At 55.8% G+C, this 57,671-nt stretch carries 45 protein-coding genes and 1 riboswitch (1 of these 46 running past the window's edge); of the genes, 21 read left to right on the forward strand and 24 right to left on the reverse strand.

From position 1 onward, the window contains the following. Nucleotides 1-182: 182 nt before the first annotated feature. Both ilvN and ilvI read right to left on the reverse strand, forming a co-directional pair. A complete protein-coding gene (gene ilvN, locus F3I20_RS16875; RefSeq protein ID WP_009092152.1) occupies nt 183-674 on the reverse strand; it encodes an acetolactate synthase small subunit in 492 nt (163 codons plus the stop codon). Nucleotides 675-676: 2 nt separating this feature from the next. Continuing rightward, on the reverse strand, nt 677-2,398 hold the full coding sequence (gene ilvI, locus F3I20_RS16880) for an acetolactate synthase 3 large subunit (protein ID WP_150010839.1): 1,722 nt from the start codon (nt 2,396-2,398) through the stop codon (nt 677-679). A 730-nt stretch (nt 2,399-3,128) separates the two neighbouring features. Between ilvI and leuL the strand changes: the two genes are divergently transcribed. The 5 genes from leuL (at nt 3,129) to leuD (ending at nt 7,979) form a co-directional block, all read left to right on the forward strand. Continuing rightward, nucleotides 3,129-3,212, forward strand: coding sequence for a leu operon leader peptide (leuL, locus tag F3I20_RS24470; RefSeq protein ID WP_099257765.1), 84 nt, complete (start codon nt 3,129-3,131; stop codon nt 3,210-3,212). A 90-nt stretch (nt 3,213-3,302) separates the two neighbouring features. Then, on the forward strand, nt 3,303-4,865 hold the full coding sequence (gene leuA / locus F3I20_RS16890) for a 2-isopropylmalate synthase (RefSeq protein WP_150010841.1): 1,563 nt from the start codon (nt 3,303-3,305) through the stop codon (nt 4,863-4,865). Nucleotides 4,866-4,867: 2 nt separating this feature from the next. Next, complete coding sequence (gene leuB / locus F3I20_RS16895) at nt 4,868-5,959, forward strand: 3-isopropylmalate dehydrogenase (RefSeq protein ID WP_098051507.1); 1,092 nt, start codon at nt 4,868-4,870, stop codon at nt 5,957-5,959. A 4-nt stretch (nt 5,960-5,963) separates the two neighbouring features. Further along, nucleotides 5,964-7,370 (forward strand): 3-isopropylmalate dehydratase large subunit, encoded by a 1,407-nt coding sequence (leuC, locus tag F3I20_RS16900; RefSeq protein ID WP_150010843.1) that lies wholly within the window; start codon nt 5,964-5,966, stop codon nt 7,368-7,370. A 3-nt stretch (nt 7,371-7,373) separates the two neighbouring features. Then, complete coding sequence (leuD, locus tag F3I20_RS16905; RefSeq protein ID WP_003854779.1) at nt 7,374-7,979, forward strand: 3-isopropylmalate dehydratase small subunit; 606 nt, start codon at nt 7,374-7,376, stop codon at nt 7,977-7,979. Between the two features lie 233 nt (nt 7,980-8,212). On the opposite strand, the gene F3I20_RS16910 is transcribed toward leuD, so the two are convergent. Then, a complete protein-coding gene (locus tag F3I20_RS16910) occupies nt 8,213-9,391 on the reverse strand; it encodes an MFS transporter (protein ID WP_150010845.1) in 1,179 nt (392 codons plus the stop codon). Nucleotides 9,392-9,644: 253 nt separating this feature from the next. On the opposite strand from F3I20_RS16910, the gene sgrR reads away from it, so the two are divergent. The 4 genes from sgrR to thiQ all read left to right on the forward strand — a co-directional run bounded on the left by sgrR (nt 9,645) and on the right by thiQ (nt 14,748). Continuing rightward, entirely contained in the window at nt 9,645-11,306 is a 1,662-nt protein-coding gene (gene sgrR / locus F3I20_RS16915) for an HTH-type transcriptional regulator SgrR (protein ID WP_150010847.1), read from the forward strand. A gap of 35 nt (nt 11,307-11,341) precedes the next feature. Continuing rightward, a riboswitch (TPP riboswitch) is annotated at nt 11,342-11,444 on the forward strand. A gap of 46 nt (nt 11,445-11,490) precedes the next feature. Beyond that, a complete protein-coding gene (gene thiB, locus F3I20_RS16920) occupies nt 11,491-12,477 on the forward strand; it encodes a thiamine ABC transporter substrate binding subunit (protein WP_150010849.1) in 987 nt (328 codons plus the stop codon). Next, a complete protein-coding gene (gene thiP / locus F3I20_RS16925; protein ID WP_150037636.1) occupies nt 12,453-14,060 on the forward strand; it encodes a thiamine/thiamine pyrophosphate ABC transporter permease ThiP in 1,608 nt (535 codons plus the stop codon). Before thiB ends, thiP begins: the two co-directional genes overlap by 25 nt. Next, nucleotides 14,047-14,748: a thiamine ABC transporter ATP-binding protein ThiQ gene (gene thiQ / locus F3I20_RS16930; RefSeq protein ID WP_150010853.1), complete on the forward strand. Its 702-nt coding sequence runs from the start codon at nt 14,047-14,049 to the stop codon at nt 14,746-14,748. The genes thiP and thiQ overlap by 14 nt, the downstream gene beginning before the upstream one ends. 3 nt (nt 14,749-14,751) lie before the next feature. On the opposite strand, the gene F3I20_RS16935 is transcribed toward thiQ, so the two are convergent. After that, on the reverse strand, nt 14,752-15,516 hold the full coding sequence (locus F3I20_RS16935; protein WP_150010855.1) for a DedA family protein: 765 nt from the start codon (nt 15,514-15,516) through the stop codon (nt 14,752-14,754). Between the two features lie 169 nt (nt 15,517-15,685). Here F3I20_RS16935 and polB point away from each other — a divergent pair, with 169 nt between their 5' ends. The 3 genes from polB to rluA all read left to right on the forward strand — a co-directional run bounded on the left by polB (nt 15,686) and on the right by rluA (nt 21,799). Next, nucleotides 15,686-18,046, forward strand: a complete 2,361-nt coding sequence (polB, locus tag F3I20_RS16940) for a DNA polymerase II (protein WP_150010857.1) — start codon at nt 15,686-15,688, stop codon at nt 18,044-18,046. A gap of 153 nt (nt 18,047-18,199) precedes the next feature. Then, nucleotides 18,200-21,106: an RNA polymerase-associated protein RapA gene (rapA, locus tag F3I20_RS16945; RefSeq protein WP_150010859.1), complete on the forward strand. Its 2,907-nt coding sequence runs from the start codon at nt 18,200-18,202 to the stop codon at nt 21,104-21,106. A 39-nt stretch (nt 21,107-21,145) separates the two neighbouring features. Beyond that, entirely contained in the window at nt 21,146-21,799 is a 654-nt protein-coding gene (gene rluA / locus F3I20_RS16950) for a bifunctional tRNA pseudouridine(32) synthase/23S rRNA pseudouridine(746) synthase RluA (protein ID WP_150010861.1), read from the forward strand. Between the two features lie 59 nt (nt 21,800-21,858). On the opposite strand, the gene djlA is transcribed toward rluA, so the two are convergent. Then, nucleotides 21,859-22,668, reverse strand: coding sequence for a co-chaperone DjlA (djlA, locus tag F3I20_RS16955; protein WP_013356743.1), 810 nt, complete (start codon nt 22,666-22,668; stop codon nt 21,859-21,861). Nucleotides 22,669-22,850: 182 nt separating this feature from the next. Here djlA and lptD point away from each other — a divergent pair, with 182 nt between their 5' ends. The 6 genes from lptD to apaH are packed head-to-tail and all read left to right on the forward strand — an operon-like array spanning nt 22,851 to nt 29,664. After that, nucleotides 22,851-25,226, forward strand: coding sequence for an LPS assembly protein LptD (lptD, locus tag F3I20_RS16960; protein ID WP_150010863.1), 2,376 nt, complete (start codon nt 22,851-22,853; stop codon nt 25,224-25,226). 54 nt (nt 25,227-25,280) lie between these two features. Next, a complete protein-coding gene (gene surA, locus F3I20_RS16965) occupies nt 25,281-26,576 on the forward strand; it encodes a peptidylprolyl isomerase SurA (RefSeq protein ID WP_150010865.1) in 1,296 nt (431 codons plus the stop codon). After that, nucleotides 26,566-27,558, forward strand: a complete 993-nt coding sequence (gene pdxA / locus F3I20_RS16970) for a 4-hydroxythreonine-4-phosphate dehydrogenase PdxA (RefSeq protein WP_150010867.1) — start codon at nt 26,566-26,568, stop codon at nt 27,556-27,558. The genes surA and pdxA overlap by 11 nt, the downstream gene beginning before the upstream one ends. Continuing rightward, on the forward strand, nt 27,551-28,372 hold the full coding sequence (gene rsmA, locus F3I20_RS16975) for a 16S rRNA (adenine(1518)-N(6)/adenine(1519)-N(6))-dimethyltransferase RsmA (RefSeq protein WP_150010869.1): 822 nt from the start codon (nt 27,551-27,553) through the stop codon (nt 28,370-28,372). Before pdxA ends, rsmA begins: the two co-directional genes overlap by 8 nt. 3 nt (nt 28,373-28,375) lie before the next feature. Then, nucleotides 28,376-28,753, forward strand: a complete 378-nt coding sequence (apaG, locus tag F3I20_RS16980) for a Co2+/Mg2+ efflux facilitator ApaG/CorD (protein ID WP_150010871.1) — start codon at nt 28,376-28,378, stop codon at nt 28,751-28,753. A 53-nt stretch (nt 28,754-28,806) separates the two neighbouring features. After that, entirely contained in the window at nt 28,807-29,664 is an 858-nt protein-coding gene (gene apaH, locus F3I20_RS16985) for a bis(5'-nucleosyl)-tetraphosphatase (symmetrical) ApaH (RefSeq protein WP_150010873.1), read from the forward strand. A gap of 34 nt (nt 29,665-29,698) precedes the next feature. Here the strand turns inward: apaH and F3I20_RS16990 are convergent, their stop codons facing one another. The 11 genes from F3I20_RS16990 to ribF form a co-directional block, all read right to left on the reverse strand. After that, nucleotides 29,699-31,582 (reverse strand): PhoX family protein, encoded by a 1,884-nt coding sequence (locus F3I20_RS16990; protein WP_150037635.1) that lies wholly within the window; start codon nt 31,580-31,582, stop codon nt 29,699-29,701. Between the two features lie 90 nt (nt 31,583-31,672). Beyond that, entirely contained in the window at nt 31,673-32,155 is a 483-nt protein-coding gene (gene folA / locus F3I20_RS16995) for a type 3 dihydrofolate reductase (protein WP_013356735.1), read from the reverse strand. 234 nt (nt 32,156-32,389) lie between these two features. Then, a complete protein-coding gene (locus tag F3I20_RS17000; protein ID WP_150010877.1) occupies nt 32,390-33,529 on the reverse strand; it encodes a porin in 1,140 nt (379 codons plus the stop codon). Between the two features lie 252 nt (nt 33,530-33,781). Beyond that, complete coding sequence (carB, locus tag F3I20_RS17005) at nt 33,782-37,009, reverse strand: carbamoyl-phosphate synthase large subunit (protein WP_013356733.1); 3,228 nt, start codon at nt 37,007-37,009, stop codon at nt 33,782-33,784. 14 nt (nt 37,010-37,023) lie between these two features. Further along, a complete protein-coding gene (gene carA / locus F3I20_RS17010; RefSeq protein ID WP_033731511.1) occupies nt 37,024-38,172 on the reverse strand; it encodes a glutamine-hydrolyzing carbamoyl-phosphate synthase small subunit in 1,149 nt (382 codons plus the stop codon). Nucleotides 38,173-38,641: 469 nt separating this feature from the next. Next, nucleotides 38,642-39,457 (reverse strand): 4-hydroxy-tetrahydrodipicolinate reductase, encoded by an 816-nt coding sequence (gene dapB, locus F3I20_RS17015; protein ID WP_150010879.1) that lies wholly within the window; start codon nt 39,455-39,457, stop codon nt 38,642-38,644. A 222-nt stretch (nt 39,458-39,679) separates the two neighbouring features. Then, a complete protein-coding gene (ispH, locus tag F3I20_RS17020) occupies nt 39,680-40,633 on the reverse strand; it encodes a 4-hydroxy-3-methylbut-2-enyl diphosphate reductase (protein ID WP_150010881.1) in 954 nt (317 codons plus the stop codon). Further along, nucleotides 40,614-41,084: an FKBP-type peptidyl-prolyl cis-trans isomerase gene (gene fkpB, locus F3I20_RS17025; protein ID WP_150037634.1), complete on the reverse strand. Its 471-nt coding sequence runs from the start codon at nt 41,082-41,084 to the stop codon at nt 40,614-40,616. Before fkpB ends, ispH begins: the two co-directional genes overlap by 20 nt. A gap of 3 nt (nt 41,085-41,087) precedes the next feature. Then, nucleotides 41,088-41,594, reverse strand: coding sequence for a signal peptidase II (gene lspA / locus F3I20_RS17030; protein ID WP_150010885.1), 507 nt, complete (start codon nt 41,592-41,594; stop codon nt 41,088-41,090). Then, nucleotides 41,594-44,410: an isoleucine--tRNA ligase gene (gene ileS, locus F3I20_RS17035; protein WP_150037633.1), complete on the reverse strand. Its 2,817-nt coding sequence runs from the start codon at nt 44,408-44,410 to the stop codon at nt 41,594-41,596. Before ileS ends, lspA begins: the two co-directional genes overlap by 1 nt. Nucleotides 44,411-44,439: 29 nt before the next feature. After that, nucleotides 44,440-45,369 carry a bifunctional riboflavin kinase/FAD synthetase gene (gene ribF / locus F3I20_RS17040; protein ID WP_150010889.1) on the reverse strand — a complete coding sequence of 310 codons (930 nt, stop codon included), beginning with the start codon at nt 45,367-45,369 and terminating at the stop codon, nt 44,440-44,442. 306 nt (nt 45,370-45,675) lie between these two features. On the opposite strand from ribF, the gene rpsT reads away from it, so the two are divergent. Beyond that, nucleotides 45,676-45,939 (forward strand): 30S ribosomal protein S20, encoded by a 264-nt coding sequence (gene rpsT, locus F3I20_RS17045; protein WP_008925553.1) that lies wholly within the window; start codon nt 45,676-45,678, stop codon nt 45,937-45,939. Between the two features lie 36 nt (nt 45,940-45,975). On the opposite strand, the gene nhaR is transcribed toward rpsT, so the two are convergent. The 4 genes from nhaR to dnaK form a co-directional block, all read right to left on the reverse strand. Continuing rightward, nucleotides 45,976-46,884, reverse strand: a complete 909-nt coding sequence (gene nhaR / locus F3I20_RS17050) for a transcriptional activator NhaR (RefSeq protein WP_150010891.1) — start codon at nt 46,882-46,884, stop codon at nt 45,976-45,978. A gap of 31 nt (nt 46,885-46,915) precedes the next feature. Beyond that, nucleotides 46,916-48,094 (reverse strand): Na+/H+ antiporter NhaA, encoded by a 1,179-nt coding sequence (nhaA, locus tag F3I20_RS17055; RefSeq protein WP_150010893.1) that lies wholly within the window; start codon nt 48,092-48,094, stop codon nt 46,916-46,918. 206 nt (nt 48,095-48,300) lie between these two features. Continuing rightward, complete coding sequence (gene dnaJ / locus F3I20_RS17060; protein WP_135910149.1) at nt 48,301-49,446, reverse strand: molecular chaperone DnaJ; 1,146 nt, start codon at nt 49,444-49,446, stop codon at nt 48,301-48,303. 104 nt (nt 49,447-49,550) lie between these two features. Then, nucleotides 49,551-51,461 (reverse strand): molecular chaperone DnaK, encoded by a 1,911-nt coding sequence (gene dnaK / locus F3I20_RS17065; RefSeq protein ID WP_150010895.1) that lies wholly within the window; start codon nt 51,459-51,461, stop codon nt 49,551-49,553. 304 nt (nt 51,462-51,765) lie between these two features. On the opposite strand from dnaK, the gene satP reads away from it, so the two are divergent. Beyond that, nucleotides 51,766-52,335: an acetate uptake transporter gene (gene satP / locus F3I20_RS17070; protein ID WP_150010897.1), complete on the forward strand. Its 570-nt coding sequence runs from the start codon at nt 51,766-51,768 to the stop codon at nt 52,333-52,335. Nucleotides 52,336-52,374: 39 nt separating this feature from the next. Here the strand turns inward: satP and F3I20_RS17075 are convergent, their stop codons facing one another. The 3 genes from F3I20_RS17075 to tal form a co-directional block, all read right to left on the reverse strand. Then, entirely contained in the window at nt 52,375-53,682 is a 1,308-nt protein-coding gene (locus F3I20_RS17075) for an MFS transporter (protein WP_150037632.1), read from the reverse strand. 106 nt (nt 53,683-53,788) lie between these two features. Then, entirely contained in the window at nt 53,789-54,376 is a 588-nt protein-coding gene (mog, locus tag F3I20_RS17080; RefSeq protein ID WP_150037631.1) for a molybdopterin adenylyltransferase, read from the reverse strand. Nucleotides 54,377-54,501: 125 nt separating this feature from the next. Next, nucleotides 54,502-55,455: a transaldolase gene (gene tal, locus F3I20_RS17085; protein WP_013356716.1), complete on the reverse strand. Its 954-nt coding sequence runs from the start codon at nt 55,453-55,455 to the stop codon at nt 54,502-54,504. A 209-nt stretch (nt 55,456-55,664) separates the two neighbouring features. Between tal and yaaA the strand changes: the two genes are divergently transcribed. Further along, entirely contained in the window at nt 55,665-56,438 is a 774-nt protein-coding gene (gene yaaA / locus F3I20_RS17090; RefSeq protein WP_150010903.1) for a peroxide stress protein YaaA, read from the forward strand. A 60-nt stretch (nt 56,439-56,498) separates the two neighbouring features. Here the strand turns inward: yaaA and thrC are convergent, their stop codons facing one another. Beyond that, nucleotides 56,499-57,671, reverse strand: the 3' portion of a protein-coding gene (thrC, locus tag F3I20_RS17095; protein ID WP_150010905.1) for a threonine synthase. It continues 111 nt past the right edge of the window; the window shows 1,173 of its 1,284 coding nt (coding positions 112-1,284); its start codon lies off the right edge, out of view — the gene reads right to left on this strand; its stop codon occupies nt 56,499-56,501.

The raw sequence follows: 57,671 nt of genomic DNA on the forward strand, positions 1-57,671 counted from the left end.
TCATGTTGAATTTCCTTATCAGTTGTGGGGACAACAGATGAGGAGTTTGACATGGGCAGGTCTTTACAGGCAGAGCCAGAACCGAGGCGATAACCACGTCCATAGGACGTGGTTTTAAGTTGGCAATAAAAAAACCCGGCATTTCGCCGGGTTAGGTGAGAATTGATGATGACGCAGCGTGATTAACGCATGATGCGATCGCCACGTGAAACGCCCACGATACCGGAGCGTGCCACTTCAACAATTTCGGCAACCTCGCGAACGCTATTCAGGAAGGCGTCCAGTTTGTCACTGGTGCCTGCCAGCTGAACCGTGTACAGCGTCGGCGTCACGTCGATAATCTGACCGCGGAAGATCTCGGCGTTACGTTTTACCTCTTCACGGCCATAACCGCTGGCCTGAATCTTCACCAGCATAATTTCGCGCTCAACATAGGCGCCCTGCCCCAGCTCGGTCACGCGCAATACATCCACCAGCTTGTGCAGCTGCTTTTCAATCTGCTCCAGTACCTTCTGATCGCCCACCGTCTGAATGGTCATCCGCGACAGTGTCGGATCGTCGGTCGGTGCCACGGTCAGGCTTTCAATGTTATAGCCGCGCTGCGAAAACAGACCGACGACACGGGATAATGCGCCGGATTCGTTCTCCAGCAGAACTGATAAAATGCGACGCATAATTATGTCCTCTCCGTTTTGCTTAACCACATCTCATCCATGCTGCCACCGCGAATCTGCATAGGGTAAACGTGCTCGCTACCGTCAACGGTGACATCCACAAACACCAGACGTCCTTTCGCCAGCATTTCCAGCGCCAGCGTCAGCTTCTCTTCCAGCTCAGCCGGGTGCTCAATCGCGATGCCGACATGTCCATAGGCTTCCGCCAGACGCACGAAGTCAGGCAGCGATTCCATATAAGACTGGGAGTGACGACCGGAATAGATCATATCCTGCCACTGCTTCACCATGCCCAGCACCCTGTTATTCAGGTTTAGCACCAGCACCGGCAAATCGTACTGCAGCGCGGTAGAGAGCTCCTGAATGTTCATCTGGATACTGCCATCGCCCGTTACACAGATCACGGTCTCTTCCGGCAGCGCCATCTTCACGCCCAGCGCTGCGGGCAGACCAAAGCCCATGGTGCCGAGACCGCCAGAGTTAATCCAGCGGCGCGGTTTGTCGAAAGGATAATAGAGTGCAGCAAACATCTGATGCTGACCCACATCCGAGGTGACGTACGCATCGCCTTTGGTCAGACGGCTGATGGTTTCAATCACGGCCTGCGGCTTGATTTTGTCGCTGGTGCGATCAAATTCCAGGCAGTGACGACTGCGCCAGCCTTCGATCGCCTGCCACCAGTCATGCAGGCTCTCAGCACGCTGGCTTTCACTTTGCGCCAGCAACTCCAGCATCTGCTGCAGTACCTGTTTCGCATCGCCCACAATCGGAATATCCGCCGCTACGGTTTTGGAGATAGAGGTCGGGTCGATATCGATGTGCATCACCGTGGCGTTGGGACAATATTTCGCCAGGTTGTTAGTGGTGCGATCATCAAAGCGAACACCGATACCAAAAATCAGATCGGTATTGTGCATCGTCATGTTGGCTTCGTACGTGCCGTGCATACCGAGCATGCCGACGCACTGACGGTGGGTGCCCGGGAACGCGCCCAGCCCCATCAGCGAAGTTGTCACCGGAATATTCAGGCTTTCGGCCAGCTGCAACAGTTCTGCTTCGCAGCCTGCGGTGATGGCACCGCCACCCGCGTAAATCACCGGCTTCTTCGCGGCCAGCAAGGTGGTCAACGCGCGCTTAATCTGCCCTTTGTGGCCCTGAATGGTCGGGTTATAAGAACGCATACTTACCGAATCCGGCCAGTGATAAGGCAGTTTATTAGCCGGGTTAAGAATATCTTTTGGCAGGTCGATCACCACCGGTCCCGGACGTCCGCTGGAGGCCAGCCAGAACGCCTTTTTCAGTACGGTTGGGATCTCTTCGGTGCTTTTCACCAGGAAGCTGTGCTTCACCACCGGTCGAGAGATGCCAACCATATCGCACTCCTGAAAGGCGTCATAGCCAATCAGCGACGAGGGAACCTGACCCGACAGGATCACCAGAGGAATCGAGTCCATATAGGCGGTGGCGATACCGGTAATCGCATTGGTTGCACCGGGTCCTGAGGTGACCAGCACCACGCCGACTTCACCAGTAGCGCGCGCCAGGCCGTCAGCCATATGCACCGCGCCCTGCTCATGACGCACCAGAATGTGATCGATACCCCCGACGGTTTGCAGCGCATCATAGATATCTAAGACTGCGCCACCCGGATAACCGAATACCTGCTTAACGCCCTGATCGATTAACGAGCGGACGACCATTTCGGCTCCTGACAACATCTCCATCTTCTGCCTCCAGGCTTGAGGACCCGGCCCGGTTACGACGCCCGCTGGTACGTAACACGTTGCCCTGGTGCCTGCTTTGCCAATCAAAATCTTATGTTTATGCACGACAGCGAAAACATGTGCCGCTGTCCTGTTACAGAGAAATCTGTTGAGTTCATTGTTCTGAGAGTAGGTCAATTACCATAACCGCAGTTAACCGGGCAGGCAAACCGTAAACCCGCGTAAATTAAAAGGCCGGGACATAAAGGCTCTGCCTGATAAGAATTGGCTGCGCGGATTAAACTAATTACGTCGCAGAACCGCAGAGGAAAATGCTGGGTCCGAAATTATTTTCAGCGTGATCTAAGAAATAACGAAAACTTATTACCGGCTGCAATAGCCCACAATCGCCTGACACTTTTCTTTTCTGGCGTAATTAACCAGTAAATCAATGAAATGCATTGGATTATGCTAACCGACAGGTGATAAATGCTGTGCCACCCCAGAGCGCAAGAAAAATAAATCCTTTTAATTTCAATAAAATAAATTCAAAAGTCGACAACCAGACCCCGCATTCTGGCGCTGATGGCCTCTGCCGAGACTGAGGCGCTGTTCATTACGCTGCCTGACCGGTAAATAACAGAATATCTTCCTTCATCGTCCCGGAGAATACCCCTGCATTGAAGGTTGACATCCCTGAGCGATTCCAGTACCAATATGTACAGCACAATATTTTATAAGGTTTGAATCCATGTTTCGTTCTGTTCGCCTTCTCGGTCTACTACTAAACGCACTCAGCTTGCGCGGTAGACTTGTGGGCGGAATCAAACACTGATTCAAACCTGCTGAAAGTTAAAAACCCGCGCCTGTCGCGGGTTTTTTTATGCTCGTTGCCAGGCCCGAAAAAAGCAAAAGGATGAATACGATGAGCCAGCAAGTCATTATTTTCGATACCACTCTGCGCGATGGTGAGCAGGCATTACAGGCCAGCCTGAGTGTGAAAGAAAAATTGCAGATTGCCTTAGCGCTGGAGCGTATGGGCGTGGATGTGATGGAAGTGGGTTTCCCGGTCTCCTCACCCGGCGATTTTGAATCCGTACAGACCATTGCGCGCACCATCAAAAACAGCCGGGTCTGCGGTCTGGCCCGCTGTGTGGAAAAGGATATTGATGCGGCGTACGAATCACTGCGCGTTGCCGAAGCCTTCCGTATTCATACCTTTATCGCTACCTCACCGATGCATATCGCCACCAAACTGCGCAGCACGCTGCCAGAAGTGATTGAGCGTGCGGTGCATATGGTGAAGCGTGCACGTAACTACACCAGTGACGTTGAGTTCTCCTGTGAAGATGGCGGCCGTACGCCAATTGATGACCTGTGCCGGATGGTTGAAGCGACGATTAACGCCGGTGCAACCACCATCAACATCCCGGATACCGTTGGCTATACCCTGCCAGGCGAATATGCTCACATCATCAGTGAGCTGATGAACCGTGTTCCCAACATCGACAAAGCGATTATCTCTGTCCACACCCACGACGACCTGGGGATGGCAACCGGTAACGCCCTGGCTGCCGTTCAGGCTGGTGCACGTCAGGTTGAAGGCACAATGAATGGCCTGGGTGAACGTGCCGGTAACTGTGCGCTGGAAGAGGTGATCATGGCGCTCAAAACCCGTCAGCAGATCATGAACGTGCATACCACAATCAATCATCAGGAGATCTATCGCACCAGCCAGATGGTCAGCCAGATCTGCAACATGCCGATTCCGGCTAACAAGGCAGTCGTTGGTTCCAACGCCTTCGCCCACTCCTCCGGCATTCATCAGGATGGCGTGCTGAAGAATCGCGAGAACTATGAAATCCTGACGCCAGAGTCGATTGGCTTACACAAAATCCAGCTGAACCTGACCTCACGCTCAGGCCGTGCGGCAGTAAAACATCGTATGGAAGAGATGGGCTATGCAGAGCAGGATTACAATCTGGATGCCCTGTATGACGCCTTCCTGAAACTGGCTGACAAAAAAGGTCAGGTCTTCGATTACGACCTGGAAGCGCTGGCCTTCATCAACAAACAGAATGAAGAGCCGGAGCACTTCCAGCTGCACGAATTTAACGTCCAGACCGGTTCCAGCATGACTGCTACCGCCTCAGTGAACCTGGGCTGCGGTGATGTTGCTAAATCGGATGCCGCTACCGGTAACGGTCCGGTTGATGCGGTCTATCAGGCGATTAACCGCATCACGCAGTTTGACGCTGAGCTGGTTAACTACAAGCTGACCGCGAAAGGCCACGGCGAAAACGCGCTGGGTCAGGTCGATATCGTTGTGAGCTACAACGGCCGTAAATTCCACGGCATTGGTCTCGCGACCGATATTGTCGAGTCCTCTGCGAAAGCGATGGTCAATGCCCTGAACAATATCTGGCGTGCCCGTCAGGTTGAACAAGAATTGCAGCGCAAATTTAAAGATCAGAAGGAAACTGTATAACTATGTCCACCTCCTCTCATATCGCAGTTTTACCCGGCGACGGTATCGGTCCGGAAGTGATGGCCCAGGCGATGAAAGTGCTCGATGCCATTCGTCAGCGCTTTGATATGCAGATTACCACCCAGGAATATGCGGTCGGCGGCATTGCTATCGATCAGCACGGCGAACCCCTGCCGCCCGCAACTGTTGCAGGCTGCGAGCAGGCCGACGCGATCCTGTTTGGCTCCGTTGGCGGTCCGAAGTGGGAGCATTTACCCCCCGCATCACAGCCGGAACGCGGTGCACTGCTGCCGCTGCGCAAGCATTTTAAGCTGTTCAGTAACCTGCGTCCGGCGGCGCTCTATAGCGGATTGGAAGCCTTCTGCCCGCTGCGCGCCGACATCGCCGCGAAAGGCTTCGACATTCTGTGCGTGCGTGAACTGACCGGCGGCATCTATTTTGGTCAGCCGAAAGGACGCGAAGGCAGCGGCCCGGAAGAGCGTGCCTTTGATACCGAGGTCTATCACCGTTTCGAAATTGAGCGCATCGCCCGTATCGCGTTTGAGTCTGCGCGTAAACGCCGCAATAAAGTGACCTCGGTGGACAAAGCCAACGTCCTGCAGACTTCAGTCATGTGGCGTGAAATCGTTAATGAAGTGGCGAAAGAGTATCCGGACGTGCAGTTGAGCCACATCTATATCGACAACGCGACCATGCAGCTGATCAAAGACCCGTCGCAGTTTGACGTGCTGCTCTGCTCCAACCTGTTCGGTGACATTCTGTCTGATGAGTGCGCCATGATCACTGGCTCAATGGGTATGCTGCCGTCCGCCAGCCTGAATGAAGCGGGCTTCGGCCTGTTCGAACCGGCGGGTGGTTCAGCACCGGATATCGCCGGACAGAACATTGCTAACCCGGTCGCCCAGATTCTGTCGCTGTCATTACTGCTGCGTTACAGCCTGAATGCCGATGCCGCTGCCGACAGTATCGAGCGCGCCATCAGCCGTGCGCTGGAACAGGGCTACCGTACCAAAGATTTAGCCGGTGATGGCCCTGCGGTCAGCACAGATGAGATGGGCAGCATCATTGCCCGCTTTATCGCCGAGGAAAAATAAAAAAATGAAAACCTTATACCAGAAGTTATTTGATGCACATGTCGTCCACGAAGCGCCGAACGAAACGCCGTTACTCTATATCGATCGCCACCTGATCCATGAAGTCACCTCGCCACAGGCTTTTGATGGTCTGCGCGCACACGGACGCAAGGTGCGTCAGCCGGGCAAAACCTTTGCCACCATGGATCACAACGTCTCTACCCAGACCAAAGACATTAATGCGTCGGGCGAGATGGCGCGGATTCAGATGCAGGAGCTGATGAAGAACTGCGAAGAATTTGGCGTACAGCTGTATGACCTGAATCATCCATTCCAGGGCATCGTCCACGTTATCGGTCCTGAGCAGGGTATGACGCTGCCAGGCATGACCATTGTATGCGGTGACTCGCACACCGCCACCCACGGCGCGTTTGGCTCACTGGCCTTTGGTATCGGCACCTCCGAAGTAGAGCATGTGTTTGCGACTCAGACTCTGAAACAGGGTCGGGCGAAAACCATGAAGATTGAAGTGCTGGGCCAGGCATCAACCGGCATTACCGCCAAAGATATCGTGCTGGCGATCATCGGTAAAACCGGCAGCGCAGGCGGCACCGGCTATGTGGTTGAGTTCTGCGGCCCGGCGATTCAGGCGCTGAGCATGGAAGGTCGTATGACCCTGTGCAACATGGCGATTGAGATGGGTGCGAAAGCGGGTCTGGTGGCACCGGATGACACTACCTTCAACTACCTGAAAGGTCGTCAGTTCTCACCGCAGGGCGAGAAATGGGAGCAGGCCGTTGAATACTGGCGCACCCTGAAGTCAGATGAAGGCGCGAAGTATGATGCGGTAGTGACGCTGCATGCTGAAGAGATTGCACCGCAGGTCACCTGGGGCACCAACCCGGGTCAGGTGATTGCCGTTGATCAGGTGATCCCGAACCCGGCCTCATTCGCCGATCCGGTTGAGCGCGCCTCCGCGGAAAAAGCGCTGGCGTATATGAATCTGCAGCCAGGCATCAAACTGACCGATGTTGCGATTGATAAAGTGTTTATCGGCTCCTGCACCAACTCGCGCATTGAAGATCTGCGTGCCGCCGCCGCTATCGCCAAAGGCCGCAAAGTCGCGCCTGGCGTGGTCGCGATGGTGGTGCCAGGTTCCGGCCCGGTAAAAGCGCAGGCTGAAGCGGAAGGTCTGGATAAAATCTTCCTGGAGGCGGGCTTCGAATGGCGTCTGCCAGGCTGCTCAATGTGTCTGGCGATGAACAATGACCGCCTGAATCCGGGCGAGCGCTGTGCCTCAACCAGCAACCGTAACTTTGAAGGTCGTCAGGGCCGTGGTGGACGTACCCATCTGGTCAGCCCGGCGATGGCCGCGGCGGCTGCCGTGACCGGCCACTTTGCCGACATCCGTGAACTGACGACAGGAGCTTAAGTCATGGCGAATAAATTTACTCAGCACACCGGCATTGTTGCGCCGCTGGATGCCGCGAACGTCGATACGGACGCGATCATTCCCAAGCAGTTTTTGCAGAAGGTCACCCGCACCGGTTTCGGTCAGCATCTGTTCCATGACTGGCGCTTTGAAGATGACGCCGGTACGGTGCCGACGCCCGGCTTTGTGCTGAACAAGCCAGAGTTCAAAGGCACCAGCATCCTGCTGGCACGCGAGAACTTTGGCTGCGGCTCATCACGTGAGCATGCGCCCTGGGCGCTGACGGATTTCGGTTTCCACGTGGTGATTGCGCCGAGCTTCGCGGATATCTTTTACGGTAACAGCTTTAACAACCAACTGCTGCCGGTGAAATTAAGCGAAGAGGAAGTGGATGAGCTGTTCCGGCTGGTTGCGGCTCAGCCAGGCATCAGCTTTACGGTCGATCTGGAAGCGCAGACGGTCACGGCGGGCGATAAAGTCTATCCGTTTGAACTCGACAGCTTCCGCCGCCACTGCATGATCAACGGCCTCGACAGCATCGGTCTGACGCTGCAGCATGAAGCGTCTATTTCGCAGTATGAGCAGAATCAGCCCGCATTCCTGCGCTGATTGCGTTAAAGAAGGCCTAATCAGGCAGCAACGATTAAGTTTAACGCGCAGGGAACACGGGCAGAGGAGGAAAGCGTCCCGCGCCATGGACGGCGCGGGCCGAGCGGCCAGGGATTGGCTTAAGCGACTTTCCGATCTGACCGTGTTCCCTGAGCAGGCTCGATATCACAGATGGCTGGGCCAGATTTTTTGAGTAACTTCAAATAAGGGCGACATCCGGTCGCCCTTCTCTTTTATACGTCGCGCACCCGCGCCGACATCACCAGCGCCACAATCGCCAGCCCGAATGCCAGCCAGTAAACCGCCTCATGCCCCAGCCGCTCACTCAGCGTTCCCTGAATCACCCCGGCCAGAATCATGCCGGTCGAGATCGAGTTAGTGAACATTGTGGTCGCCGCGCCGGGCCGCCCGGGCATCAGATCCTGGAACCACAGCATGCCGATACCCGCAATAATCCCGACAAATACCGCGTTAAACAGCTGCAATACCATCAGCGAGGTGCGGGAATTGAACAGCACCAGCCCCAGATAAAACAGGACGCCGGCGGCTACCGCAATCAGCATTAACCTGCGCTTACCGATGCGACGCGCGTAATGTCCCGCCAGCAGCATCACCGGAATCTCCAGCCCGGCCGCCGTCCCCATCAGCAGACCGGCCAGCTTCTCCGGCAGCCCCAGCGTGGTGCTGATATAGAGCGGCATATCGATGATATACATCGTGTTGCAGGTCCACATCACGACGGAGGCGATGAAGAGCAACCGCACATCCCGATCGCGCCAGCCGCTTATCGGTAGCCCGCCGCTTTGCATCAGCGGCTGCGTGCGTGGCACAGACGGCAGCGTGAACCAGACCAGCAGGATACAGATCAGAAACAGTGCGGCAGCCACCATAAACAGCGTCACAAAACCGTAGTTCAGCGCCAGCGCGAAGGACAGCGGTGGCCCGATTACCCACGCCAGCGACAGCTGCGCACGCATCACCGAACTGAACATCACCGCTTCACGCGCTGACTGATCGGCATACTCCCGCGCCAGCGCAAACAGCTGAGGCATAGAGACGCTGGCCAGCGCCGACAGCAGCACACCCAGCGTCAGCAGGGTCAGATAGTGGCGGGTAAAGGCAAACAGCAGCGCATTCACCAGCGCCATCAGGCAGCAAAAGAGAATGATATGACGACGATCGCCGACGCTGTCTGAGCGCTTAGCCACCAGCATACTCACCACGATACCGGCCACCGCATTGATGGTAAAAAACAGCCCGACCCAGAAGGGCCGCGCCTGCACCTCGCGCGTCAGAAACAGGCTGAGCGTCGGTGCCTGTAATGCGCCCGCGATACCCAGCATGAACGAGGCGACCATAAAAGCGAGGTAAACCGGATTGATGCGGCGCTGCCGCGTTAACAGCGATTTCATAGCGAAATCCCTTTCAGAACAAACAGAGGGGAAAAAGAAGGGTAGACGATACCGCGCAACATGAAAAAAGCCAGCAGAGATCATCTGCTGGCGGTGTAAATGCACCCTACTCAGAAAAGCACTCCACTGAACAGCGAAGTGAGGGTCGAACGCCATTCATTGCTGAATGCCTCCCGCTCTTCCCATAGCGCAAAGTTTGCTCTTAAAATGAGGTAGAAAAAACAGAGCGCTTTTTACCAGGAGTTCCCCTTTTATGTCATCATCACGTCTGAAGCAGCAGTTCATTCGCCTGTGGCAGAGCTGCAAGGGGCAATCGCAGGAGATTACCCTCAATGAACTGGCTGATCTGCTGCATTGCTCCCGACGTCATATGCGTAATCTGCTCAACCGGATGCAGGCTGCTGGCTGGCTGATCTGGCAGGCGGAAGCCGGGCGCGGCAGACGTTCGCAGCTCTCCTTCTGCTATACCGGCCTGGCGTTGCAGCAGCAGCGTGCTGAGGATCTGCTGGAACAGGATCGCATCGATCAACTGGTCCAGCTGGTGGGCGATAAAAACCAGGTGCGGCAGATGATTGGGGCGCACCTGGGACGCAGTTTCCGCCAGGGCAAGCATATCCTGCGGGTGCTCTACTATCGTCCGCTGCTTAACCTGCTACCCGGTTCAGCACTGCGGCGCTCGGAAACGCATATTGCCCGCCAGATTTTTAATGGCCTGACCCGGATAAATGAGGAAAACGGGGAAATCGAGCCTGATATTGCACACCACTGGCAGCAGACCTCTCCGCTTCACTGGCGTTTCTTTGTGCGTCCGGCGATTCGCTTCCATCACGGCAGAGAACTGGAGATGGAGGATGTGCTCGCCACGCTGGAGCGTCAGCGCTCCCATCCTCTCTTTTGCCATATAGAGCAGATTGACTCACCTGCCCCCTGGACGCTGGACATTCGTTTAAGCCAGCCTGACGAGGGTTTACCCTGGCTGCTGGGCAGCGTCAGTGCGATGATCCTGCCGCGCGAATGGCCGACGCTGCGGGATTTTGCCCGCCAGCCGGTTGGCACGGGTCCTTACCGGGTGATACGCAATCAGGAGAGCCAGCTGAAGATCGAAGCGTTTGATGACTACTTCGGGTTTCGCGCCCTGATTGACGATGTCTCTATCTGGGTACTGCCCGACATCAGCGATGAACTGGTCTATGCCGGTGTCCGTCTGCAGGGTGACAGCATTGATGAGATTCAGGAGGAGAGCCGCCTTGAAGAGGGCTGCTACTATCTGCTGTTCGATCAGCGTTCAGAGCAGGGTCGCAACGAGGCGGTACGGCGCTGGGTCAGTTACCTCTTTAACCCCATCGCTCTGCTCAATCATGCCGGTGTTGGTTATCAGCGTTACTGGTTTCCGGCGTATGGCCTGCTGCCGCGCTGGCATCACCGGCGCGACCTGACGCCAGTGGAAAAACCGCCCGGCTTAACCCACCTGACGCTGACCTGGTACAGCCAGCACGTGGAGCATGAAGGCATCGCTAATGCGCTGCGTCCGCTGCTGGCAGCGCATGGCGTCACGCTGGAGACCCGTGAGATTAGCTACGAAAGCTGGTATCAGGGCGACGCGGAAAGTGATATCTGGCTGGGCAGCGTAAACTTCACCCTGCCGCTGAATTATTCGCTGTTCGCGCAGCTTTATGAGATTCCGCTACTGCATCACTGTTTGCCGATCGACTGGCACGGCGATGCGGCCCGCTGGCGCGAGAAAACCCTGCCGCTGGCCGAATGGAGCAAACAGCTGGTTGAAGAAGCCGGTCTGCATCCGCTGTTTCACCACTGGCTGCTGCTGGAAGGCCAGCGCAGTATGCGCGGTGTGCGGATGAATACCCTGGGCTGGTTTGATTTTAAATCAGCCTGGTTTGCGCCACCGGCGCTGTGACGCTTTCGCCCTGGCGCTGAAATGACTAGAATGTGATGTTCTCAACGGGGTGCGGCCTGCCACAAGCAAGCCGCTGAGAGAGACCCGTCGAACCTGATTCGGTTAATACCGACGTAGGGATTTGAGAGGCCTCTGTGCTCAGATCCTTTGCGACTCATCCCCTATTCTCCTGAAGGAGCGCAAAGTGTTAAACAAAGTTCTGCCGGTGCTGCTGTTACTCTCCGCCCCCGTTCTGGCGGCTAAGCCGGTTCTCACGGTCTACACCTACGACTCCTTCTCCGCCGACTGGGGCCCTGGCCCGGCGGTTAAAAAAGCCTTTGAAGCCCAGTGCAACTGCGCGCTTAAATTCGTCACGCTGGAAGATGGCGTCTCGCTGCTGAACCGCGTCCGCATGGAAGGCAAAAACAGTAAAGCGGATGTGGTGCTGGGGCTGGATAACAATCTGGTGCAGGCCGCGCAGAAAACCGGCCTGTTTGCCGAAAGTCAGGTCGACACCTCGACATTAAAACTGCCCGATGACTGGCACAACACCACCTTCGTGCCGTTCGATTATGGCTACTTCGCCTTTGTCTATGATAAAACCCGGCTGAAAAATCCGCCAGAAAGCCTGAAAGCGCTGGTCGACAGTCCGGAGAAGTGGCGGGTGATCTACGAAGATCCCCGCACCAGCACGCCCGGCTTAGGTCTGCTGCTGTGGATGCAGAAGGTCTATGGCGATCAGGCTCCTCAGGCCTGGCAAAAGCTGGCGCAGAAAACCGTGACGGTGACGAAGGGCTGGAGTGAAGCCTATGGCCTGTTCCTCAAGGGCGAAGGCGATCTGGTGCTGAGCTACACCACCTCACCGGCTTATCACATCATCGAAGAGAAGAAAGAGAACTACGCTGCCGCGTCCTTTGCCGAAGGACACTATCTGCAGGTTGAAGTGGCCGCGCAGTTAGCCAGCAGCAAACAGCCAGCGCTGGCGCAGCAGTTCATGACGTTTATGGTTTCGCCTGCGTTCCAGCGCACCATCCCCACCGGCAACTGGATGTACCCGGTGATCGACACGCCACTGCCTGCCGGTTTCGCGGCGCTTACTGTGCCTTCTACCGCCCTGCAGTTCTCGCCGGAAGAGGTTGCCAGCCAGCGCTCGGGCTGGATTAGCCAGTGGCAACGCGCCGTCAGCCGCTGATGCCGCGCTGGCTGATTCCCGGTTCCCTCGCCACAGCGTTATTGACACTTGTGGCGTTTCTGGCCTTCGGCGCACTATGGCGCGCCGCGCCGGACACGGACTTACGTGGCGTGCTGCAGGATGACTACCTGCATCACGTTATCGCGTTCTCTTTCGCTCAGGCGCTGCTCTCCGCCCTGCTGTCGCTGCTGCCTGCAGTGCCGCTGGCGCGGGCGCTCTATCGACGTCGTTTCCCAGGCCGCCAGCTGCTGCTGCGCCTGTGTGCCATGACGCTGGTGCTGCCGGTACTGGTCGCGGTGTTTGGGCTGCTGACCGTCTACGGTAGCAATGGCTGGCTGGCGCATCTGTGCCAGCTGCTCGGCATCGGTTATTACTTCTCGCCCTATGGCCTGTCGGGCATCTTGCTGGCGCACGTCTTCTTTAACCTGCCGCTGGCGACCCGCCTGATGTTGCAGGCGCTGGAGAGCATCCCGGCGGAACAGCGTCAGCTGGCGGCACAGCTCGACCTGCGCGGCTGGCACCATTTTCGTCTGCTGGAGTGGCCGTGGCTGCGGCGTCAGCTGCTGCCGACCGGCGCGCTGATCTTTATGCTCTGTTTCGCCAGCTTTGCCACCGTGCTGTCGCTGGGCGGCGGTCCGCAGGCCACCACCATTGAGCTGGCGATATTCCAGGCGCTGAGTTATGACTACGATCCCGGACGTGCGGCGCTGCTGGCGCTGATCCAGCTCGGCTGCTGTCTGACGCTGGTGCTACTCAGCCAGCGCTTCAGCAAAGCGATTCCCGCGGGAACCAGCCAGCTGAACGGCTGGCGCGATCCGCAGGATTCCCGTGCGGCACAGCTGATGGATGCGCTGCTGATCGGGCTGGCGCTGATCCTGCTGCTGCCTCCGCTGGCGGCGGTCATCGTCGATGGTCTGCACGGTGGAGTGCGAGGCGCGCTGGCACAGCCTGCACTATGGCAGGCCACTTTGACTTCATTGCGCATCGCCATCGGTGCCGGTCTGATCTGTGTGGTGCTGACCATGATGCTGCTGTGGAGCAGTCGGGAACTGCGTCTGCGTCAGCGTCCGGCGGCGGCACAGTTGATCGACACCAGCGGCATGCTGATACTGGCGATGCCAGGCATTGTGCTCGCCACCGGCTTTTTCCTGTTGTTCAACGCCACCATCGGCCTGCCCGAGTCGGCCGACGGGCTGGTGATCTTTACCAATGCGCTAATCGCTATTCCCTATGCGCTGAAAGTGCTGGAAAATCCGATGCGGGATGTCGCAGAGCGCTATGGCAGACTCTGCGATTCTCTGGATATCCACGGCTGGAACCGTCTGCGGCTGATTGAGCTGCGGGCGCTGAAGCGTCCGCTGGCTCAGGCACTGGCCTTTGCCTGCGTGCTGTCGATTGGTGATTTTGGCGTGGTGGCGCTGTTTGGCAGCGCCGACTTCCGCACGCTGCCGTTCTACCTTTATCAGCAGATTGGTGCCTATCGCGGCGCAGATGGCGCGGTCACTGCCCTGCTGTTGCTGCTGCTCTGCTTATTGCTGTTCACGCTAATGGAAAAATTACCAGGCCGCCATGCTGACACTTGATAACCTCACTTACCTTTATCAGCATCTGCCGATGCGCTTCAGCCTCAGTGCCACACGCGGCGAGCGCATCGCGATCCTCGGACCCAGCGGAGCCGGTAAAAGCACGCTGCTGAGCCTGATCGCCGGTTTCCTTCCGGTGAAACAGGGTACTCTGATCATTGACGGCCAGGCGCACACTCACAGCGTCCCGGCCAGACGGCCGGTTTCCATGCTGTTTCAGGAGAACAACCTGTTTCCGCACCTCAGCGTGCAGCAGAATATGGCGCTGGGACTGCATCCGGGATTAAAACTCAGCGCTAAGCAGCGTCAGCAACTGATGGTGCTCGCCGAGCAGGTGGGATTAGGCGATCTGCTGACCCGTCTGCCGGGCGAACTGTCGGGCGGACAGCGACAGCGCGTGGCACTGGCACGTTGTCTGCTGCGTGATCGTCCGGTGCTGCTGCTGGATGAGCCTTTTTCTGCGCTGGATCCGGCGCTGCGTGGCGAGATGCTGCAACTGGTGCGTTCAGTGTGCGAAGCGCGCAGCATCACGCTGCTGATGGTGTCGCACAGTCTGGAAGATGCACAGCAGATTGCGCCACGCAGCGTGGTGATTGTGGATGGACGGGTGTACTGGGATGGGGAGACCCGACAGCTGCTATCGGGCGATACGCGGGAGGCCGAGGTGCTCGGCATCCCGCGTCGTTAAGCATCAGGCGATGAAAACCTGCCACAGCAGATGCCGGAAAACCGGCATCATCGGATGGAACTGAATGCCGACGAACGCCGCCACGGCGATCACCAGCCCCAGCGGTCCTGCCCAGCGCAAACGCTCAGGCGGCAGCCAGGCCGTGGCCCAGTCGCGGCTTTTGCCGCTGCGCCACCAGCGCCAGCCTAACCAGCCGCCAAGCCAGATCAGCAGCGCTGCGCCGAGTAACAGCCATTTAAAGCTGCCCCCCTGCGCCGCTTTTGGCACGTCAATTGCCACTCCTGCCAGAATACCGGGCAGCAGATAGAGCGGCGGCCAGAGAATGCAGCCAATAAGGTTCGGTGGCAGAAATTTACGCACCGGCAGCTCCAGCATACCGGCCGCCAGCGGGATCAGCGGACGCGTCGGGCCGACAAATCGCCCGACAAGAATCGTAAACATGCTGTGCTGATGCAGGGCGTGCTCGGTTTTATCCAGCAGGCCTTTATATTTTTGCAGATACTTCCAGCGATGCAGCGGCCCCTGGAATTTCCAGCCAATGCCGTAGGAGACCCAGTCACCGATCAGGCAGCCGGCAAAGCCCGCAGCCCAGGCAGGATAAAGGCCAAGTTCGCCACTGCCGATCAGCGCGCCCAGACTGGCCATCATTACCGTACCTGGCAGCAACAGCCCGACCAGCGCCAGCGACTCCAGAAATGTCACCAGCGCAACGGCAAACAGCGCCCACTCCAGAGACTGCGTAATCAGTTGTTGAATCCAGGCTTCCATAGTCGTCCTTAGTAAAAGCAGAATGCTGGATTGTCCAGAGCCAGCCACACAGCGTCAAGGCAAGAATTGTAGGACAATGTTGACAAAACTCAGTAACGGGAACTGTATAAATATCCATGGTATACTTACGCGGTTTTCTCACCCCTGAATTGCTGAGTCCGGAGAACATCTGAATATGCCCCGCGCAGGTTTTCTGCTCACCCGCCACTGGCGCGACAGCCCGCATGGCACCGAAATTATCCTCTGGCTTGCCACCGATGCCGGCGCGCAGCGTGTGGTGCTGCCGGTGCAGGAGTCTGTCGCGTTTATTCCTGAAGAATTTCAGGCGCAGGTCAGCGAATTACTCAAAGATGAGCGTCAGTTTCGGATTCAGTCGCTGGCGCTGAAAGATTTCCGCCGCCGCCCGGTTTTTGGCCTCTACTGCCCGCAGAACCGTCAGCTACAGCGCATCGAAAAGCGGCTGCGCGAGCAGGGCATTCCGGTCTACGAGGCAGATATCCGTCCGCCGGAGCGCTACCTGATGGAGCGTTTTATTACCGCACCGGTCTGGTTTGACGGCGAGCAGCGCGGCGACAGCGTGGTTAATGCGCGGCTCAAACCTCATCCCGACTATCGCCCGCCGCTGAAATGGGTCTCACTGGATATTGAAACCACGCAGCACGGCGAGCTTTACTGCATCGGGCTGGAGGGGTGCGGTCAGCGCCAGGTCTTTATGCTCGGCCCGCCAAACGGTGATGCCAGCACGCTGGATTTTGAGCTGATCTATCTCGATAGCCGCCCGCAGCTGCTTGACGCGCTGAACCAGTGGTTTGCAGAGCATGACCCGGACGTATTGATTGGCTGGAACGTGGTGCAGTTTGACCTGCGGGTGCTGCAGAAGCATGCCGACCGCTACGGCATTCCGCTGCGTCTTGGCCGCCAGCAGATGGCGCTGGAGTGGCGGGAACATGGCTTCAAACCGGGCGTTTTTTTCGCGCAGGCCAGCGGCCGGTTAATTATCGATGGCATCGATGCACTGAAATCGGCGTTCTGGGATTTTCCGTCGTTCAGCCTGGAGTCGGTATCACAGCAGCTGCTGGGTGAAGGGAAAGCGATCGATAACCCCTGGCAGCGCATGGAGGAGATCAACTGGCGCTTCGCCAACGATAAACCGGCGCTGGCACGTTATAACCTGAAAGACTGCGAACTCGTGACGCGCATTTTTCATAAGACGGCGATTATGCCGTTTCTGCTGGAACGTGCGGCGGTAAATGGCCTGGCCGTCGATCGCCACGGCGGTTCGGTGGCGGCTTTTGGTCACCTCTATATCCCGCGGATGCATCGTGCCGGTTTTGTCGCCCCCAACATGGGCGATGTCGCCCCGGAAGCCAGTCCGGGCGGCTATGTGATGGATTCGCGCCCCGGCCTGTATGACTCGGTACTGGTACTGGATTACAAAAGCCTCTATCCGTCGATTATCCGCACCTTCCTGATCGACCCGGTGGGTCTGGTAGAGGGTCTGGCTCATCCGGATGATGCCGATTCAGTCGAAGGTTTCCGCGAAGCGCGTTTCTCACGGCATACCCACTGCCTGCCTGCAATTGTTGAGCAGATCTGGCTGGGTCGTGAAGCGGCGAAAAAGCAGAACAATCAGCCATTGTCCCAGGCGTTGAAGATCATCATGAACGCCTTTTATGGCGTGCTGGGAACCAGCGCCTGCCGCTTCTTCGATCCGCGTCTGGCCTCCTCGATTACCCTGCGCGGTCACGCCATCATGCAGCAGACCCGCGCACTGATTGAGGCAGAGGGCTATGACGTTATCTATGGCGATACCGACTCCACCTTTGTCTGGCTGAAGTCCGCTCACAGCGAAGAGCAGGCCGCCGCAATCGGGCAGCAGCTGGTGCAGAAAGTGAATGCCTGGTGGCGTGACCACCTCCAGCAGACTCAGGGACTGACCAGCGCGCTGGAACTGGAGTATGAAAGCCACTTCTGCCGCTTCCTGATGCCGACCATTCGCGGCGCGGAACAGGGCAGCAAGAAACGCTACGCCGGACTGATTCGTGACGCTGCCGGTGAGCGCATGGTCTTCAAGGGACTGGAGTCGGTACGAACCGACTGGACGCCGCTGGCCAAACAGTTTCAGCAGCAGCTCTACCATCGTATTTTTCACCGTGAGCCATGGCAGGACTACATCCGCATGACCGTCGCGCAGTTGCTGGCGGGTGAACTCGACGATCAGCTGATCTACAAAAAGCGTCTGCGGCGGCCGCTGAATGAATATGAACGAAACGTGCCTCCACACGTACGTGCCGCCCGGCTGGCCGATGAGCAGAATCGTAAATTAAACCGGCCATTGCAGTACCAGAAAGGTGGCCGTATTCGTTACGTTATGGCGACGGCAGGCCCGGAGCCACTGGAGGCGCGTAGCACGCCGCTGGACTATGACCACTATGTGACGAAGCAACTTCAGCCGGTCGCAGAGGGCATTCTGCCCTTTGTGGGTGGGGATTTTGCTACACTGATTACCGGGCAACTGGGGCTTTTTTGACAGGTGACGAACGCCCTGCCATCCAGTACCATAGCGCCCTTCCTGAAACTCACCGCTCTTACTCCCGCTCCAGGCCTTGTTTGTCTGGCGGTAACGCTATTGCCTGAGCTTTGGGAACACCTCTAAAAACGTTAAAATTTGAGCAAAAAAAATATGGTTTTTACATTAGGTCAGCGCTGGATTAGTGATACGGAAAGTGAACTGGGACTGGGCACCGTGGTGGCGATCGATACCCGCATGATCACCCTGCTGTTTCCGGCCACGGGGGAAAACCGCCTCTACGCCCGCAACGATTCGCCGGTTACCCGCGTCATCTTTAATCCGGGTGATACCATCACCAGCCACGAAGGCTGGCAGATGCGCGTCGATGAAGTACGCAACGAAAATGACCTGATGACCTATATCGGTACCCGGCTGGATACCGAAGAAAGCGACGTGATGCTGCGCGAAGTGATGCTCGACAGCAAGCTGGTATTCAGTAAGCCGCAGGATCGTCTGTTTGCTGGCCAGCTCGACCGGATGGATCGTTTCGCCCTGCGCTTCCGCGCCCGTAAATACCAGAGCGAGCAATATCGCCTGCCTGTCAGCGGCTTACGCGGTATGCGCACTAACCTGATCCCTCACCAGTTGCATATCGCCCACGATGTCGGCCGTCGCCATGCACCGCGCGTGCTGCTGGCCGATGAAGTGGGCCTGGGTAAAACCATTGAAGCCGGGATGATCATCCAGCAGCAGCTGCTGGCGGGTCGTGCTGAGCGTGTCCTGATCGTGGTGCCTGAAACCTTACAGCACCAGTGGCTGGTTGAAATGCTGCGCCGCTTCAACCTGCGCTTTGCGCTGTTTGATGACGATCGCTACACCGAAGCGCAGCACGACAGCGATAACCCGTTTGAAACGGAACAGCTGATCATCTGTTCGCTCGACTTTGTTCGCCGTAACAAACAGCGTCTTGAACTGCTGGCCGATGCCGAATGGGATCTGCTGGTGGTGGATGAGGCGCACCACCTGGCCTGGTCCGAAGGCGAACCCAGCCGTGAATATCAGGTCATCGAAAAGCTGGCTGAGAAAACGGCCGGGGTGCTGCTGCTGACGGCGACGCCGGAACAGCTCGGCATGGAGAGTCACTTTGCCCGTCTGCGCCTGCTCGATCCGGACCGTTTCCATGATTTTGCTGCCTTTGTTGAAGAGCAGCAGCATTTCCGTCCGATTGCCGATGCGGTTACAGCGCTGCTGGCTGACAAGGCGATCTCCCAGGAGGAGATGAACCGGATCAACGATTTGGTCGGCGAACAGGACATTGAGCCGCTGCTGCAGGTCGCCAACAGCGATCGTGACGGCAAGCTGGAAGCGCGTCAGGAGCTAATCGCCATGCTGATGGACCGCCACGGCACCAGCCGCGTGCTGTTCCGAAACACCCGTAATGGGGTGAAAGGCTTTCCGAAACGCGAGCTGCATCAGATCCGGCTGCCGCTGCCAGCGCAGTATCAGACGGCAATTAAAGTCTCCGGCATTATGGGTACGCGCAAAAGCGCCGAGGAGCGGGCGCGTGACCTGCTCTATCCGGAGCAGATTTATCAGGAATTTGAAGGCGACAGCGGCACCTGGTGGAACTTCGATCCGCGCGTCGAATGGCTGATGGGCTATCTCACCAGCAACCGTAAAGAAAAAGTGCTGGTGATCTGCGCCAAAGCCGCCACCGCGCTGCAGCTGGAGCAGGTGCTGCGTGAACGTGAAGGCATCCGCGCCGCGGTGTTCCACGAAGGTCTGTCGATTATTGAACGTGACCGTGCTGCCGCCTGGTTCGCCTCAGAAGAGAACGGCGCGCAGGTGCTGCTATGCTCCGAGATCGGTTCTGAAGGCCGTAACTTCCAGTTTGCCAGCCGTCTGGTGATGTTCGACCTGCCGTTTAACCCGGACCTGCTGGAGCAGCGTATCGGTCGTCTGGATCGTATCGGTCAGGCGCACGATATTCAGATTCTGGTGCCGTGGCTGGAGCAGACCGCACAGGCGGTGCTGCTGCGCTGGTATCACGAAGGGCTGGACGCGTTCGAGCACACCTGCCCGACCGGCCGTACCATCTATGACAGCGTCCATTCGCAGCTGATCGGCTATCTGGCCGCGCCGGAGAACAATGAAGGCTTCGATGCGTTTATCACTGACTGCCGTAAACAGCACGACGCGCTGAAATCGCAGCTGGAACAGGGTCGCGATCGCCTGCTGGAGCTGAACTCCAACGGCGGTGAATCAGCGCAGCTGCTGGCCAATGCCATCAGCGAGCAGGATAACGATACTGGCCTGGTGAACTTCGCACTCAACCTGTTTGATATCGTCGGCATCAATCAGGAAGATCGCAGCGATAACCTGATCGTGCTGACCCCTTCCGACCACATGCTGGTGCCCGATTTCCCAGGCCTGCCGGAAGATGGCTGCACCATCACCTTTAACCGCGATCAGGCGCTGTCGCGCGAGGATACCCAGTTTATCACCTGGGAACACCCGCTGATTCGTAACGGACTGGATCTGATCCTGTCAGGCGATACCGGCAGCAGCGCACTGTCACTGCTGAAGAACAAGGCGCTGCCGGTGGGGACCCTGCTGGTCGAGCTGATCTATGTCGTTGAAGCGCAGGCACCGAAGCATCTGCAACTGACCCGCTTCCTGCCGCCAACGCCAATCCGTCTGCTGATGGATACTAAAGGCACCAACCTGGCGGGCAAAGTGGAGTTCGAAAGCTTTAACCGTCAGCTGAATGCGGTTAACCGTCATACCGCCAGTAAACTGGTGAATGCGGTGCAGCAGGATGTGCATGCGATTCTGACACAGGCCGAAGAGAGTGTGGTCAGCGAAGCGCGTGCGGTGATTGATGCGGCACGTGCTGAAGCGAACGAGAAGCTGGGTGCTGAGCTTTCGCGTCTTAACGCGCTGAAAGCCGTCAACCCGAACATCCGCGACGATGAAGTCGAGGCACTGGAAAGCAATCGCGAACAGGTGCTGGAAAGTCTCGATCAGGCTAACTGGCGTCTCGACGCGCTGCGCCTGATTGTGGTGACACACCAGTAAGCTCAGGGGCCGCATGGCCCCTTATTTTTGGAAAGCCCCATGGAACCTTACAATCCACCGCGTGAACCCTGGCTGCACATCCTTTATCAGGATGCGCATATCATGGTGGTGAACAAACCCAGCGGTCTGCTCTCGGTACCCGGTCGTCTGGATGAGCATAAAGATAGCGTGATGACGCGGATACAGCGTGATTTCCCGCAGGCAGAATCTGTTCACCGGCTGGATATGGCGACCAGCGGCGTAATGGTGGTGGCGCTGACCAAAGCGGCGGAACGCGAGCTGAAACGCCAGTTCCGCGAACGGGAGCCGTCCAAGACCTACGTGGCCTGTATCTGGGGGCATCCTGAAAAGGAAGAGGGACTGGTTGATCTGCCGCTGATTTGTGACTGGCCAAATCGTCCAAAGCAGATGGTCTGCTTCGAGACCGGCAAAGCCGCGCAGACGGAGTATCAGGTGCTGGAATATCGTGCGGATAACAGTGCGCGCGTGTCGCTGAAGCCGATTACCGGCCGTTCACACCAGCTGCGGGTACATATGCTGGCGCTGGGCCATCCGATTCTGGGGGATAACTTCTATGCGCACCCGGAGGCCAAAGTGATGGCAGCCCGTTTGCTGCTGCATGCGGAGTCACTGACCATTACCCATCCGGCATTTGGTAATGCCATGACGTTTCGTCAGCCCGCCGATTTTTGAAGTCGACTGCCTGTCACCGTGGCCTCCTCTGTTGCAGAAGAGGCCAGGCGTCACAGTGATTACTTAAAGCCTTTCTCTTTGCGAATCAGATCGTACGCTGCCTGAATTTCCTGCGCTTTCTGCTTCGCCATCTCCATCATCTCTGGCGGCAGCCCTTTCGCCACCAGCTTGTCAGGATGATGCTCGCTCATGAGTTTACGGTAAGCGCGTTTGATCGTGGTGGCGTCATCGCTGCTCTTCACACCCAGCACGCTACAGGCATCTTCCAGCGTTGGGCCGCGTTGCGCCTGCTGGAAACCGCCCGAACTGCGCTGACCACCGCCAAACTGCTGGCCACCCTCCATCATGCGCAGGAACTGATCGAACTGGACCCGTGAAATGCCCAGCTCTTCAGCAATCACATAGAGCACCTGACGCTCGTTGGGATGCAGTGAGCCGTCGGCAAAGGCGGCCTGAATCTGGATCTCCAGGAACATCCGAATCAGATCGAACCGGCCAAAACAGGCGCTGCGCAGTTCACGCAATTTACTGCGTAACGGGTAATCCGCCTGCTTGCCTTCGCGGAACGCACGCTGGGCTGCACTGCGGGAGTCGCCGTGCAGCTGCATCCGTTCCATTAACAGTGAAGCAATCTGAATATCCGCTTCCGTGACGCGCCCTTTTGACTTGGTCAGATGGCCCATCACCTGAAAGGTGGTGCTGAAAAACAGCGTCTGTCGGGTCTGATTATTTGAGAAGTAAGCCTTGCCTTGCGCGCCGCGTACTTTGTCAATCATATGACCAATGATCAAACCGATCACAATACCCCAGAAGCCTGCGCCGGAAAGTAATCCCACCGCCAGACCCATAACTTTTCCCCAGTAGCGCATAAACTCCTCAATTCGCCATGCTTGCGGCTGAAAATTGCATTATCATACCTGTCATTTATCTCAGCGCCTAACGGCAACGCTGACAGACCAGGATTAACACTGGCGCAACGCCGGGCAGTAAGTTAGTCTCTGACCCGATTGTCGGCATGATGCCAGTTTTCATGGAATTCTCGATACCGCGTATGAAAAAACATATACCTACTCTGCTGGCCACACTGATCGGCGCAGCCATTAGCCAGCAAGCCTTTGCCGACGATTTGATGTCGCAGTGTATGTTAGGCGTGCCGAGTTACAACCGCCCGCTGGTGAACGGTAATACGAACCAGCTGCCTGTCACTATTCACTCTGATGCCGCGAAAGGGAACTATCCCGATGATGCGGTCTTCACCGGCAATGTAAACATTGAGCAGGGCAACAGCCGTATGCAGGCGGATGAGGTTCAGCTTCATCAGCGTCAGCAGGATGGCCAGACTGCGCCAGTGCGTACCGTCGATGCCCTGGGTAATGTGCACTACGATGACAACCAGGTCATCCTGAAAGGTCCTAAAGCCTGGTCAAACCTCAACACCAAAGATACCAACGTCTGGAATGGTCAGTACCAGATGGTGGATCGTCAGGGACGCGGCACCGCCGATCAGATGAAGCTGCGCGGCGATAACCGCTACACGATTCTGGAAAATGGCTCCTTTACTTCCTGTCTGCCTGGCTCCAACAGCTGGAGCGTTGTGGGTTCAGAAGTGATCCAGGACCGTGAAGAAGAAGTGGCGGAGATCTGGAACGCCCGCTTTAAGCTCGGTTCCGTTCCGGTGTTCTACAGCCCCTACCTGCAGTTACCGATTGGCGATCGTCGCCGGTCCGGTTTCCTGATCCCGAACGCAAAATATGGCAGTAATAATGGCTTCGAGTTCATTCTGCCCTATTACTGGAACATCGCGCCGCAGGCCGATGCGACCATCACGCCGCACTACATCAGTAAGCGCGGCATGAAGTTTGAAAATGAATTCCGTTATCTGACCACGCTGGGTGCCGGTCTGATGGAATTCGACTACCTCGGCTCCGATAAACAGTACGACAACGACAAAGCGCTGCGCGGCATCGCCGAAAATGACAGCTCCGATCGCTGGCTCTTCTACTGGCGTCATGCGGGTGTTTATGACCAGCACTGGCGTTTCAGCGCGGACTACACCAAGGTCAGCGACAAATATTACTTCAACGATCTCGACTCGAAGTACTACAGCTCGACTGACAACTACGCCACGCAGAAATTCAGCATTGGCTATGCCGACACTAACTGGGACGCCACGCTCTCCACCAAAGATTTCCAGGTATTCGGCAATAACAGCAGCAATAACGTCTACCGCGCGATGCCGCAGCTGGACGTTAATCTCTATCAGAACGATATTGGCCCGTTTGATGGCCGGATCTATGCTCAGGCGGTGAAATTTACCAACGTCAGCGATCGCTATCCTGAAGCGACCCGTTTGCACATTGAGCCGACGCTGAACCTGCCGCTGTCAAACGGCTGGGCCAGTCTGGATACCGAAGCGAAGTTCCTGGCGACCCACTATCAGCAGACTGACGTTGATTACTATAACAACGCAGCCAATGGCCTCAGGGGTGATAAGAGCGGCGAACTGGATGAATCGGTCAACCGTACCCTGCCGCAGTTTAAAGTGGATGGACGGCTGGTGTTTGACCGCGATATGAACTCTGCTGCGGGCTATACCCAGACGCTGGAACCGCGCGTGCAGTACCTGTATATCCCGTATCGTAATCAGAGCAACATCTATCCCTACGACTCAACATTGCTGCAAACCGACTACACCGGTCTGTTCCGCGACCGTACTTATAGCGGGCTGGATCGCATCGCGTCAGCCAATGAAGTGGCTACCGGTGTCACCTCGCGTATTTATGATACCGATCTTGTTGAACGTTTTAACGTTTCTGTGGGTCAAATCTACTCGTTTACCCCTTCTCGTACTGGTGTGAATCAAACCAGTAAAGAAGATGATACCGGCAGCCTGATTTGGGCTGGTGATACATACTGGAAAATCAGCGATCGCTGGGGCGTCAGAGGTGGACTGCAATATGACACCAAACTCGACAACGTCTCCCAGGGCAATACCGTACTGGAATACCGTCGTGATGCCGACCGCATGGTACAGCTGAGCTACCGTTACAGCAGCCCGGAATATGTGGCAACGGCGCTGAATAACAGTGCGCTGGTGACAAATCCTATCTACAAAAACGGGATTTCACAGGTGGGCACTACGGCAAGCTGGCCGATTGCGGATGCATGGTCCGTGGTAGGTGCTTACTACTACGATACCCGCAACACGCGTCCGGCGTCGCAACTGGTTGGACTGCAATACAGCTCATGCTGTTACGCGATCCGGGTCGGTTACGAACGCAAAATTAACGGCTGGGAAAACAACGACAGTAAATATGACAACCAAATCTCATTCAACATTGAGCTGCGTGGCCTGAGTCCTAACTATGGCTTAGGCACCAACGATATGCTGCGTCAGGGCATTATTCCTTACCAGCCCGCTTTCTGATGTTGTGATGTTTGACAGGCAATCCCGCAGTGCGGAACCAACAATGGATAAAGTATGAAGAACTGGAGAATGCTGATTCTTGGTGTGGCAATCAGTGCCAACACCGCGTTCGCAGCACCACAAGTCGTTGATAAAGTTGCAGCCGTGGTCAATAACGGCGTGGTTCTTGAGAGTGACGTGGACGGCATGATGGGCACGGTTAAATCTCAGGCCCAGCAGGCAGGCCAGCAGTTGCCGGATGATAAAACGTTGCGCCATCAGATTCTGGAACGTCAGATCATGGACAACATCATTCTGCAGATGGGTGAAAAAGCAGGGATCCAGATCAGCGACGAGCAACTGGACCAGGCGATTCAGAACATTGCTGCGCAGAACCGCATGAGCCTTGATCAGCTGCGCAGCCGTCTGGCTTATGACGGCATGAACTACAGCGTTTATCGTTCTCAGATCCGTAAAGAGATGACCATTGCTGAAGTGCGCAATAACGAAGTGCGTCGTCGCGTCACCATTCTGCCGCAGGAAGTCGATACGCTGGCTGCTCAGATCGGCTCTCAGAACAGTCAGGGCACCGAACTGAACGTCAGCCATATTCTGCTGCCGCTGCCGGAAAACCCGACACAGCAGCAGGTTGATGAGCAGGAAACGCTGGCGAAACAGCTGGTTGGCGAGCTGAAAAATGGCGCTGACTTCGGCAAGATGGCCGTAACCTACTCTGCTGACTCTCAGGCGCTGAAAGGCGGCAATATGGGCTGGGGTAAAATCGAAGAGTTACCAACCCTGTTTGCGCAGGCGCTGGCGACCGCGAAAAAAGGCGATATTGTCGGCCCCGTTCGCTCAGGTGTCGGTTTCCATATCCTGAAAGTGAACGACCTGCGTGGCGAGAGCAAAAATGTCTCTGTCACCGAAGTGCATTCGCGTCACATTCTGCTGAAGCCATCGCCGATTCTCACGGATGAACAGGCACGCGCGCAGCTGGAACAGATCGCAGCTGACATCCGCAGCGGCAAAACCACTTTCGCCGCGGCGGCCAAACAGTACTCTGATGATCCGGGTTCGGCGAACCAGGGTGGCGATCTCGGCTGGACCTCTCCGGAAGTCTTTGATCCGGCGTTTCGTGACGCACTGCTGCGCCTGAAGAAAGGTCAGACGAGTCAGCCGGTCCACTCCTCTTTCGGCTGGCATCTGATTCAGTTGCTGGATACCCGTCAGGTGGATAAAACCGATGCAGCCCAGAAAGAGCGTGCTTACCGTATGCTGTTTAACCGTAAGTTCGCAGAAGAAGCACAGACCTGGATGCAGGAACAACGCGCCAGTGCCTACGTGAAGATTCTGGATGGCAATGCGCAGTAACGCCCGTGTAGTGATCACCCCCGGCGAACCTGCCGGGATTGGTCCCGATCTTACCGTTCAGCTGGCCCAGCAGTCGTGGCCGGTTGAACTGGTCGTCTGCGCCTCACCTGCCCTGTTGCAGCAGCGTGCGGCAAAACTCGGTTTACCGCTGACCCTGCGTCCCTATCAGCCTGGCGTGGCAGCATTGCCACAGCAGGCGGGTACACTGACTATCCTGCCTGTTGAAACGGCAGAGACGGTCACGCCCGGCGAGCTCTGCGTCGCCAACAGCGACTATGTATTGGCTACGCTGGCACGCGCCTGTGACGGTTGTCTCGACGGTGAATTTGCTGCCCTGATAACCGGCCCGGTACATAAAGGTGTTATTAATGATGCCGGTATTGCCTTCACCGGCCATACCGAATTCTTCGCCGATCGCGCAGGTGGCCATCGCGTAGTCATGATGCTGGCGACAGAAGCGTTGCGCGTCGCACTGGCGACTACGCATCTGCCGCTGAAAGATGTCCCCGCTGCGGTAACCCGCGACTGTCTGCATGAAGTGATCACGATTCTGCATCGCGATCTGCAGCAGAAATTTGCCATTGCCGAGCCGCATATTTACGTCTGTGGTCTTAACCCTCATGCGGGTGAAAGCGGCCATATGGGACGTGAAGAGATCGACACCATCACGCCGGCACTCAATGAACTGCGTCAGCAGGGCATTAAACTGACCGGCCCACTGCCTGCGGATACGCTGTTCCAGCCTAAATATCTGCAACATGCCGATGCGGTGCTGGCGATGTATCACGACCAGGGCCTGCCGGTACTGAAGTTTCAGGGGTTTGGCCGCGCGGTAAATATTACCCTGGGCCTGCCCTTTATCCGGACCTCCGTTGACCACGGCACCGCGCTTGAACTCGCCGGGCTGGGTCAGGCGGAACCGGGCAGCTTTATCACGGCGCTTAACCTCGCCATCACTATGATCAAGAGCAGTAATGAATAATCGCGTCCATCAGGGGCACTACGCCCGTAAACGTTTCGGGCAGAACTTCCTGAACGATCAGTACATTATCGACAGCATTGTCTCCGCCATTCATCCCCAGCGCGATGAAGCGCTGGTGGAGATCGGCCCTGGCCTCGGTGCCTTAACCGAGCCGGTGGGCGAACGCCTCGATAGCTTAACGGTGGTGGAGCTGGACCGCGATCTCGCGGCGCGTCTGCAAACGCATCCGTTCCTTGGCCCGAAACTGACCATCTTCCAGCAGGATGCCATGACCTTCGACTTCGCCGCGCTGGCGCAGGAGAGAGGCCAGCCGCTGCGGGTATTTGGTAACCTGCCTTACAATATTTCGACCCCGCTGATGTTCCACCTTTTCAGCTATACTGGTTCGATCAAAGATATGCACTTCATGCTGCAGAAAGAGGTGGTCAACCGTCTGGTTGCCGGTCCGGGCAGTAAAGCATATGGCCGTCTGACGGTGATGGCGCAATATTACTGCCAGGTTATTCCTGTGCTGGAAGTGCCGCCACACGCCTTCACGCCGCCACCGAAAGTGGACTCGGCCGTAGTGCGTCTGGTGCCCTTTGCCGAGCCGCCGCATCCGGTCAGCGACGTGCGTATCCTGAGCCGTATCACGACAGAAGCCTTTGGTCAGCGCCGTAAAACATTGCGCAACAGCCTGAGCCACATGGTGGCTGCCGGTGCACTGGAAGAGTTATCCATAGATCCAACCCTGCGTGCCGAGAACGTCTCTGTCGCGCAATATTGTCAGCTGGCAAACTGGCTGGCTAATCATCAGGGAAAATCGCAGGAGTAAGTCATGAGTGAAACGGCCCGCGTCTCCGTCCATGTGCAAAGCCAGTACGTTGCCTCACAATCCTCACCGGATGAGGATCGCTACGTCTTCGCCTATACCATTACGATACGCAATCTGGGCCGTTCCGCTGTGCAACTGCTGGGACGTTACTGGCTGATTACCAACGGTAACGGCCGCGAAACGGAAGTTCAGGGCGAAGGCGTGGTCGGTGAACAGCCGTTTATTGCGCCTGGTAATGAATTTCAGTACACCAGCGGTGCGGTGATCGAAACGCCGATGGGCACCATGCAGGGACATTACGTGATGGTCGACGATCAGGGCGATACCTTCCACGTCGAGATCCCGGTGTTCCGCCTCGCCATTCAGACCCACATTCACTGATTTTCACGCCTTTTGCCCGATACGTCGGGCACATTCCCGATGGATAAAACGTTATGAGCACATACCTGATTGGCGACGTCCATGGTTGCTACGATGAATTACGTGCCTTGCTGCAGCAGGTCGATTTCAATCCCGAGCAGGATACGCTGTGGCTGACCGGCGACCTGGTGGCGCGCGGTCCTGGCTCACTGGAGGTCCTGCGCTATGTGAAGTCACTGGGCGACGCCGTGCGCCTGGTGCTGGGCAACCACGATTTACATCTGCTGGCAGTCTATGCCGGGATCAGCCGTAACAAGCCTAAAGATCGTCTCACCACCCTGCTGGAAGCGGACGATGCAGACGAGCTGATCAACTGGCTGCGCCGCCAGCCGCTGTTACAGGTTGATGAAGAGAAAAAACTGGTGATGGGCCACGCCGGTATCACGCCGCAGTGGGATATTGAGACTGCGAAAAAGTGTGCACGTGAAGTTGAAGCGGTGCTCGCCAGCGACAGCTATCCGCTGTTCCTGGATGCCATGTATGGCGACATGCCGAACAACTGGAGTGAAGATCTGACTGGCCTGGCGCGTCTGCGCTTCAGCACCAATGCCTTTACCCGTATGCGTTACTGCTTCCCCAACGGCCAGCTGGACATGATCTGTAAAGATGCCCCTGAATCCGCCCTTCCGCCGCTGAAACCCTGGTTTAACATTGAGGGACCGGTCGCACGTGACTACACCATCGTGTTTGGTCACTGGGCTTCACTGGAAGGCAAAGGTACGCCAGAGGGGATTATCGGACTGGATACCGGCTGCTGCTGGGGCGGCGCGCTGACTCTGCTGCATTGGGAAGAGCAGCGCTATGTGGTTCAGCCCTCTAACCGCGAGAAAGCGCTCGACTCCAGCGACAGTCTGGCACCGCCTGCCTTATAACGGCGATGCTGGCCAGTCAGGCCAGCATCCTGTTTTATGCACCGATAATGCCGCCATCTTCGCGGGTGATCATGATCACCGACGAGCGTGGACGCGGGCTGTTATTGGGGAAGTGTGAGTCACCCTCTTCACCGGGATGCTGCACATTCACGAATAGCGTTTTGTAGTCGGGCGTGAAGGTAATACCGGTAAGCTCGCACGATTTGGGGCCGACCATAAACCGGCGGATCTCCCCACTGCCAGGATCCCCCACCAGCATCTGATTATTCCCCTGCCCCTGATAATCCTCTTTGTTACTGTACTTGCCATCGGTCAGGATCCACAAGCGCCCCTGCGCATCAAATCCCAGGCCATCCGGACTGTTGAAGGTGTTCTCCGCCGTGATATTAGGTGTGCCGCGATAGATCCCCTCGGGATGCGCTATCGGGTTGCCGCACAACGCATAGATATCCCACTCAAAGGTCTGTGCCGTAGCATCGCCCTTCTCATCCCAGCGGATAATCTGACCGTAGATATTTTTGGGCCGCGGATTCGCCGCATTGACCGGCATGCCCTCATTGCCGCGCTTATTGTTGTTGGTCAGCGTGCAATAGGCACGGCCATCGTGCGGGTTAACGGCAATCCACTCGGGCCGGTCCATCCGCGTGGCGTTAACCACGTCGGCCGCAGCACGCGCATTGATCAGGACATCTGCCTGGCTGTTAAACCCCTTTTCCGGGGTGAGTCCATTTTCACCCCACTTCAGTGGCAGCCAGCGCCCGGTGCCTTTCAGCGGTGTACCCTGCGCATCGCCGTTGAACTGCGCCACATAGAGCGTGCCTTTATCCAGCAATCCCTGACTGGCTTTGGCATCATCCGGGATGACTTTGTCGTCGGAGACATATTTATAGATATATTCGCCGCGCTCATCGTCGCCCATGTAAACCACCAGTTGCCCGGTTTTCGCGACCGTCACAGCCGCGTTCTCGTGCTTAAAGCGGCCCAGCGCGGTACGTTTGACCGGCACGGCGTGAGGATCAAAGGGATCGATCTCGACAATCCAGCCGTGGCGATTAAATTCGTTGGGATTTTTCGCGATATCGAAGCGGGGATCAAAGTCAGACCAGTTGCGCTCCGGCTCGGCAGCATTCAGGGTGTAACGCTTCTGCTGTGGGGTCGGGGTAAAGTCTGCCTGATGAGTGCCAAAATAGGTGTCGTAGTTCTCTTCACAGGTGAGATAAGTGCCCCACGGCGTTTTACCGTTGGCGCAGTTACCAAAGGTGCCCAGGACATGCATTCCCTGCGGGTCGGCGGCGGTCTTCAGCGCGTTATCACCTGCGGCCGGGCCGGAAAACCGCATAGGCGTATTGGCAGTAATGCGGCGGTTGTAGTCAGAAGGACGTACTACCTGCCAGCGATTATCGTCGCCCCGCTTCACTTCAACGATGGAGACGCCGTGTGCCGCCTGTGACTTCTTCACATCTTCCAGGCTGGTCGCTTTGCTGCCGCCGTGGGCAAATAGCGTCGGCTCGTTCACGTATTCATTGTTAATCGCCATCACGCCTCGCTGGTCATCGATCGCGAAAAAGCTCATCCCATCGTTGTTGTCACCGAACTGCTTTTCCTGATCTTCCGCGCTATTGTTGCCGTGCGGATCAAACGCGGCCGCGCCATTCACCAGCGGATCCCCCCAGGAGATCAACACATCTGCACGATAGCCCGGTGCGACCACAACCTCATCGGCGGTTGACGCGGCAATCGCCTGAAAGCCCAGCAGCAGACTGCCCGCGGGCTTCTCCTGCGCCAGTACGCTTCCTGAAAGCGTGAGGCTGCCGCTGAGAAAGCCGGTCAGCCCGATCGCGCCGGAACCGGCAAGAAATTTACGGCGATATGGATCACGAAGGCGGTCAGTGCTTAAGGCGGAGAGTTCGGTTTTCATTATTGATTGCTTCCTTTATGACGATCCCAGAAAAGAAGCAATGCTAATAAATAGAGATGACAGCCAGGTTACAGCCAGGCGGGAAGAGGATTAACGGCGACGGTCGAGGATCTCAAAACAGTAGCTGTGAGAGTTCTGCTCATCAGCGTCGTGGAATTCGCTGAACGTGGACTGCCATTCGTCCGGCTCGTAATCCGGGAACTGCGTATCACCTTCTACTTCCGCATCAATGTGCGTCAGATAGAGACGATCGGCACGCTTAAGCATCTGCTCATAGACACGTCCACCGCCAATCACCATGATCTCTTCTGCATCACCGGCTGCCTGTAACGCCTCATCCAGCGACGTAACCCAGGTCACGCCTTCTGTGGTGCCTGGCTTACTGCTGACAACGATGTTCAGTCGGCCAGGTAACGGACGGCCAATGGATTCAAAGGTCAGTCGCCCCATAATCACCGGTTTCTTCAGCGTATTGCGCTTGAACCACGCCAGATCTGCAGGCAGGTCCCACGGCATGGCGTTCTCCATTCCAATAATGCGATCTGCTGCTAATGCCGCGATAAGACTAATCATGTTAACCACTCACTGAAAAAAATTGGCGCCATGATACGTAAAGGTGAAACTTTCGTCGATAGGAGGGAAGGTCTATTTGCGTAAAGCTTTTCATGACACCGTTTTTCGCGGCCTGTGCAGCGTTTTTCACCGCGTAATCGCGTCAGTTTGCCGCAGCACGCCAGCGATTTGCCTCAGGCTGGCACAAAAAGCGTGCGTAAAAGAAAACGGCTCCCGGAGGAGCCGTCAGATTTATCAGAAGTCGTAGCGCAGACGCACCAGATTCATATCACCCAGGTTATCGGTGCTTGAGGTAAAGACATGTTCGTAATCAACACGGAAACCGTAGTCGAGGAACAGCGTCACACCCAGACCGTTGTCGATGCGCTGGTAATCACGGCCAGTCGCATACTCAATGCGGTCACCCATGACATAAGGCTGGACGGCTTTCAGACCGTACTGCGCCACCGGGATTTTGTAACCGGCGAAATATTCAATGCCCCATGCATCGCCAGCAAAGTAATCATGCACATCTTTGCGTTTGGTGGTCATGAAGTTCTGATACCAGCCACCACCGGCTGACAGCGTCCAGTTGCCTGGTGTCCAGCTCAGTGCGGTACCGTAGATGTTCTGGTCGTAATCGCGGCTGTCGCCGTTGTTCGGATTACGCATCGCCGCGCGGGTGTAGTTCCACGCCGTGCCCCAGCTCAAATCCTCAGTGATGTGGTAATCCACGCCCAGTGAGCCGCCGCCTTTACGCTTATAGCGCAGGCCATTGCCTGGCAGATACTCGTTATCTTCGAACAGATAAGAAGCGTAGATATCCGCGTCGCCGAAGCTGTTTTTGTACTTCAGCTGCTTACGTGAACGGTAAGATCCGTCGTAGTCGCCATTAATACCGTTGCCCGGGGCCTGGCCGACCATATCGTAATCCCAGATATCGGTTTTCGCGCCTACGGTGTCATAGTAAACGCTGTTCTGCTGACCGAAGGTCAGCTGGCCCCAGGTCTTGCTTTTCAGACCGGTGTAAAGCTGGCGACGCGTAGTGTTATTGGCACCATCGGCATAGTGACGATCCCAGCTGAAGACCGCCGGAATATTCACGCCCAGCTCGTAATAGCTGGTCCAGCTCACGTCATCAAACAGGTAGTAGTCAGCGCCAAAACGGAAACGGGTGCCACCATCAAAACCGTCGCGCTTGTAAGATTTGTCATCCACGCCGGTCTGATGATTGACCTGAGCACGGATGCTGCCGCCAACATTCAGGGTAAGGCGGCTAAGTGGATCGCCTGCCTGCGGATCCTGTTTTAACAGGGTAATTTCCGCCTGGCTGGCGAAAGGAAGAGTAACCATCAGTGCAGCCACTGCACTCAGAGAAAAAGTACGCATTTTCATTTTTTATTTATGTCCTGATACGCTCCAGTGATGAGCGGCAGGCATAGTACTGGCGAAAAATCCGTACAGGAAGTGTTTATCTTATAAATTTGTGCGAATCGGCGTCATTCGCACCTAAAGCTAAAAAATTAAGCCAAATCAGTCACTTTAACGCAAACTCCAGCCTATCACTGGACCTGACTTTCGGATTATCGCCAGAGAAGTGGCAAAAAAAACGGCTCCCGGAGGAGCCGTTTTTCACACAACATTACCTTACATCGCCTTTATCTGGGCATGCATCTCCTGAACGGAGATAACCTGTTCCGTCGGGTCAGCATTCAGCGCCATCGCAGTCGCGAAGCCACCGTTCAGCGTGGTATCGTAGTGCACTTTATACTGCAGTGCGCTGCGGCGAATCAGCTTCGAATCTTCAATCGCCTGACGACCTGCCGTAGTATTGACGATGTAGCTATACTCGCCATTCTTCAGGCGGTCCTGAATGTGTGGACGACCTTCATGTACCTTGTTAACCAGGCGCGGATTGATGCCCGCTTCGCCCAGCACCACTGCCGTGCCGTGAGTTGCATCCAGTTCAAAACCAAACTTCTGCAGCTTCGCGGCCAGGTCGACGATACGTTTCTTGTCGCCTTCACGCACCGACAGCAGCGCACGGCCCGACTTCTTCATGTTGCTCTGTGCACCCAGCATCGCTTTGGAGAATGCCTCAGCGAACGTGCGGCCCACGCCCATGACTTCACCGGTAGAGCGCATTTCCGGGCCCAGAATCGGGTCAACGCCCTGGAACTTGTTGAATGGCAGCACCACTTCTTTAACTGAGTAGTAAGGCGGGATCACCTCTTCCGTCACGCCCTGCTCTGCCAGTGTTTTACCTGCCATCACGCGTGCAGCCACTTTCGCCAGCGGTACACCAGTCGCTTTAGAGACGAACGGAACGGTACGCGCCGCACGTGGGTTCACTTCGATCAGATAGACTTCGTTGTCTTTCACCGCGAACTGGACGTTCATCAGGCCACGAACGTTCAGCTCAAACGCCAGTTTCTCAACCTGCTGGCGCATCACGTTCTGAATCTCCTGATTCAGCGTGTAGGCCGGCAGTGAACAGGCGGAGTCACCGGAGTGAACACCAGCCTGCTCGATATGTTCCATAATGCCGCCAATCAGCACCCGCTCACCGTCGCAAATCGCATCCACATCGACTTCAACCGCATCATCCAGGAAGCGATCAAGCAGTACCGGCGCATCGTTGGAAACGGAGACTGCCGTCTGGAAGTAGCGTCTTAGGTCGATCTCGTCGTAAACGATCTCCATGGCACGGCCACCCAGTACATAAGAAGGACGCACCACCAGCGGATAACCCAGGCCAGCGGCTTTCTCGACTGCCTGCTCCAGCGTCGCGACCGTGGCGTTAGCCGGTTGCTTCAGTTTCAGGCGATCAACCGCCTGCTGGAAACGCTCACGGTCTTCGGCACGGTCAATGGAATCCGGGCTGGTGCCGATAACCGGTACGCCTGCGGCTTCCAGCGCACGCGCCAGTTTCAGCGGGGTCTGACCGCCATACTGTACGATGACGCCTTTTGGCTGCTCAATGCGGACAATCTCCAGCACGTCTTCCAGCGTGACCGGCTCAAAGTAGAGGCGGTCAGAGGTGTCGTAATCGGTCGAGACCGTTTCCGGGTTACAGTTCACCATAATGGTCTGGTAACCATCTTCACGCAGCGCCAGAGCGGCATGAACACAGCAGTAGTCGAATTCGATACCCTGACCGATACGGTTTGGTCCACCACCCAGAATCATGATTTTTTCGCGATCCGGACTCGGGTTGGCTTCGCACTCCTCCTCATAGGTGGAGTACATGTAAGCGGTATCCGTCGCGAACTCGGCAGCACAGGTATCGACACGCTTATAAACCGGGTGCAGGTTAAACTGCTGACGCAGCTTGCGGATTTCGCTCTCAGCCACACCTGCCAGCGTCGCCAGTCGCGCATCGGCAAAGCCTTTGCGCTTCAGGGTACGCAGGAACGTGGCATCCAGGCTATTCACCCCTTCGCTTGCCACCTGATCTTCCAGCCGTACCAGCTCTTCAATCTGCACCAGGAACCAGCGGTCAATGTTGGTCAGGTTGAACACACCATCAACCGACATGCCAGCGCGGAAAGCGTCCGCGATGTACCAGATGCGGTCTGAACCGGCATCTTTCAGCTCGCGGCGGATGCGGGTTAACGCTTCCGGATCGTCGAGGTGCACTTTCGGGTCAAAACCGTTAGCGCCCACTTCCAGGCCGCGCAGCGCTTTCTGCATGGATTCCTGGAATGTGCGGCCAATTGCCATCACTTCACCCACCGACTTCATCTGCGTAGTCAGGCGATCGTTGGCACCGGCAAATTTCTCAAAGTTGAAACGTGGGATCTTGGTGACAACGTAGTCGATTGACGGCTCAAACGAGGCCGGTGTTAAACCACCAGTGATATCGTTCATCAGCTCGTCGAGCGTGTAGCCGACCGCCAGTTTGGCCGCCACTTTCGCAATCGGGAAGCCAGTCGCTTTTGACGCCAGCGCCGAGGAGCGCGACACGCGTGGGTTCATCTCAATGACAATCAGGCGACCATCTTTCGGGTTAACGGAGAACTGCACGTTGGAGCCGCCGGTTTCAACACCGATTTCACGCAGTACCGCCAGCGAGGCGTTACGCATGATCTGATACTCTTTGTCGGTCAGCGTCTGGGCAGGTGCGACCGTGATGGAGTCACCCGTGTGGATCCCCATCGCGTCGAAGTTTTCAATGGAGCAGACGATGATGCAGTTGTCGTTCTTATCGCGCACGACTTCCATTTCATACTCTTTCCAGCCAATCAGCGACTCATCAATCAGCAGCTCATTGGTTGGTGAGAGATCGAGACCGCGTTCGCAAATCTCTTCAAACTCTTCGCGGTTATAGGCGATGCCGCCACCCGTGCCGCCCATGGTAAAGGAGGGACGGATGATGCACGGGAAGCCAACATCTTCTGCCACGGCCAGCGCTTCTTCCATGGTGTGCGCAATACCGGAGCGGGCGGTATCCAGACCGATGCTTTTCATTGCCACGTCGAAACGACGGCGATCTTCCGCTTTGTCGATGGCATCAGCGGTCGCGCCAATCATGGTGACGCCAAACTCTTCCAGCACGCCATGACGCTCCAGCTCCAGCGCGCAGTTTAGCGCCGTCTGACCGCCCATTGTGGGCAGAACCGCGTCCGGGCGCTCTTTTTCGATGATTTTGCGCACCACTTCCCAGTGAATCGGCTCAATGTAGGTTGCATCGGCCATTTCGGGGTCAGTCATAATCGTCGCCGGGTTAGAGTTCACCAGAATAACGCGGTAGCCCTCTTCACGCAGCGCCTTACACGCCTGCGCACCGGAATAGTCAAATTCGCAGGCCTGGCCGATCACAATCGGACCGGCACCAAGAATCAGGATGGATTTTAGGTCTGTACGTTTTGGCATGAATTAGCTCCTGATTACTTCGCTTGCAGACGGAATGCGTCAATCAATTCAATAAAGTGGTCAAACAGCGGCGCAGCATCACCCGGTCCCGGACTGGCTTCCGGATGCCCCTGGAAGCTGAATGCAGGCTTGTCAGTGCGATGAATGCCCTGCACGGTTTTATCGAACAGCGAAATGTGGGTCACACGCAGATTCGCGGGCAGATTGTTCTCATCAACCGCAAAACCGTGGTTCTGTGCGGTGATCATGACGCGATTGTTTTCGAGATCTTTCACCGGATGGTTGCCGCCGTGGTGGCCGAGTTTCATCTTCACGGTCTTAGCACCGCTGGCCAGCGCCAGCAACTGGTGGCCCAGGCAGATACCGAACACCGGGATCTCGGTTTTCAGGAAGGCCTGAATGGCGCTGATAGCGTAGTCGCACGGTTCCGGGTCACCCGGACCGTTGGAGAGGAAAATGCCATCCGGATTCAGTTTCAGGACCTCTTCGGCAGGTGTCTGTGCCGGAACCACGGTCAGACGGCAGCCGCGATCGACCAGCATGCGCAGGATATTGCGCTTAGCACCGTAGTCGTAAGCCACTACATGGTAAGGCAGCGACTCCGCAGCAGCCTGCTCTGGCAGACCTGCGTCCAGCGTCCAGCTGCCCTGCTGCCAGCTGTAAGTCTCCGTGGTGCAGACCTCTTTCGCCAGGTCCATTCCTTTCAGTCCCGGGAACGCCTGGGCTTTTTGCAGCGCCAGCGCAGCATCCGGATTGTCGCCGGCAATAATGCAGCCATTCTGCGCCCCCTTCTCACGCAGCAAGCGCGTCAGCTTGCGGGTATCAATATCGGCAATCGCCACGATGTTGTTGCGCTGCAGGTAAGCAGATAAGCCTTCTTCGCTACGGAAGTTGCTGGCAATCAGTGGCAGGTCACGAATAACCAGGCCCTGCGCATGAATCTGGCTGGATTCTTCGTCGGCGGCATTGGCACCGACATTACCGATATGGGGATAAGTGAGAGTGACGATTTGGCGGGAATAGGAAGGATCAGTGAGGATTTCTTGATAACCGGTCATTGAAGTGTTGAAAACGACTTCTCCCACTGCCGATCCTGTTGCCCCGATGGCCCGACCGTGGAATTGGGTTCCGTCTTCCAGAACCAGGATTGCTGACTTGATCAAAACATCCTCCAGGGAATAAACAGTCAATATATCTGCATATTAATTCAAAATAGCCGCCTGAATCAATGCAAAAACCGCCTGAATTGTCGATTTTTGGCAAATTGCGCGCATTCTAATGATCGCCCTGGTCATTGTCTACCCTGTTGCGGGATTTTTTAATGATTATCTGCCTTATGAGGGAAAAATCAGGCATAAGCGGTAAAAAGAGGATAAAACCTGGCGGAATAATCGTTTGCCATGCAGCCTAAAAACGAAACCAGCGCAGCAGGGCCTTTATTTTTGACCAAATGGTCAAAAATGGCGTTTAGCCGGGCTGACAAAACCAAAAAACCAATACAAATAAGCATCAGATAGGTATTTTACATCAGAACACTATTTTTAAGATAAAATTAAGGGCAATGATAACATTGCCCCTTTTCAATCAATCAATTAACGATTGAAATAACCACATCACGATGGCTCACAACACTTACAACATCGACAAATTCAGCACATCACGCATGTCATAAAGACCTGATTTCTTATCCTTCAGCCATAAAGCTGATTTAACTGCGCCATTTGCAAAGGTCATACGGCTTGAAGCCTTGTGGGTAATCTCTACCCGCTCGCCAATATCTGCAAACATCGCTGTATGTTCACCGACGATGTCACCTGCGCGCACCGTCGCAAAACCGATAGTCTGTGGCTGACGTTCACCCGTATGGCCTTCACGCGTATAGACTGCATGCTCATCCAGTTTCCACTGCATCGCGTCGGCTATTGCCTCCCCCATCGCCAGCGCGGTGCCAGACGGCGCATCTACTTTATGGCGGTGGTGTGCTTCAACGATCTCAATGTCCGCGTACTCGCCCATCACTTTTGCGGCCTTCTCCAGCAGCTTCAGCACCAGGTTAACCCCCACACTGAAGTTCGCGGCGAATACGATAGCGATATCTTCTGCCGCCGTGCGAATGGCCGCCTTGCCTGCCTCATCAAAACCGGTCGTGCCAATGACCATCGCTTTACCCTGCTCACGGCAGATGGCCATATACTCCAGCGTGCCCTCCGGGCGGGTGAAGTCGATTAGCACATCAAAGTCGTTTATCACCGTGCGTAAATCGTCAGCGATGAGAATGCCGTTCTTGCCGATGCCCGCTAATTCACCCGCGTCGCTGCCGGTCAGCGATGAACCCGGGCGTGCCAGAGCTGCACCCAGTTCTACGCCCTCTGCCTGCTGCGTCGCCTTAATCAGATTACGGCCCATTCGGCCCGGCGCGCCCACAATAGCAATCCGGATAGTGTTCATATTTATTCATTCCTAAAACAAAACTATGCATCCAAAGCGTCATCAGGTTAACGACGAGTTAACAGTCACGCCACTATTAATCAGTGATAATAAGAATTTTATGCCAGCCGCCTGTGATTATCAGTAAAAGCAATCACCACCACAAACATTGGCGTTTTAGTCAGACCAGAAAAACAAAAAAGGCCGAACAGAGTCGGCCTTTTTATCAGTTATATCTATGAGTTAATGCACGTTGCGTACTTCGACACGCAGCTCTTTAGGCACTTCGAAGACGATATTTTCTTCACGACCAATCAGCTCAATCGCCGCTTCGCCACCCAGCTCACGCAGCCGCTGGATCACCTGCTGCACCAGAATATCGGGGGCTGAGGCACCCGCGGTAACGCCGATGCAGGCCACGCCTTTTACCCACTCTTCCTGAATATCATCCGCAGAGTCGATCAGCTTCGCAAGTTTACCGGCACGCTGTGCCAGCTCGGCCAGACGGTTAGAGTTCGAGGAGTTCTTCGACCCCACCACCAGCACCACTTCTGCATCTTTCGCCAGAGTGCGAACGGCTTCCTGACGGTTAGTGGTGGCGTAGCAGATATCATCTTTACGCGGCCCGATGATTGCCGGGAAACGCTGACGCAGGGCATCAATGATGTCAGAGGTGTCATCCACCGACAGCGTGGTCTGCGTCATGAAGCTCAGATTGTTTTCGTCTTTGACGGTCAGTCTGAAGACATCTTCCGGGGACTCCACCAGATACATGCCACCATTGGGGTTGTTGTACTGCCCCATGGTGCCCTCGACTTCCGGATGCCCCGCATGACCAATCAGTATTGCTTCCACGCCCTTACGGCTGGCACGCGCCACTTCCATATGCACTTTGGTCACCAGCGGACAGGTAGCGTCGAACAGCATGGTCAGATTGCGCGCTTTAGCTTCGGCACGCACCGCCTGTGAAACACCATGCGCAGAGAAGATCAGAATCGCGTCATCCGGCACTTCACTGATCTCTTCAATGAAGATAGCACCGCGCTCACGCAGGCTGTTCACCACGTAGCGGTTATGCACCACTTCGTGACGGACGTAGATGGGCGCGCCATACATCTCCAGCGCGCGCTCAACAATACTGATGGCGCGATCAACGCCAGCGCAGAAACCGCGCGGATTAGCTAACAGGATTTGCATCGTTCGCCTCCAGTGCCGGATCGATTTCCAGCACCTCTACATCAAACTGAATACGACGACCTGCCAGCGGGTGGTTGAAATCCACGGTGATAGAATCACCGGAGACTTCACGGATCACGCCTGGCATTTCACTGCCGCCCATGCCACTGAACAGCATGATGGCACCCACTTCCGGTTCACCTGCGTCGATAAAGTCCCGACGCGAGAAATATTGGATCAGATCAGGACTGACGCCACCAAAGGCATCTTCCGGTGCCAGAATGAACTGTTTGGTTTCACCCGCTTTCAGCCCCAGCAGTGCCTGCTCAAGTGCTGCAGAGAGGCTGCCATCACCGAGACGGAACAGCGCGGGCTTGCCGTTTGCACGGGTCGATTCCGCCGTCGAGCCATCTTCCAGCTTCAGCGTAAAATGCACCAACACCGCGCTTTCGCGCTGTACGGACTCAGTCATCACTTACCCTTTCTGTTTAGCCTGTTTGCCGTTCGGGCTGAAAAAGCCCTCCAGCACCACCAATGCCGCACCAATACAGATGCCGCAGTCAGCGATATTAAATGTAGCGAAGTGCCAGTTACCGACATAAAAATCGATAAAATCGACCACAAAGCCATGGTATGAGCGGTCAAACAGATTGCCTACCGCGCCGCCGATAATCAGGGCATAGGCAATGTTCGCGATCTTCTGGCTGGCATGATTACGGTACATCATCACGACCAGTGAGATCACGATAGCCAATGCGATGCCCGCAAAGAACCAGCGCTGCCAGCCACCTTTGTCAGCCAGGAAACTGAACGCCGCGCCGTAGTTGTGCGCGTAGAACAGATTCAGGTAGGGCATCAGTGGCTGGGTTTCATGCAGCATCATGTTGTTCATCACCCACTGCTTGCTGGCGAAGTCGACAACAATCACCACCAGCACCAGCCACAGCCAGCGCAATCCGGTTGATAAAATAGGTTTACGCATCAGGCAAATTCACGCTGTTCGCCGTCACCGGCTACGTTACTGTAACAACGACCACAGACCTCAGCATGCTCAGGATTCTGTCCGACGTCAGTAGTGTAATGCCAGCAGCGCTGACATTTCTCGCCTTCCGCCTTGTGCAGCGCGATTTTCAGACCTTTCAGTAGTTCACTCTGCTGCGCTTCGTCGTTCGCCAGGTCGTAATCCGCCACCTGTGCGCCAGAGGTCAGCAGCACAAAGCGCAGTTCATTGCCCAACGCCTGGAGTTTTGCGGCCAGCTCCGGATCAGCATAGAGCGTCACCGTCGCTTCCAGTGCACCACCGATACGTTTATCCGCACGCGCCTGCTCGATCACCTTGTTCACTTCGCCACGCACTTTCAGCAGCTCAGCCCAATAGGCGTCATTCAGCGCTTCATCTTCAGCCAGGCCAAACAGACCCTGATACCACTCTTCGGTGAAGACATACTGCGCACGTTCCCCTGGCAGATAGCCCCAAATCTCATCCGCCGTAAAGGACATGATTGGTGCCATCCAGCGCACCAGCGCTTCGACGATATGCCACAGTGCGGTCTGGCAGCTGCGACGTGCAAGGCCATCGCCTTTCGCGGTGTACTGACGATCCTTGATGATGTCGAGATAGAAGCTGCCCATCTCAATCGAGCAGAACTGCATCAGACGCTGGATCACTTCATGGAAATCGTAGTTCTCATAGGAAGCGACGATATCGGCCTGTGCCGCCTGTGCGCGACCCACTGCCCAGCGATCCACTACGACCATCTCTTCCGGTTTCACCAGATCGGTGGCCGGGTTGAAGCCGCTGAGGTTAGCCAGCAGGAAACGCGCGGTGTTACGGATACGACGGTAGGCATCGGCAGAGCGCTTGAGGATCTCATCGGAAACCGCCATTTCGCCCGAGTAGTCGGTTGAGGCCACCCACAGACGCAGAATATCAGCGCCCAGCTTGTTCATTACATCCTGCGGCGCAACGGTGTTGCCGATCGACTTCGACATCTTGCGGCCCTGACCATCCACGGTGAAACCGTGCGTCAGTACCTGACGATATGGCGCTTTGCCTTTCATCGCCGTAGAGATCATCAGCGAGGACATAAACCAGCCGCGATGCTGATCGGAGCCTTCCAGATAGAGGTCTGGTGCATGTCCGCCAAATTCAGGACGCGCATCCACCACGGAATAGCTGGTAGAACCGGAGTCAAACCAGACATCCAGCGTATCCGGCACTTTAACGTAATGATCGGCGTCGTCGCCCATCAGTTCGCGCGGATCAAGATCCCACCAGGCCTGAATGCCTTCCTGCTCAACGCGCTGCGCCACTTTCTCCATCAGCGCCAGCGTGTCCGGGTGCAGCTCTTCGCTCTCTTTGTGAACGAACAGCGCCATCGGCACGCCCCAGGTACGCTGACGTGAGATACACCAGTCGGGACGGTTCGCCACCATGGATTCGATACGCGCCTGGCCCCAGTCCGGGATCCATTGCACGCCTTTGATCTCTTTCAGCGACTGCGCACGCAGACCTTTCTGATCCATGCTGATGAACCACTGTGGCGTGGCACGGAAGATGATCGGCGTTTTGTGACGCCAGCAGTGCGGGTAGCTGTGCAGCAGTTTCTCAACATGCAGCAGCGCGCCTTTCTCTTTCAGCAGCTCAACGATCATGTCGTTGGCTTTAAAGACGTTAATCCCATCCAGCGTCGGATACGTGCCTGGCAGATAGGTGCCATCCGGTCCGACCGGATTCGCCGTTTCGATGCCATATTTCTGACCGATGACGTAGTCATCCGGACCGTGGCCTGGTGCGGTGTGAACTGCACCGGTACCCGCGTCAAGCGTTACGTGATCGCCCAGCACCACCAGCGACTCCAGCGCCAGGAACGGATGCTGGAATTTCTGCAGCTCCAGCGCAGCGCCTTTGCATTCGCCCAGTACCTGCCATTCGCTGACACCGGCGCGTTTCATGACGCTCTCAACCAGCTCTTTCGCCAGGATCAGGGCACGGCCCTCGATCTGGATCAACTGGTACTCAAATTCAGGATGCAGAGAGATGGCGCGGTTAGCCGGTAATGTCCACGGCGTCGTTGTCCAGATCACCAGTGAGATTGGGCCATTGACCTGTGATACACCAAATGCCTGACGCACCGCGTCGGCATCGATGGCGTTGAACATCACATCAATTGACGGAGAGGTTTTGTCGTAATACTCGACTTCCGCTTCTGCTAAGGCTGAGCGGCAATCCAGACACCAGTGCACCGGCTTCGCGCCTTTATGCAAGTGGCCGTTGCCGATGATTTTACCCAGCGCACGGATGATATTGGCTTCGGTGCCAAAATCCATAGTCAGGTAAGGACGATCCCAGTCGCCCAGCACGCCCAGACGGATAAAGTCTGCCTTCTGGCCTTCAACCTGTTCAGCTGCGTACTTGCGGCACGCGGCACGGAATTCTGCGGCGGTGACTTTCTCGCCTGGCTTGCCGATCATCTGCTCAACTTTGTGTTCAATTGGCAGACCGTGACAGTCCCAGCCCGGCACATACGGCGAGTCATAACCCGCCATGCCTTTCGACTTCACGATAATGTCTTTCAGAATCTTGTTAACAGAGTGACCAATATGAATGCTGCCGTTCGCATACGGAGGGCCATCATGCAGGATAAAGGTTTTTTTCCCTTTTTTGGCTTCGCGGATGATGCCGTACAGGTTGTCGGCATACCAGCGTTGCAACATTCCCGGTTCGCGTTTGGCCAGATCGCCACGCATCGGGAATCCCGTTTCCGGCAAATTCAGGGTAGATTTATAGTCACTCATCAGATTCTCGATTCCGTTTTTCGCTCAGGTTAAAGCAGCCCAAAGAACTGCCGGGCCGTTACCACATCGTTCGCAATTTGTTCTTTCAACGCCTCCAGTGAGGCAAAGCGCTGCTCGTTTCGTATTTTCTGTTTCAGCACCACATCAATGTGACGACCATAGAGATCCATATTGATGTCGAGCAGGTGAACTTCAAGCTGCTGGCGTAAACCTTTTACGGTCGGACGGGTACCGATATTGGCGACACCCGGCAGTGGCTCAGGCGTCAGCCCCTGCACCTCCACCGCATAGACCCCTTTCACCGGTGAGACGCTGCGGCGTAAAGGAAGGTTCGCAGTGGGGAAACCCAGCGTGCGTCCCAGTGCATCACCGTGCACGACGCGGCCGGAAATGGTGAAAGGATGACCTAACAGCGACTGCGCCAGCGCTAAATCATCTGCGGCCAGCGCCTGACGCACGGCTGTGCTGCTGATTCGCTTCCCGCCGTCACAGAAGGTTTCGGTGCTCACGACCTCAAAACCATACTCCGCACCTGCTTTCTGTAATAACAGGAAATCCCCCTGGCGACCAGCGCCGAAGCGGAAATCATCGCCGACTGCGAGGTACTTTACGTCCAGCTTGTCGACCAGCAGGTCACTGATAAAACGCTGGGCGGACAGCGCTGCAAAGCGACGGTCAAACCGCACACACAGCACTTTATCGACGCCGGCTTCCGCCATGTAGCGCAATTTTTCACGCAGGCGCGTCAGGCGTGCCGGGGCTTTATCACCGGCAAACAGCTCCAGCGGCTGTGGCTCAAACACCATGACCACGACCGGCAGATGACGCTTACGTCCCTCTTCACACAGCCGGGACATCAGCGCCTGATGCCCGCGGTGTACGCCATCGAAATTACCAATGGTCAGAACGCAGCCGCGATGCTGCTCGTTAAGATTATGAATACCGCGGATAAACTTCATGGCTGGCCCAAACCGGTGGAAATCGGCGGATTATACCCTTGAAAGCGACTCAGGTTAACCCGTCAGCACGCCTTTCATGCTTCAGGCGCTGCATTTCCTGTTGCAGATGCGTCTGTTAAGAATTTTGTCGCGAAATACTGTATTCAGTGAGGGGAAGCTGGTAGAATCTTGCGCCATCAAATACGTAACCGAGTGCTGCTCACAGAGCGACGCTTATTTGCACAAATCCATTGACAAAATCAGGTTAGAAGGGCATAGTCCTCGGCCTTTGATTTGTCTCTATAGAACACATTTGGGAGTTGGACCTTGGCTAATATCAAATCAGCTAAGAAACGCGCCGTAACATCTGAGAAACGCCGCAAGCACAACGCTAGCCGCCGCTCAATGATGCGTACCTTCGTTAAGAAAGTATACGCGGCGATCGCTTCAGGCGACAAAGCTGCTGCGCAGAACGCATTCAATGAAATGCAACCACTCGTGGATCGTCAGGCCGCTAAAGGTCTGATCCACAAAAACAAAGCTGCACGTTATAAATCAAACCTGACTGCACAGATCAACAAACTGGCTTAATCGCCCGTTGTTCATCGCTTTGTTGAAAAAGCCGGCTTACGCCGGTTTTTTTTCGTCTGTACTCTGGTGAGGGAAGAGTGCGCTGAAGTCAGCCTGACAGAGACGCTGCACCGCCGGATGCTGAATCATCCGCTCGGAGAAGAGTATGTGATACTCCTCTGAAACGGCATCAAGCCGAGCAACTTCATAAATCCCCTCCTGCTGACAACCGTCCAGCGCTGCTGCTACAAAAATTGCCTTCTGACGCGCACCAAATGCGTGCATCAGCGCCGCATCATCAAACTCACCCAGAATCTCCACCTGCAGCCCCTGAGTCGTGATCCAGTTAAGGATTCTACGCCCCAGCATTGAGCGGCGACCCGGAATGAGGAGTGGGTATGTCTCCAGACAGCCCGGAAAAGAGTAATCGGTAATCGGCTGAGCGGACCAGAAACTGATCGGGCACTCCCCCAGCTTTACCGAAAACAGCCCTTCCTGCTGGGTGGGATCGATGGAGCAGTCAGAAATAATCATATCCAGCTTATGCTGACTGAGTTGCTCCAGCAGCATTTCGTGGGTCGATTCAAAACAGCGCAGATGGATTTTCTCCTCTGCCGCCACCGCCGTCTCCAGCACCTTGCTGACCCGTTGCTTTGAGAGGGCATCTGCCACCCCCACATCCAGCAGCAGATGAGACTCTTTGCGGTAGTTAACGATATCCAGCATCTCCTGACCCAGCATAAACATGCGGTCAGCGTAGCGGAACACCAACTGCCCCAGTTCAGTCGGCACCAGACCTCTTCCCTGACGCCGGAACAGCTTACCCTGCAGGCGCTCTTCCAGCACCTTAATCTGCCCGGTAATGGTCTGAGGCGTCAGTGAGAGCGCTTCAGCTGCACCCGCTATCGAGCCCGCGCGACAGGCGTGCCAGAAATAGTAAAGATGATTGTAATTAATGTGACTCATTGAAAAGAAGGAGGCTTTCGCCTCCTCTCCATTACCGCAATTTGATCCGCAACAGGGTGTATCCAATCACGGCGGATAGCAGAGAACCGGTCAGAATCCCCAGTTTAGAAAACGTCACCAGCTGCTCATGGGCTGCGTCAAAGGCCAGTGAACTGATGAATATCGACATCGTGAAGCCGATACCACACAGTACGCCGATCGCCATGATATCGCGGATAGTGGTGCCAGCAGGTAATACCGCCAGCTTTAACCTGACTGCCAGCCAGCAGAACAGGGTTATGCCCAATGGTTTACCGATTAACAGGCCAAAGATGATGCCTGACGGTTCAGGCGAAAGGATATTGCTCAGCGTAATACCCGCGAGCGAAATACCAGCATTGGCGAAGGCAAACAGTGGCAGAATCAGCCAGTTCACCCATGGCATCAGGCCGTGTGCCAGATGCTCCGATGGCGAATGCCCCTCTCGCTTTTCCAGCGGCACAAAGAAGCCCACGATAACACCGGCCAGCGTTGCATGGACGCCCGACTTAAGCACGGCGGTCCAGAGCACAATGCCAACCAGAATATAGATGGAGATTTTACGGACGTTAAAGTAATTCAGCAGGGCCAGCACCAAAATCGCCGCTGCCGCCACGCCCAGAGAGAGCACCGACAGACCGCTGGTATAGAACAGGGCGATAATCACAATCGCCCCCAGGTCATCGATAATCGCCAGTGCCATCAGAAAAACTTTCAGCGCAGCAGGAACACGGCTGCCGAGCAGGGCCAGTACGCCCAGTGCAAAAGCGATATCCGTTGCCGTGGGAATGGCCCAGCCATTGCGGGCAATCTCATCACCATGGTTGAAAGCCAGGAAGATAAGGGCAGGCAGCGCCATGCCACCTAATGCTGCGATGACAGGAAAGATCGCTTTTTCGCGGCTTGCCAGTTCGCCGACCATCAGCTCACGCTTTACTTCCAGTCCTATTAGCAGGAAAAACAGCGCCATCAGCGCATCGTTTATCCATAACAGCAGATTTTTGCTGATATCCAGCGCACCAAAGCGGATCTGAACAGGTTCATTTAGCAACGCCTGGTAGCCACCGGCGGTCTCAGCTGTATTGGCGAGAATCATGGCTGCCACTGCCGCCAGAATGAGTATCATGCCGTTACTGGCGTCACTTTCAATGAAGCTCTTGAAGAGGTTTCTGAGTTTACGAGGCTTATTCAACGTTTATCTTCCTGATCGGCGATAGAAAGTGAATAAGTGTAACGACTCACATAGATCGTTAAAAGCAGCTTATACCAGGCCTTTACTTCGCTTTTACCGAGCCGTTGCTGGAGACAGGCACTCCCGCCTGCTATACAGTCTGTATGCGTAACGGCTTATAAACGGCAAAAAAAACGGAGCCTGAGGCTCCGTTTATCCCTTACCCTTTAGCGGGTGAGATCATCAAAGAATTTTTTCACACCGTCGAAGAAGCTCTTGGAGCGCGGGCTGTTGTGCTCACCGCTTGGGCCGCCAAAACTCTCTTCGAGTTCACGCAACAGCGCCTTCTGTTTCTCATTCAGGCTGACCGGTGTCTCCACCACGACACGACATAACAGGTCGCCGACTGCGCCGCCACGTACTGATTTGACGCCACGTCCGCGCATGCGGAACAGCTTGCCGGTCTGGGTTTCTGACGGCACTTTCAGCTTCACGCGACCATCCAGTGTCGGCACTTCAATCTCGCCGCCCAGCGCCGCCATCGCAAAGTTGATTGGCACTTCGCAGTAGAGATTGTTCTCTTCACGCTCGAAGATCGGGTGTTTCTTCACCGATACCTGAACATAGAGATCGCCGGCTGGTGCGCCCTGCTCACCGGCTTCACCTTCACCACTCAGACGAATACGGTCACCGGTGTCCACCCCAGCCGGGATTTTCACTGACAGCGTCTTCGACTTCTCAACGCGGCCATGACCATGACAGGCATTGCACGGGTCTTTAATCACCGAGCCGCGACCATGACAGGTCGGACAGGCCTGCTGTACGGTGAAGAAGCCCTGGCGCATCTGCACCTGGCCTGCTCCATGACAGGTTGAACAGGTTTGTGGCTGCGTTCCCGCTTTCGCGCCGCTGCCGTGGCAGACATCACACTCTTCCAGGGTTGGAATGCGGATCTCTTTGGTCACGCCGCGTACCGCTTCTTCCAGCGACAGCTCCATGTTGTAGCGTAAATCGGCGCCACGTGAGGCGCGCTGACGGCGTCCACCACCAAAGATGTCACCGAATACGTCGCCAAAGATATCGCTGAAGTCTGCACCGCCGCCGCCAAAGCCGCCGCCGCCGAATCCACCGCCACCCATGCCACCCTGTTCAAAGGCTGCATGACCATACTGATCGTAGGCCGCACGCTTCTGCGCATCGGTCAGGATTTCGTAGGCTTCCTTGACCTCTTTGAATTTAGCTTCGGCTTCTTTGTCACCGGGATTGCGGTCCGGGTGAAATTTCATTGCCAGGCGTTTATAAGCCTTTTTGATTTCACGCTCGTCCGCGGATTTGGCGACGCCTAAAATCTCGTAGTAATCACTCTTCGCCATGTTTTTTTAGCCCTTAACATGATCGCACGGGCGTGGAGAGATCTCCTACGCCCGTGCTGGTTTCAACGGCTGTCAGGCCAACCGTCGCGCCCGGTCAGGGGCAATTATTTCTTGTTGTCTTTCACTTCTTCGAATTCAGCATCGACAACGTCGTCATCTTTCTTCGCTGACGCGTCACCGGCATCCGCTGCACCCGCCTGAGACTGCTGTGCTGCTTCCATCAGTTTGCCAGACACTTCCATCAGCGCCTGCATTTTGGCGTCGATTTCCGCTTTGTCTTCGCCTTTCAGCGCAGTTTCCAGCGCGGTCAGAGCGGCTTCGATTGGCGCTTTGTCATCAGCTGACAGTTTGTCGCCTGCTTCGTCCAGCTGCTTACGCGTGCTGTGGGCAATCTGGTCACCCTGGTTACGCGTCTGTACCAGCTCTTCGAACTTGCGGTCCGATTCAGCGTTCGCTTCTGCATCACGCACCATTTTCTGGATCTCTTCATCGCTCAGGCCTGAAGAGGCTTTGATGGTGATCTTCTGCTCTTTACCGCTGTTCTTGTCTTTCGCCGATACATGCAGGATACCATCCGCATCGATGTCGAAGGTGACTTCGATCTGTGGCATACCGCGTGGCGCATTCTGGATACCGTCGAGGTTGAACTGACCCAGTGACTTGTTGTCATTGGCGCGTTTACGCTCACCCTGCAGCACATGAATGGTCACCGCTGACTGGTTATCTTCAGCCGTCGAGAAGACCTGGCTGTGCTTGGTTGGGATGGTGGTGTTCTTGCTGATCAGCGACGTCATCACGCCACCCATGGTTTCGATACCCAGTGACAGTGGGGTTACGTCCAGCAGCAGCACGTCTTTCACGTCGCCACCCAGTACACCACCCTGAACCGCAGCACCAACGGCAACAGCTTCGTCCGGGTTCACGTCTTTACGTGGCTCTTTGCCGAAGAATTCAGTTACTTTTGCCTGAACCAGTGGCATACGAGTCTGACCACCGACCAGGATAACGTCGTTGATGTCTGATACAGACAGGCCCGCATCCTGCAGCGCAACTTTCAGAGGCGCGATTGAGCGTGCAACCAGATCTTCAACCAGTGACTCCAGTTTAGAGCGGGTCACTTTGATGTTCAGGTGCTTAGGACCGGTCGCATCTGCCGTAATGTATGGCAGGTTAACGTCGGTCTGCTGTGCAGAAGAAAGTTCGATTTTCGCTTTCTCTGCCGCTTCTTTCAGACGCTGCATCGCCAGTGGATCATTGTGCAGATCGATGCCCTGGTCTTTCTTGAATTCAGCAACCAGATAGTTAATCAGGCGGCTGTCGAAGTCTTCACCACCCAGGTGGGTGTCACCGTTGGTTGCCAGAACTTCAAAGGTCTTTTCGCCGTCAACTTCGTCGATCTCAATGATTGAGATATCGAAGGTACCGCCACCCAGGTCATAAACCGCGATGGTGCGGTTGCCCTGGCCTTTGTCCAGACCGTATGCCAGTGCTGCAGCAGTCGGTTCGTTAATGATACGTTTGACTTCCAGACCCGCGATACGGCCGGCATCTTTGGTCGCCTGACGCTGCGCATCGTTGAAGTAGGCCGGTACGGTAATAACCGCTTCGGTCACTGGCTCACCGAGGTAATCTTCGGCGGTCTTTTTCATTTTTTTCAGCACTTCAGCAGAGATCTGCGGTGGTGCCATTCTCTGGCCTTTCACTTCCAGCCATGCGTCGCCATTGTCAGCGCCGGTGATTTTGTACGGCATGATTTTAATATCACGCTGCACTTCTTCGTCCTGGAAGCGACGACCGATCAGACGCTTAATTGCGAACAGGGTATTCTGCGGGTTGGTCACTGCCTGACGTTTAGCCGGTTGACCGACCAGAATTTCGCCATCCTGTGTATACGCAATAATTGAAGGCGTGGTGCGATCGCCCTCGGCATTTTCCAGCACGCGTGCTTTAGTGCCATCCATGATCGCAACACAAGAGTTGGTTGTACCCAGGTCAATACCAATAATCTTACCCATCTAAACATCTCCCACTTAAATTCGTTGCCAATTTGGGTTGTGAACCTTTTATGTGGGCGGGTTGTTTGCATTCAACCTGCCAGCACATGCTTTTTTTCCAACATTCACAACGCTCGATGACAAGTAAATGGGGCCGCTTCGATGCGCATCAAGGGCTAAACCAAAAAAAATTTTTCTACCTCTGGCCCTGCCGGGATCAAAGAACACGGTTACCCCGCTGAATATGATGCGTCGCCTTGCTCCTTTCTGTGAGCAGGCTGAAGTCCTTTTATTTCATTAACAATCATCTTACTGCCGAGGAACTATGGCGAATTCAACGCTGGCTAATCCTGCCCCGCTGGGCTTAATGGGATTTGGCATGACAACAATTTTGCTGAACCTGCACAACACGGGTCTGTTTGACATGGACGTGGCAATTTTAGCGATGGGGATTTTTTATGGCGGGATCGCACAGGTGCTGGCCGGTCTGCTGGAGTTTAAAAAGAACAACACCTTTGGGCTGACCGCCTTTACCTCTTACGGCATGTTCTGGTTAAGCTTTGTGGCGATTTTGCTGTTACCGCAGATGGGTCTGGCGAAAGCGCCTGATGAACGCTTTCTGGGTGCCTGGCTGGCACTCTGGGGCATCTTCACACTGTTTATGTTCGTGGGCACGCTGAAAGGTGCGCGGATGCTGCAGTTTGTCTTTGGCTCACTCACTCTGCTGTTTTTGCTGCTGGCCGTGGCTCACCTTATGCACCTGCCTTCGCTGGAGGTGTCTGCGGGATGGGTCGGCATACTTTGTGGTGCCAGCGCCTGCTATCTTGCAATGGGTGAAGTGCTTAACGAAACCTTTGGCCGCACGCTTCTGCCGATTGGCGCAAAGGCGCATTAAGTCTGAAAAAGACGCGGAGTCTGGCTCCGCGTCATCCCCTTACAACGACTTAATCTCCTGATGCAGGCCTGGCTCGTGGCTGACATCGCGCCGCAGCCAGATCCCGGTCAGCAATCCTACCAGCGCCAGCGCCATCACATACCAGCACGGCCCCATCACGGAGACATTCATCAGCAGCGACACAAAGATCGGGGTCAGCCCGCCAAAGATGGCATAGGAAAGGTTGTAGGAAAACGAGAGGCCGGTAAAACGCACCTCTGCCGGGAAGGCGCGCACCATCACAAAGGGCACGACGCCGACAATACCGACGCTCAGGCCCGCCATGCCATAGAGCAGAAAGAGTTGCTGCGGATAGAGGGCAGTCAGGTGATAGAACTGCCAGCTACAGAGTGCCAGCAGCAGGCTGCCGACACATAACGTACGGCTGGCACCAAAGCGATCGACAGCGAGTCCGGCAACAATGCAGCCGATGCAGAGCATCACGGTGGCGATACTGTTGGCCTGCAGGGTCAGCGCGGGTGCGATGCTCAGCTGCTTCTGCAGCCAGACCGGCGACATCAGAATCACGACCACGATGCAGGCGGAGAGCAGCCAGGTCAGCAGCATGGAGATCACAACCGACTTTTTATGCTCCGCCAGCACCGTCTTCAGCGGCAGGGTTTCAGCCAGCGCTTTACGCTGCTGCATCTCAACAAACACCGGCGTCTCATGCAGCCAGCGCCGCAGGTACATTGCGAGCAGACCAAACACGCCACCGAGGAAGAACGGAATACGCCAGCCGCCGTCATGTATTGCCTGCTGCGACATCGAGGTATTGACCAGCGTCGCCACCAGCGACCCCAGTAAAATGCCGATGGTCAGCCCGGCCGTCAGCGTGCCGCAGGCGATGCCGATACGTTTATAGGGCACGTGCTCAGCAACAAACACCCACGCTCCTGGCACTTCACCGCCAATCGCCGCGCCCTGCAGCATCCGCATCAGCAGCATCAGCAGTGGCGCAGCAATGCCAATCGTCTGCCAGGTAGGTAAAGCGCCCATCATGAGGGTTGGCAGCGCCATCAGCAGAATACTCAGGCTGAACATCTTTTTGCGCCCGAGCTTGTCGCCAAAATGCGCCATTATGATGCCGCCCAGTGGACGAGCCAGATAGCCTGCGGCAAAAATGGCAAACGTCTGCAACTGACGCAGCCATTCCGGGATATCTGAGGGGAAAAAGAGTTCGCCAATCACGGTGGCGAAGAAGACAAAGATGATGAAGTCGTAAAATTCCAGCGCGCCGCCCAGCGCGGCCAGCGCCAGGGTTTTGTAATCCTTACCAGTCAGACGCTGCGTGTGAGTCGGATTCATAATAGTCCAGAGGCAAAAGAGATGCGTTTGTAAAGATACCCTTACTATATCGTCAATCATTTGCCACACCAGCAGGACTGTAGCTTATGCCTGAAATGGGGAATATTTAGTTATTTATCTCACGTATCGCGCTTTTAGGCCGAAAAGCTGCTACGACACCGGGGTGCGTCTCAACGTAAGGCCCTTCCAGCAGCTGTAAACAATAAGGTACAGAAGCAAAGATACCGTGCACTTTTACGTTGCCCAACTCATCCTTCAGCCCTTCCAGCGTCTCTTTGATCGACTTTGGCTGACCGGGCAGATTGAGGATCAGCGACTGTTTGCGGATCACCCCGACCTGACGCGACAGAATTGCGGTCGGCACGAACTGCAGGCTGATCTGACGCATCTGCTCGCCAAAGCCAGGCATTTCCCGATCGGCAACCGCTAAGGTGGCGTCGGGCGTGACATCGCGTCGGGCCGGACCGGTGCCGCCGGTGGTTAACACCAGATGGCAAAAACGTTCATCGACCAGTTCGCAAATTGCGTGCTCAATCATCGGCTGCTCGTCCGGTACCAGCCGGGATTCAATCTCAAACGGGCTGCTGATTGCGCTACCAAGCCAGCTCTCCAGCGCGGGAATCCCCTGATCCTGATAGATGCCGTTCGCGGCGCGATCGGAGACCGAAATCAGGCCAATGCGTAATGTATTCATGATGAGCTTCGCTGTGATTTACCGCGGTGCGGTGGAGTAAAAGAGGAATAGCAGAAAGGATAATATAAAGTGAAAGGGTCGGAAAAGAGAAAACCGTGGCAGCCCGCGCCGCCACGGTCAGCAGATTACAGCAGTTCTGCCAGCATCTTCTCAAGTTTGCCCTGATCAACGGCAAAGTTGCGGATACCTTCTGCCAGCTTCGCCACTGCCATGGGATCCTGGTTGTGCTGCCACAGGAACTCAGACTCGGTCATGCGGGCCGGACGCGCTTTCACTTCGCCGCTGTAGCTCAGTTTACGCTCCAGGGTGCCTTCGCTCTCTGCCAGCTCTTTCAGCAGCGCAGGCGAAATAGTCAGACGGTCACAGCCGGCCAGCTCGATGATTTCGCCGACGTTACGGAAGCTCGCGCCCATCACCACGGTTTCATAACCGTGCTGCTTGTAGTAGTTGTAGATCTCAGAGACTGAAACCACGCCTGGATCTTCGTGCGCGGCATACTCTTTCTTATCGGTGTTGGCTTTGTACCAGTCGAGGATACGCCCCACAAACGGAGAGATCAGGAATACGCCGGCTTCGGCACAGGCACGCGCCTGAGCAAAGGAGAACAGCAGCGTCAGGTTACAGTTGATACCCTCTTTTTCCAGCTGCTCTGCAGCACGGATGCCCTGCCAGGTAGAGGCCAGTTTGATCAGGATGCGATCATTGCTGATACCGGCATCATTGTAGAGTTTGATCAGGCTGCGGGCTTTTGCGATGCTGCCTTCGGTGTCGTAAGAGAGACGCGCATCGACTTCAGTCGAGATACGGCCTGGGATCAGCTTCAGGATTTCCAGACCAATGTTTACGGCCAGCTTGTCAGAAACCAGCTGCAGTTGCTCTTCTTTGTTGCTGCTCTGCTCACGCGCCCAGCCAATCGCTTCATCGATCAGTTTACGGTATTCAGGAATTTGTGCGGCGTTAAGAATCAGAGAAGGGTTGGTGGTAGCGTCCTGCGGCTGATACAGCTTCATGGCTGCGATATCACCGGTGTCAGCGACGACGGTGGTGAGCTGACGCAGGGAGGTAAGTTTGTCCGTCATGTTCTTTTCTCTTAGTTAACTATCAGTGTGAAAAAAGGCTGTTGCGATAATATCACGCGCCAACGGTCGCGCAAGGTCAGGGAATGCCGTTTACGATAGCGCGAACAAATAGGTGTGATTCGTCATTCTTTCCGGCTTTTTTGGTACACTGCAGAGCCTGATAAGCAGCCAATGCCCTGTTAAACCAGGCATTAACCGAGGAAGCAACAATGTTGATGGTGATCTCTCCTGCCAAGACGCTCGATTATGAAAGCCCGCTGGCGACCACGCGTTTCACCCAGCCTGCGCTGTTAGAAAAATCACAACAGCTAATTGAGATTGCGCGCGAGCTGTCACCCGCCAGCATCGCCTCATTAATGGGCATCAGCGACAAACTGGCGCACCTCAATGCCGAACGATTTAACAGCTGGCACCCCGATTTTTCTCCGCAGAATGCCCGTCAGGCCATTCTGGCGTTCAAAGGTGATGTCTACACAGGTCTGCAGGCTGAAACCTTCAGTGATGAGGATTTCAATTTTGCTCAGCAGCATCTGCGTATGCTGTCAGGTCTGTATGGCGTGCTGCGTCCGCTCGACCTCATGCAGCCTTACCGACTGGAGATGGGCATTCGCCTGGCCAATCCGGCGGGCAAAGATCTCTACACCTTCTGGGGCGATGTTATCACTGAAACACTGAATACCGCGCTGGCGGAACAGGGTGATGAGGTTCTGATTAACCTCGCCTCGGACGAATATTTTAGAGCCGTTAAGCCGAAGAAGCTGAAGGCACAAATGATTAAGCCGGTCTTCCTCGACGAGAAAAATGGCAGCTACAAAGTCATCAGCTTCTACGCCAAAAAGGCGCGCGGCCTGATGAGTCGCTATGTGATTCAGCAGCGCCTGACAAAGCCGGAGCAGCTTAAGGCGTTTGATCTGGATGGTTATGGTTTTGATGCAGCCAGCAGCAGTGAAAGCGAGCTGGTCTTTAAGCGCGCGGAGCAGTAATACCCCGCGCGTAATGTACTCTTTGCAAATGGGCTTCCCGCCGGGAAGCCATTTACAGAACTACTTCAGCAGGAACGCCCGCAGTGAGGCGAAGTCCGCCTTCATCTTGTGCGACAGGAGCGGCAGGTCAGCGCGCTCCGCTAACTCTGGTGGCAGTGTCAGAGTCTGTTCAAGAATCGCTTCCACGCTTTCGCGGAATTTCGCAGGGTGCGCGGTACCGAGGAACACACCATATTCCCCTTCCTGCAGCTGATCGCGCAGCAGACGCCAGGCGATGGCGGCATGCGGCTCGGAAACGTAGCCAATCTCAGCCAGTTCACGCATTGCGGCGCGCGTGGTCTCATCAGAGACCGCACCACAGGCGAGATCGGTTAAGCGCCAGGTTTTACGGCGGAACAGCTCTTCCACACGCGGCCAGTTGTTCGGCTGGCTGACATCCATCGCATTCGACAGGGTCGCGACCGTCAGGTTAGGCTGCCATTCGCCGTTGCCAAGGAAGCGCGGCACCGTGTCATTGGCGTTAGTGGCGGCGATAAAGCGTTTGATCGGCAGACCCAGCGATTTCGCCAGCAGACCTGCCGTCAAATCGCCAAAGTTGCCGCTTGGCACAGAAACCACCAGCTGATTACGTTTTTCCTGCGGCAGCTGCGCGACTGCTTCAAAGTAGTAGCAGATCTGCGCAAGCAGGCGGCTGATGTTAATAGAGTTCGCCGAGTTCAGACCGATTGTCTTTTTCAGCTCTTCATCATCAAACGCCTGTTTGACCAGCGACTGGCAGGCATCAAAATCACCGTCGATAGCGATGGTTTGGATGTTGCCACCCAGGGTACAGAAGAGTTTCTCCTGTAGCGGACTGATTTTTCCCTGCGGATAGAGGATCACCACGCGCACGTTCTTCATGCCGTAGAAGGCGTGCGCCACGGCCGCGCCGGTATCACCGGAGGTGGCGGTCAGAATGGTGATCTGCTCATCTGAGCCTGAGACATATGACAGCATCTGCGCCATGAAACGGCCACCGAAGTCTTTAAACGCCAGCGTCGGACCGTGGAACAGCTCCAGACAGGCGATATCTTCGCTGACCTGTTTCACCGGGGCCGGAAAAGCAAAAGCGGCTTTAACACGCTCATGCAGCTGATGGGCCGGAATCTCGTCACCAATGAAAGCCGAGAGAATTTTGCTGCTGCGGCTGACAAAATCCATCTCCAGCATCGCGTCGATGTCGGTCAGTTCAAA

This window comes from Candidatus Pantoea gossypiicola (genome assembly GCF_008632075.1).
In the GTDB taxonomy this organism is placed as follows: Bacteria; Pseudomonadota; Gammaproteobacteria; order Enterobacterales; family Enterobacteriaceae; genus Pantoea; species Pantoea gossypiicola.

Excerpts from the sequence above, each read along its gene's own strand:
- ilvN (WP_009092152.1), bottom strand. The coding sequence starts at position 674 with ATGCGTCGCATTTTATCAGTTCTGCTGGAGAACGAATCCGGCGCATTA.
- ilvI (WP_150010839.1), bottom strand. The coding sequence starts at position 2,398 with ATGGAGATGTTGTCAGGAGCCGAAATGGTCGTCCGCTCGTTAATCGAT.
- leuL (WP_099257765.1), top strand. The coding sequence starts at position 3,129 with ATGTTTCGTTCTGTTCGCCTTCTCGGTCTACTACTAAACGCACTCAGC.
- leuA (WP_150010841.1), top strand. The coding sequence starts at position 3,303 with ATGAGCCAGCAAGTCATTATTTTCGATACCACTCTGCGCGATGGTGAG.
- leuB (WP_098051507.1), top strand. The coding sequence starts at position 4,868 with ATGTCCACCTCCTCTCATATCGCAGTTTTACCCGGCGACGGTATCGGT.
- leuC (WP_150010843.1), top strand. The coding sequence starts at position 5,964 with ATGAAAACCTTATACCAGAAGTTATTTGATGCACATGTCGTCCACGAA.
- leuD (WP_003854779.1), top strand. The coding sequence starts at position 7,374 with ATGGCGAATAAATTTACTCAGCACACCGGCATTGTTGCGCCGCTGGAT.
- F3I20_RS16910 (WP_150010845.1), bottom strand. The coding sequence starts at position 9,391 with ATGAAATCGCTGTTAACGCGGCAGCGCCGCATCAATCCGGTTTACCTC.
- sgrR (WP_150010847.1), top strand. The coding sequence starts at position 9,645 with ATGTCATCATCACGTCTGAAGCAGCAGTTCATTCGCCTGTGGCAGAGC.
- thiQ (WP_150010853.1), top strand. The coding sequence starts at position 14,047 with ATGCTGACACTTGATAACCTCACTTACCTTTATCAGCATCTGCCGATG.
- F3I20_RS16935 (WP_150010855.1), bottom strand. The coding sequence starts at position 15,516 with ATGGAAGCCTGGATTCAACAACTGATTACGCAGTCTCTGGAGTGGGCG.
- rapA (WP_150010859.1), top strand. The coding sequence starts at position 18,200 with ATGGTTTTTACATTAGGTCAGCGCTGGATTAGTGATACGGAAAGTGAA.
- rluA (WP_150010861.1), top strand. The coding sequence starts at position 21,146 with ATGGAACCTTACAATCCACCGCGTGAACCCTGGCTGCACATCCTTTAT.
- djlA (WP_013356743.1), bottom strand. The coding sequence starts at position 22,668 with ATGCGCTACTGGGGAAAAGTTATGGGTCTGGCGGTGGGATTACTTTCC.
- lptD (WP_150010863.1), top strand. The coding sequence starts at position 22,851 with ATGAAAAAACATATACCTACTCTGCTGGCCACACTGATCGGCGCAGCC.
- surA (WP_150010865.1), top strand. The coding sequence starts at position 25,281 with ATGAAGAACTGGAGAATGCTGATTCTTGGTGTGGCAATCAGTGCCAAC.
- pdxA (WP_150010867.1), top strand. The coding sequence starts at position 26,566 with ATGCGCAGTAACGCCCGTGTAGTGATCACCCCCGGCGAACCTGCCGGG.
- rsmA (WP_150010869.1), top strand. The coding sequence starts at position 27,551 with ATGAATAATCGCGTCCATCAGGGGCACTACGCCCGTAAACGTTTCGGG.
- apaG (WP_150010871.1), top strand. The coding sequence starts at position 28,376 with ATGAGTGAAACGGCCCGCGTCTCCGTCCATGTGCAAAGCCAGTACGTT.
- apaH (WP_150010873.1), top strand. The coding sequence starts at position 28,807 with ATGAGCACATACCTGATTGGCGACGTCCATGGTTGCTACGATGAATTA.
- F3I20_RS16990 (WP_150037635.1), bottom strand. The coding sequence starts at position 31,582 with ATGAAAACCGAACTCTCCGCCTTAAGCACTGACCGCCTTCGTGATCCA.
- folA (WP_013356735.1), bottom strand. The coding sequence starts at position 32,155 with ATGATTAGTCTTATCGCGGCATTAGCAGCAGATCGCATTATTGGAATG.
- F3I20_RS17000 (WP_150010877.1), bottom strand. The coding sequence starts at position 33,529 with ATGAAAATGCGTACTTTTTCTCTGAGTGCAGTGGCTGCACTGATGGTT.
- carB (WP_013356733.1), bottom strand. The coding sequence starts at position 37,009 with ATGCCAAAACGTACAGACCTAAAATCCATCCTGATTCTTGGTGCCGGT.
- dapB (WP_150010879.1), bottom strand. The coding sequence starts at position 39,457 with ATGAACACTATCCGGATTGCTATTGTGGGCGCGCCGGGCCGAATGGGC.
- ispH (WP_150010881.1), bottom strand. The coding sequence starts at position 40,633 with ATGCAAATCCTGTTAGCTAATCCGCGCGGTTTCTGCGCTGGCGTTGAT.
- fkpB (WP_150037634.1), bottom strand. The coding sequence starts at position 41,084 with ATGACTGAGTCCGTACAGCGCGAAAGCGCGGTGTTGGTGCATTTTACG.
- lspA (WP_150010885.1), bottom strand. The coding sequence starts at position 41,594 with ATGCGTAAACCTATTTTATCAACCGGATTGCGCTGGCTGTGGCTGGTG.
- ileS (WP_150037633.1), bottom strand. The coding sequence starts at position 44,410 with ATGAGTGACTATAAATCTACCCTGAATTTGCCGGAAACGGGATTCCCG.
- ribF (WP_150010889.1), bottom strand. The coding sequence starts at position 45,369 with ATGAAGTTTATCCGCGGTATTCATAATCTTAACGAGCAGCATCGCGGC.
- nhaR (WP_150010891.1), bottom strand. The coding sequence starts at position 46,884 with ATGAGTCACATTAATTACAATCATCTTTACTATTTCTGGCACGCCTGT.
- dnaJ (WP_135910149.1), bottom strand. The coding sequence starts at position 49,446 with ATGGCGAAGAGTGATTACTACGAGATTTTAGGCGTCGCCAAATCCGCG.
- dnaK (WP_150010895.1), bottom strand. The coding sequence starts at position 51,461 with ATGGGTAAGATTATTGGTATTGACCTGGGTACAACCAACTCTTGTGTT.
- satP (WP_150010897.1), top strand. The coding sequence starts at position 51,766 with ATGGCGAATTCAACGCTGGCTAATCCTGCCCCGCTGGGCTTAATGGGA.
- F3I20_RS17075 (WP_150037632.1), bottom strand. The coding sequence starts at position 53,682 with ATGAATCCGACTCACACGCAGCGTCTGACTGGTAAGGATTACAAAACC.
- mog (WP_150037631.1), bottom strand. The coding sequence starts at position 54,376 with ATGAATACATTACGCATTGGCCTGATTTCGGTCTCCGATCGCGCCGCG.
- tal (WP_013356716.1), bottom strand. The coding sequence starts at position 55,455 with ATGACGGACAAACTTACCTCCCTGCGTCAGCTCACCACCGTCGTCGCT.
- yaaA (WP_150010903.1), top strand. The coding sequence starts at position 55,665 with ATGTTGATGGTGATCTCTCCTGCCAAGACGCTCGATTATGAAAGCCCG.